Origin of the sequence: Dehalobacter restrictus DSM 9455 (assembly GCF_000512895.1) — a bacterium.
In the GTDB taxonomy this organism is placed as follows: domain Bacteria; phylum Bacillota; class Desulfitobacteriia; order Desulfitobacteriales; family Syntrophobotulaceae; genus Dehalobacter; species Dehalobacter restrictus.
Genome location: NZ_CP007033.1, coordinates 742,667 through 799,399 on the forward strand (window position 1 = coordinate 742,667; position 56,733 = coordinate 799,399).

Genomic DNA, 56,733 nt, shown 5'->3' on the forward strand with positions numbered 1-56,733 from the left:
ATGATAAACTATCAAGTAGAAATATATGGAATGTAAGGGGCGCCGGCCATGTCCGAATTCAAGAATAAGATTGCCTTAGCCAGATCGCTATGGGCAAACAAACAAATCATCAGGGTCAAACCTTCAATCAATTGGTTCCTGATGAAATACATGGGGAAGTTCCGTTTACTGAATGTCGGCGGGCAGCTGGTCCTTCATTCCCATTTGCCCCCGGTAAACAGTAAAGCCTTTACCCGCTTTATCAACGAGCACCTTCTGGCAAGGACGGAGGGGCCTTCCCACGCTCAAATCAGCCTGACCGATGCCTGTCCTCAGCATTGTGCCTATTGTTACAATAAGAATCGAAGCGGGGAACTTCTCAATACGGCAGAAATCAAACAGCTCATTCAGGATCTTAAGAAAATGGGTGTTTTCTGGCTGGGTTTTACCGGCGGGGAGCCGCTTATGAACAAAGATCTCGTAGAGATCGTCCAAAGCGCCAGAGATGATTGCGCCATTAAGCTGTTTACCACAGGCATGGGTATTACAAAAGAGCTGGCGGCGGAGTTAAAGCGGGCGGGCCTTTGCTATGTCTCGATCAGCCTGGATCATTGGCAGGAGGAAGAACATGACGGGATCAGAGGATGCCGTGGGGCTTTCCAGGCAGCGCTTCAAGCGATCGAGATATTTAAAGGCACAGGCGTTCATGTCAGTGTATCGACGGTCATCTCCAGGAGGATGCTTCGGGAAAATCAGGTTGAGAAATTTCTGGCGTTCCTGATCAGCCTTGGAATCGATGAAGCCTGGTTGAGTGAAACCAAGCCAACGGTGGAAGCTTTTTGGAATGAGGCCGCAGTCCTTACCGAAGAAGAGCGTTTAAGCCTTGTGCACTTGCAGGATAAATACAATCAAGAGAGAAAAATCACGGTGAATTATCTTGGGCATTTTGAAGGTGGAGAGCATTTTGGCTGCAATGCAGGCCATAAAATGGTCTATATTGATGCCTTTGGCGAGGTAAGCCCGTGTGTGTTTACACCGATAACCTTCGGCAATGTCCGGGATAAATCGGCGCAAGCCGTTTTTTTGGAGATGAAAGCGCATTTTCCGTCGGAAAGCTGCTGCTTTATGAACAAAAATTATGCGTTACTGAAAAAACATTATAAAGGGCAGTCACCCCTTAGCAAAGAAGATACATTGGAGATGATGAAGGAAGTCCGGTTCAGTCCGTTGTCCGAATTTTCCCGGCTGTATTATAAGGGGTAAGGCTATCGGAATAAAGCCGTGGAAGTGAAATGATTGGAGTGAAGCAATAGGGATGAAATCATTGGGATGAACAGGTAGGAAAGAAGTAATGGGGATAGGATTATGGGGGTATAGGTTATGAGCTTGTATAAACTGTTCAGCTTGTTTGCAGCAGGGATATTTGCCGTTGTAGGCCTGATTTTTCTGTTCTTTCCTGATGCGGCCCTGGTATTCTTTAACCGTATTTCCGGTTATTTTGGATTACCCGAAGCTTCGTTTGAAGGCGCCGGGTTTTATCTGACACTGGCAGTTGCTTATATGTATCTTGTTACTTTGCTTGCCATCCTGATGTATCGAAATCCGGCGCAGCACATCTATCCGTTTTTATTGACCCATGCCAAACTGGCATCTTCCATCCTTTCTCTGCTTTTATTTTTCATTTACCAGCCCTACCTGATTTTTTTTGCCAACTTCGTTGTTGATGGGTTGATTGGTTTAGCGGCACTGTATTTTTACCTGAAAATAAGGAAAACCGGACTTAGCGGTAATGCTTAGCGCTTTTGGCGAAGACTGAAAAAACAGGGAGTCAATGATGCTTCTGAAAATCATCCAGCGCTGCCTGCCTGAATGGATCAAGAGGAAAAAACTGAAGGAATTATTCCGCTTGACGGCGGATGCTTTCCAAAGTGAGCTGCCGGAGCTAAAGGGGCTTTCTTCGGCTGCGCTTCTCCCGCAATACACCTTATTTACCAAGGAACAAGCGGAAAATCATTTGCAGAGCGGACGCCCCCTTGAACAAGTCAAACAGCGGCTGTACCAAAATGCTTATCGATTCGGACGGAACTTGAGAAAAACCCTGCATATCGGAACCTGGGAAGAGGCTGTTACGGCCCTGAAGGTGATCTATCAGTTGATCGGCATTGATTTTCAATGTGACCGGCAGGGGGAAATCATCATCCGGCAGTGCTATTTCAGCAGTTATTATTCCGGGGAAGTCTGCAAACTGATTTCCGCGCTGGATGAAGGGCTGGCTGCGGGGCTTTCAGGTGGCGGCAGGCTGTGTTTCCAGCACAGGATTACGGAAGGCAATGAATGCTGTAAAGGATATTTTCAAAGGGAACTTCAGGTAAAAAGTAAGGACGGTTCAACATGAAAAGGGTAATCGTCGTCGGCAGCGGTGCGGGAGGGGCTGCCTCGGCCAAGAAACTGCAGGGGAAGTTTCAGGTGACAGTCCTGGAGGCAGGCCGGGAATTCAAGCCGTTTTCTATCAATTTATCTATTCTGGAAAAGTTAAGAAAAACCGGACTGTTCTTCGATGAGAGGGAAATACAACTGCTGTTTCCGTCGATGAGCGTCAGGAAAACCTCGGATAGTATGGTAATGGTCAGCGGCAGGGGCTTAGGCGGGACGACCACGCTTTCGGCAGGAAATGCGCTGCGTATGGACAAGGGGCTTAAGGATCTTGGCATTGATCTGGATGATGAATTTGAGGAGCTTTACAGGGAAATCCCTGTCACCGATGACCATCGGCCTAAATGGCAGAATTCCACCAAAAGGCTGTTTGAAATATGCACGGAAATGGACCTGAATCCTGTGCCTTTGCCTAAGCTGGGTAATTATCAGCGCTGTACCGGCTGTGGGAGGTGTGTCCTGGGCTGCCGGTATCATGTCAAATGGGACAGCCGTCAATTTCTGAACGCTGCACAGGATTTGGGTGCGGAGCTCATCACAGGCTGTCAGGTAGTGAAGCTTGTAACGGAAAAGGGTCTCGTAAAAGGGGTCCAGGCCCAAAAAGGCTTCAACTCCGTATTTTACCCGGCGGATATTGTAATCCTGGCGGCAGGCGGATTTTCAACCCCCGTCATTCTTCAAAACTCGGGGATCGAATGCGAAAGCAGATTATTCGTTGATCCGGTTCTCTGCGTGGCTGCCCGGCAAAAAGGAAGTCTTCAGAACAAAGAGCTTTCGATGCCCTTTGCCGTACAGAGGGAGCATGCTATTTTATCCCCTTACTTTGATTATCTGAGCTTTTTCTTTCATCCTAGCTGGCGGTATCCTGCCCAGGATATTGTATCCCTGATGATCAAGCTGGCGGATTCAAGCGCCGGAACGGTTGATAACAAAAACATCAGGAAAACGCTGAGCGATATAGATCAGGAAAGATTGCGGGAGGAAGTCGAACTCTGCATGGAGATCCTTTCCACGTATGGGATAAAAAAAGATACTATTTTCCTGGGAACGATCAATGCCGGACACCCCGGTGGCATGCTGCCGCTTACCGCAGACGAAGCCGTGACCTTTCATAACCCCAGGCTGCCCGAGAACCTGTATGTAGCTGATGCAACGCTTTTCCCTGAGTCTTTGGGGAATCCGCCGATTTTAACGATCATGGCGATGGCGAAGAGGGTCAGTAAAATCATCATTGACAAAAATAGCCTGTAAAACAGGCTATTTTTGATATCCATTCCATTCAATTTCCATCTCCTTCGCGGAGCCGATTTTATCCCCAGGAAGATTGAGGACGTACTTACTTGACAGATAAAGGAAAATAAACTATAGTGCATTATAGTAGTAATGTACTATAGTTTTATTTAGGATGAGGCAGGCATGAAATTGAAAATTGAAGGAATGAAACCGATTTATCTGCAAATTGCGGAATGGCTGGAAACCGAAATATTAAATGGGGCCATCGGTGTCAATGAAAAGATATATTCGCAGTATCAGCTTGCTGAAATGTATAATATCAACCCTGCTACCGCGGCAAAAGGGCTGACGATTTTGGCGGAGGCAAATATCCTGTACAAAAAAAGAGGGTTGGGTATGTTTGTTTCGGCCGATGCCGCCAAGCTAATCCTCAACCGGCGCAAAAACGATACGCTTAAGAACATGGTAATCGAGGTTATCGGAGAAGCCCATCGACTGGGGATAAATACAGAAGAACTTATAACGCTGATTAAAGAATTGACGGAGAAGGGGAGTGGGCTGAGTGACGTCTGTGATTGAATGTATAGAGCTGACCAAAGCTTATGGCCATGTAAAGGCGGTTGATCAACTGTCCATGCACGTTGAGGAAAATACGATAACGGGACTCATCGGACGCAATGGGGCTGGAAAAACAACACTCTTAAAGCTGATAGCCGGGTATTACCATCCAACATCCGGTGAAATACGTGTGTTTGGTGAAAATCCATTTAACAGCCTCAAGGTATCATCCAATCTGATTTTTATCGATGATCAAATGAGCTGGCCGGTGAGCTTATCCTTGGAAGATATTTTAAAGGCTGAAAGCAAGTTTTATCCGGATTGGGACAGGGGATTAGCTGAACGTTTACTTGAGTACTTTTTCCCAAACCCCAAACAAAACTATCATAAACTCTCCAAGGGAATGCGGAGTACGTTCAATATGATCATCGGCTTGTCAAGCCGGGCGGCGCTGACCATCCTGGATGAACCGACGACCGGGATGGATTCGGCTGTCCGTAAGGATTTTTACCGGGCCCTTCTTAAAGACTATCTGCAATTTCCGCGCACAATGATCCTCTCCAGCCACTTACTGAATGAAACGGAAGACATCTTGGAAAATATTGTGCTGATCAAAAACGGGGAACTGGTACTGCAGCAGCCTGTGGACGATCTAAAGGAAATGGCGGTCGGACTTCAGGGCAAGGCAGAAATCGTCACGGATTTTGGTCAGGGCAGGACACTTTATCACCGGGAAACATTCGGTAATGATACCGTCTATGCTGTTGTTAAGAACGATTTATCCGAAGACGATCGGCACAGAGCCATAAAGCTGGGTATTGCTGTTTCAGCAGTATCGACCGATGATCTGTGTATTTACTTAACCGATCAGAAGAAGGGAGGAATCGATGATGTCCTTAGCGGAAACTAGATTCTTAAGCCTCGTTAAGAAACAGTTTATTTATAAATGGAAAACGAATACCGGTTTTTTTATCAGCATGATCATCGTGCAAATACTTGCCCTTTGCCTGTCATTTAATGGCGTTATGAATTCCTACACTGGAAACCAGTGGCTGAGTTTTAGTTATAGTACATTGACAGGGGATATGATCATTATTTTCACCATGATCTGGTGCCTTATCATTGCCGGGACCTTAGCCACGGCCAATCGTCGCAACAGCGATTTTTACCATGTATCCAACCGTCTGACCAGCAATCTGGCGAATACATTATTTCTACTGACGACCAGCATCGTCAGCGGCATTTCCGCTGTTTTGGGAAGTGTCCTGTTGCGCGTCCTGTTCTATGCTATCCATGGCACACAGTTTCTAAGCGAAGGTGAAGCTTTTCGCTTGCCCCCGCGTTATCTTTTGCTGGGAATCATCGTCACGGTTACTTACTTATGGCTGCTGAGTGCCATTGGATATCTTTTTGGGGCGATCATTCAATTTTATCGGATTTTTGCCATCATTATTCCGGCCGTTATCATCGGGAGTTTGTTTTATTTCAACACCGTTGGCATTACTGTTGCCGGTGACGAGCATGTTAGCTTTATCAGGCAGCTCTGGAATTTCTACACGAGTGAAAGTACCCTGTGGCTTTTTATGCTTAAATCACTTCTGACAACAGGTTTGCTGTTCGCCGTCACAGCCCTGATGACCAACCGTATGGAGGTGAGAAAATGACAGTTCTGTTGATTCTTATTGTTGTTTTGGCAGCGATTATTGTTGCGATTGCCAGGTACAGCGGCCATAAAGTATCTGTACACTTATTTAAGTGGGTAGCCGGCGTGTACGGGTTCATTTTGATCGCCGGCCTTTTTGCCCTATATTTACTGCCTGCGGATCAACTCCTTCAAGGCAGTGTAACTCAGCCACAAATCATTAGTGGATCAAATTTCTATGAATTAGGCGGACAAGGCAAATTCGACCAGACAGAAGGAATTCATAGACTGGATCTGCAGACTTTTGATTATAGCGGTGAGAAATTGGTGGTTGATTCTGATGGGGGAATCTTTGTGTTTGCTCAACGAAAAAATACGGATGACGGGATAATTGCAGTTAAATTTTATACAAGTATTTCTACATTTAACGGATTGGATGTTTCGGACAAGGTTAAACCCCCTTATGTCACGCTACAAAGTGGGATTTTGAAGGTTCGTTTGCAAGAGCTTGCGGATTTTAAATACTACAGTTTCCGCTATGAACTGCCTATCCGGCAATTCTTAGGCGTAGCTGAAAAGAAGTATGATAACCCTCATGAAATGAATTTTGCTCTGTATCTGGAGATCCCCAAAAATGTGCAGGTCGAAGGACTCGATTATGGGGTGATAATCGTGGACGAAGAGGGAAAGTAACTGCCGCTTGCTATCTGTCGTGTGGCTAAAAGTATCATGCATTATTTTGTGGTCACCCCGCCTCTTCCCGATGATGTCAGTCATATTCCGTTTCGGTTAACGGTCAAACCTTTTCAGGATTTTCCCGAAACCAAACACATCCCAACAGAAGAAGTGACGGTGACTTTTGCGCCCAATAAAAGGGTATAATCAATGCGCTGTAAACTTCTTGAGGTGAAAAACATAAAAATAAAGGCTATAAAGCCTTCACCTTGTTATCAATGATTTTAATTTGGGCACTGTTTTCCGTCAAATCATCCCGTATCTCTTGTATTGCCTGCCAGGACATATCTTGCTTTTCGCTGACTTTATCAACTTTGTTCTCGAGTTTTTCAACTTTGTTCTCAAGTCTATCTATTTTGTCACTAAGCGTTTTATTTTCTGCTCGCAAAGATTTTTCCATTGAATTTAATTTATCCAGGATTATATCCGATTTATCCATAGGCTCGCCCTCCTGACCTTTAGCAATATCATATCACTTTCCAGTTGTTTGGACAAGAATAGTTATTTCCATAAATATTCATTTTCTGCAATCAGATCGTAATGGCTATTGTCTTCGCTTATCGAGGCAATAGCCTAATTAAGGTTTCACTCATTTCGTGTCTTTCAGGCAGGCTTGTCACGTAGTCTTTAACAGAATAACTGAAATTTACCATTCTGAGCGTATATAATAGCGTGATTTTACCAAAATTAAAAAACCGGCATCACAGCCGTGTTGACAAGGTTGGATTGTTATAAAATTATACCATTTCGTCCATATACGCTATTATTTCGTTTATATATAATGAGCACATATAACGAAGTAATAGGTTAAATTCTTAAATAATCTGTGAGACTGGGGGGGACTTGCAATCAAAATAATTATTCTAGGCGGGTTTTTGGGTTCAGGGAAAACCAGTGTCCTCTTGCAGTTGGCGCATTCTATTGTTAACAGTTCTGAAAGAATAAAAGAAACAACTGTTGCAATTATAGAAAATGAAATTGGTCAGGTTGGGATTGACGATAAAGTATTACGAAGAAATGGTTATGAAGTAAGAGATATTTTCTCAGGTTGCATCTGTTGTAGTTTAAACAACGATCTCATCACAGGCATTCAAGACATCGCGCGTAAAAATGACCCCGAATGGCTGATCATTGAGGCAACAGGCGTTGCATATCCAAGCAGCATCTCAGATTCAATTTACAATAATCTTAGGATGACAGCCCGAATCGTGACAATAGTTGATGCTAGCCGCTGGCAACGGATCCGCATTCCTTTAGAGAGACTGATTGAAGGACAACTGAGTAATGCACAGATCATTCTTATCAATAAAACAGATCTTGTAGATGAAGAAACACTGAATAAAATCGAAAATGACGTTCGAAACCTAAATGACAAAGCCGCATTATACCGCATCAGTGGGATGAGTGAAATTGATGAGACGATATTGCAGGTGATAAGAAGTGGTTGAATTCAGCAGCGATACAGAATTGTCAAAACGGGGAAAATATCGAATTAAAACGACAATACAGGAAGGCGCATTTGCAGTCTCAGGTGAAAATACGATTCAGCATGAGGATTGTAATAAGATAAAAAACATCATAGAAAATGAAATCAAGGCGCTGAATTCCTGGGTCTTGGACCGAGGCGGTATTATCGGACATGTCAAAGGATTTCTTTCTGCCAACAATCATTCGGTTATGATTTCTTCAACAGGGGATGAAGTATACTGCCACACCCATGAATCAGCAGGTTCGATAAATGAAGATGTACAAGTCAGTTTAGTATTGATCGTATTTAATGTTTCACAATTAGGACTGGAAGAACAACTGATCGCAATATTTGACAGACTTGAAGATGATCAAGAAAGCCCTAGACGGATCGGAGGTGACACAGAAAGGAGAAGCGACTGGAAATTTGAACTACACAGGTGAAGAAGGCGTTCAATAGTATAAGAAGTATTATAAGAAGTATTATAACAAGTAGATAGGAGATTCTTAAGCATGATTATTATTGGTGAAAAAATTAATGGTGCAATTCCTTCTGTAGCAAGAGCAATCGCTGAAAAGGATGCAGGCTTTATTGACAATCTAGCTAAAACTCAGGCTGATGCAGGAGCAAACTTCATTGATGTATGTGCATCAGTGGAAGATAGCCTTGAACTCGAAACAATGAAATGGCTTATCGACTTGGTTCAGGAAGTTACCGATACGCCGATAGCGATAGACAGTCCCCATGCCCATATCTGCGTTGAAGCCATGAAGTTCTGCAAAAAGCCAGGGATTATCAATTCAGTCTCCGGCGAAGGGAACAAGATCGAACTCGTGTTTCCTGTCATCGCGGATACGAAATGGGAATGCGTGGCCCTCTTGTGCGATGACACCGGAATTCCTAAGACAGCCGAAAAAAGGATGGAAGTGTTTAGGAAGATCATGGAAAAAGCCAAAGCACACAATATTGCTCCATCACGCTTGCACATCGATCCGTTGGTAGAAATGCTCTGTACGTCTGAAGATGGTATTAATATGGTGGTTGACGTTATTAAAGACATTAAAGCTCAGTATCCAGCTATCCATGTAACCGGGGGTTTAAGCAATATTTCCTTTAATCTTCCGGCTAGAAGACTGGTGAATCAGGCATTTATCGTACTGGCGATGAACGCGGGAATGGATAGTGGGATTATCGCTCCAACTAACCAAGATTTAATGGGGATGATCTATGCAACAGAAGCACTCTTAGGGAAAGACGACTACTGCATGGAATACATTGGTGCATATCGAGAAGAATTATTTGGTCAAAAAAAATAATTTTAAATAACTCTCTCGAAATTAAATCAACTAAAGAGGAGGACGTAGAAATGCCTAAGATGGAAGAATTAAAAGCAAAGGTTGAGGCAGGAAAAGCGAAACTTGTTCCAGGGTTAGTACAAGAAGCGTTAGACGCGGGAAATGATGCTCAAAGTATACTCAAGGCGATGATAGAATCCATGGGAGTTGTGGGAGACAAATTTTCTTCAGGAGAAGTATTTATTCCTGAAATGTTGATGGCTGCTAAAGGGATGGCGAAGGGTGTCGAGGTGCTAAAACCGCTTCTAGCTGGAGGAAGCTCCACTTCCTTAGGTACCTGCATTATTGGTACGGTTGAAGGGGATCTTCATGACATCGGCAAAAATCTGGTAGCTATGATGATTGAAAGCGCTGGATTTGAAGTAGTCGACCTTGGTGTAGACGTACCGATCGCTAAATTTATTGAGGCTATCAAAGAAACTAAAAACGTTACCTTAGTGGCCTTGTCAGGACTTCTAACAACCACCATGCCCGCATTGAAAGCTACTGTTGAAGCAATCAAAGCTAGCGGAATGACTGGTTTCAAGATCATTGTCGGTGGAGCACCTGTTACACCAGAATTCGCGGCTTCAATCGGTTCCGATGCTTATGCTCCTGATGCAGGCGGTGCTGCTGTAAAGGCGAAGGAGTTAGTTTCCTAAGATAAATGATCAGGATAACCTTGTATCCACAAAGATTTAGAGATTATAAGGATTTTATAAACTCTAAACTTATTAATGAAAGGATGGGTTCAAATGAATCAGAGAGAAAATTTTCAAGTAATGTTGGATGGAGGAAAGCCTGAGTTTATTCCATTGTACATGGAGTTATATAAAGTGTGTTTATTAGGAGCAAATCAAATTGATCAACCTTGGAACGGAGGACTTGATCCCTTTGGCGTCAATTGGATAGCAACCAAAGAAGGTGTGATTCCAGAACCGAATAAATTTTTGTTTGATGATATTGCTGATTGGAAAAAATATGTTCATTTCCCCAATATAGACACATTAGGCATTGAAGGGGTCGCTCAATTTGAATTGGCTGGCTGCAATCGTGACGAGCAGATTGTCAATGTTTTTAGTACTACTGGTTTGTTTGAAAGACTGGCAGCTTTCATGGGATTTGAAAATGCCCTCTGTTCGTTAATTGAAGATCCGGAGTCATGTCAGGAATTTTTTGAAGCCATGGCTGATTACAAGATTGCATGTCACAACCGCTTTATTGAAGTATATCAGCCGGGTATCATCACCTATTTTGATGATCTGGCCACAGCCAATGGGCTGTTTATGTCGCCAGCTGTGTATCGATCATTAATCAAACCTTCACATAAGCGAATCATCGAAGCGGTGACATCCCGAGGTGTCATCTTTGCACAACATACCTGCGGACGATGTGAAGAAATTATTGAAGATTATGTGGAAATGGGTGTAAAAATATGGAATGCTGCACAGATCAGCAATGATCTCGAAGGAATTATGGATAAATATAAAGGCCGCCTTATTGTAGAAGGGGGTTGGGATTCATCCGGACCGGTGAGCTATCTTGGTGCTTCTACTGAGGACGTCATTGCCGAAGCTTTAAGATGTGCTAAGCAATATGGGCCGAAAGGTAATTACATTCTAGTACCGGTACTTATGAATGAAAAAGGCAATTCTGTAATGGTAGGTGATGATCGCCTGGGGCCAATGATTGAAGCATGGCATAAGGTAAATAAACTATAGGCGTTGACTGATATATATTTGAACAAAACAAAACATGGTAAAAACGGTAACCTCCTGGATGATGGAAAAAACATTATGCAGGAGGTTTTTAGAATATATAAGACATTGTCCACTAGGAGTTCTATAATTGTTTATCCTTCATATTTAATTCTGAAAATTGATGATATAATAATACCTGAAGGTAAGATATTTGTTTTTATAGGCGGTCAGAATGAAAGATCAAACAAGTCAAAACAGAATCATTGACTTTGTGGATATCGGAACCTTGAAAGAAATATTGGACTCATTTACAACGACCACCAGTTTGATGGCCGATATTGTTGATGTTGAGGGCATATCTATTTTCCCAAGAAGCGGTATTAAAAAATGCTGTAGATTCTGCCGTATTATATATGGACTGAAAGATGGAAACAATAGGTGCCAGAGTGCCTATAAAAGGGCAGGGAAACAGGCAGCCATGTTTGGTGAACCATACATTTTCCGCTGTCCGTCAGGTCTGATTGAATGGGCGGCACCGATCATACTGAACGGAGAGCATGTGGGAACGATTATCTGTGGTCAAGTGCTGATGTGGAAGCCGGAAGAGTTCTTTTGGATTGAACTCAGAGAAATGAACAAGTCGCTTACCACAGACTTTCAGGATCTATTTGAAGCGGTGCGCGAACTTCCAATTATATCTGGTCATCAGGTTCAGGCGGCAGCTTATCTGCTCTATGTGGTTGCCAATTATATCACGAAAGCTGGGTGGGAGAATTATGAACAGATTAAGGAATTCGCCAGCCAGCAGTCAATGTATTATGCTGAAATTGAAAACAGAAAAATCCTGGAAAAACAGCTCGGCAGCAGTTCAGGCGGTTCGCTGGTTGACGAAAACGAAATAATGATAGAGTTGTACAAAAACGAAAAATCAGCAAAAGCCTATCTTCAGACTGTCATATTTGGGCTGAGGTATGAATCACACAACAATTTATCTGTGGTACGTGCCAAAATGACCGAATTGTTGGTAATTCTGTTACGGGTTACAAACCAGATGGGCTTGGAAATGTCACAGTTTCTGGATATCAATAACAACTATATCGGTAAGATTTATGAAACAAATTCTGTTGAAAACCTCTGTGTTCTTGCTTCAATAGCTGTGGACGCGTACTTAGAACGCATCAAGGAAACACAAAATAAACCCTTAAACGCAAATATAAAAATGATGATCGAATATATTGAAAATGAATATATGAAAAATCTTTCATTGAAAGCTATCTCAGATTCGGTTTGCCTGAGCCCTGGTTACGCCAGTAGAATGTTTAAAGACCATATGGGCATGTCAATTAATGATTATGTGTTAAAGGTACGCATCCAAAAAGCGAAAAAACTTCTTTTGAATCCCCACTATCAAATTCAGACTATTGCTGAAAATGTCGGTTTTTCGGACTCTGGTTATTTTACCAAGGTGTTCAAAACATCTGAAGGGATTACGCCAACTCAATTCCGAAAATACCATAAAAGATAGGGATGAAAAATGGAAAAAGTACTTGTTGAACTTCAGGAAGCCATTGAAAAAGGCCAGACCCAGATGGCGATGGATAAGACAAAAGAAGCTCTCAATAACGGGCTTCGAACAGATAAGATTATTGACACTGCCATCAACCCGGCGTTTAAAGATCTTGGATTAAGAATGTTTAATGGGGAAATTTATGTGACAGATGTGCTGATGTCCTCCAGAGCGGCACATGCGTCGATGTATGTAATGGAACCGATAATATCACGACACAGTGGTTCGAAAAAGGGGATTGTGGCAATTGGCACAGTTGCAGGAGATTTACATGATATCGGAAAGTCCTTAATCGTTATGGTGCTTCAGGGCAGCGGGTACACGGTTATTGACTTGGGCATTGATGTCACGGTGAAATCATTTATCGAGGCTGTCCGAAGGTATAAACCGGACGTTCTGGCGTTGTCTTCGCTTTTGACTACAACGCTGCCGGAATTAGGCTATATCATTAACGCATTAACCGAACAGGGGCTGCGTTCACAGGTTAAAGTCATCGTCGGTGGTGCACCGGTAACGGTTAAATATGCAGCTAGTATAAAAGCGGATGCCTATGCAGCTAATTTATTTGAAGCGAGCGAAGCGGTCGATGATTTAGTCAACAACCGAATCGGAAGATTCCTTGTATAGCAATTTTAATAGCCGCTTTAAGGGCGGTCGGCATTGAGAGTAAGGAAATAAACCGCTACTCCCTTGACTGATATGCTCCCTTCGTAGTAGACAGTTAAAATAATAAAACTGTTTCTATGAAGGGAGCATATCACCTTGACAGGGGCGGTTTATTTCCTTTTAAAGGATGGGAGGCGTCTGCTCAGCACTGCCGGTATCCTTTCTGACAATCACTTTTTCATAATAGCCTCCGTATCTGTGGTATAATTTTATTATAATACAAATAAATGGAAGAGTCAGAGGAAAAGCCATGTCGATGCGCGATAAGTTCTACGATCAATTCAAACCGGTCCACCGCGTCATTGGGATAGTATTGATCCCCATCATCCTGGATCTGGCGAACTATCTGCTCTATGAGAAAATTTTCCGGACAGAATACCTGCCTGCTCATAAGCTGCTAAACCTGAAGATCGGGCTTGTATCGGCGCCGCCGAGTGTGCGGTCTATCCTTGAGGACTTTCCGTCGCCTCTCTTTCAGGCTAACAATGGCAGCGTGTCCGGAATCGTAAACCAGTTGACCCTGTTTAATATCTTGCTGCTTCTCAGTGCGACGCTGATCCTTAGTTTCCTTCACAGCGGCTATTTGGGTGTATTGGCCGAGTCCGGACGCAGGCCCATGGGCTGGAAGGACTTCTTTGTGCTTGGCAATCAGTTCTGGTTGCGGTTTTTAGTCTTACAAGTCCTGGGCCTTTGGCCGCTGATCCTGATGCTGATTAACCCCGAACTGGTTTTTCTGGGGTTGATTAACGTCGTGTTTGTTTACGTCCAGTATGCGATTGTCGTCGATGAAGGGTCGATCAAAGAAAATTTTCAACGAGGAATTGGTTTTCTTCTGCAAAATTTGAAGCTGACCCTGATCATGGCCATCTACTTCGGCCTGATCTTCTCTTTTCTGGGAATTTTCATTCATGTCCTTGCGGGTCTGGGAAGGACAGGAATCATCATCGCCATTGTTTTGATCGCTTACCTGGGAGCGGTGGCCAATAAAACCGTGCTGGAAATCTACCGGGAGAAAAGCCAGGGGGAGCAAATGAATCCGGAAATTGAGAATATGGGCGGTCTTGATAGCGATGATCTTTGAGCAACGTTCTAGACTTCAAAAATTTTACAATTAATATGTATTTTATATCGGATTTGTTATATACTATAAGAAAAGAGGAACCATGCTCTATACATGATTCCTCACAACAGCCGCTTTGAGGGCGGTCGGCATTAGTAAACGGAATAGACCGTTATCATTTGCAGGTTGGCGGTCTATTTCCTTTTATGAAATGATAGTATCAAAACGACCAAAGTCGCAAATGAAACCATCAACATCAAAGCTTGAAATACTTCCATGGGCATCACCTCCTTTCCGGAGGGAATGCCGACCGCCCTGCACGCCATCTGTTGCAGGGCTATCATAACATATATTTACAAAATATTCCATATATTTAGAGCGTATAAAAAACAAGTGAATGATTTTTTAATCAAAGCGATGCAGGAGAGAATGTAGTTTTTTTCGATAACCTTCTATTTTGGGACAACCAATAGGATGTCTACATAAGATAGTATTGGGAGACGAAAACAGAATGTAGGAGATGATTATATGTATCTTTCCGGTCTAGCGTTTCTCCCTTTTCTGGCCAAATATATTATACGAAAACCTGTAGTCGCGCCGATTAATAATACGGTGGGGATAGTATCGCCCATATTAGCAGGAACGCGTCATTGGCCGCCAAGCCATAGGCCGCCTGCTTATCATCATCCGCCATGTCATCCACCTGTAAGACGGAGGCGTGGTTGCTGCTGCTAGATTTTTTAAAGAAACCCGAGGGAGAATTCCCTCGGGTGTTTTAATACATCGATATGCTTGTTGACATATCCAGTGGTGGGAAGTGATCAAGCATGATGATGATTAAACCGGATCTGCAATTTCCCCTCATCAAGCTTGGCGGAAGTAATCTGTTTATTTAATAAATGCGGTGGCAGCATCATGCACCGCTTTTCATTTTTTATGGTGATTTGAATCTCGCCGCCGGCCTGAGAAAGCGCCATTTCCGATTTGTCGGCAAAGGGCAGGTGGAAAATCAGGACATCCTGATCGTTATCCCGGAAGGTCTCCATTAGCCGTGTCCGGCATAAAACGGCCTCCGGATTCATTTTACCGTAGAGATCCCCGATCTGGGCCAGTACGGGAACCGATTTGAGTTCGTGTTTCAGCAGATTCAGGTAAAAGACGGGAAGATCAGCAAAGCTTTCCCTGATTTCGTTCAAGCCTTCATTTTGAAGTTCGACCCAGCGGTTGAAATAGCCGGATAGCGCTTCCTGCGGAAATACTTTATTGACGATGATGCCGTCTACCTGGTAATCAAACAGGCTCAGCCAAGTGAAGCTGCGTTTTGTTTCCTTGATGACGATTTTTTCAGGCGTCGTCACGAGGCGCACGGTGAGGACTTCTTTGTTGAGCATCAGGGCCTGAAGACGTTCGAGCTTAGCCATCAGCTTCGTCAGGTCTTCAAAGACATTATCTTTGGGCATCGGCACCTTAAGGACTTTTTCGACGACCGGTCCGGCAATCTTGACGGCCTGACGCTTCATGGGAAGAATTTTGCTGACGATTTCCCCGAGCATTTCCGGGTATTTCAGCAGGTTCAGCGTTTCACCCGTTGGGGCACAATCGACGATGATCACGTCATACTTTTTCTTTTCGTAATAATCCAACACCGTAAATAAGGAGAACAGCTCTTCAAGGCCGGGAAAAATGAGGAGTTCTTCCGCTTCAATCCCGCCCTCGGCCCGTGACAGGATCATTTGCTTGATATAGGATTTTAAGCTTCCCCAAGCTTTTTCGCTTTCCTTGACGACGTCGATTTCCAGGGCATCCAGGTTGGGGATGACTGCGGTTGGTTCACTGCCAAGCTTCATGGCGAGTGAATCAGACAAGCTGTGGGCTTGATCGGTGCTCATTAGGAGTACGCGGTGGCCTTCATTGGCCAGCCTAATGGCGGTTGCAGCGGCGACACAGGTCTTGCCGACACCGCCTTTTCCGGTATATAAAATGATACGCATGCTGTTTTCCTCCTAATTGATGGTTACCGAGTGAACGTTGCTGTGAGTTTCAGGTTGGTCTGTGTTTTTTGAGGTTTCGGAGCCGTCCATCAGGTATTCCAGCAGCAAATCTTTAACTTCTTTTTCAATGACGGACAGATGGTGTCTGACGTTCTCAGGCATCAAGGTTTCCAAGGCTTCCTTTTGCAGCCGTTTCGCTTCGAGCATTTTTTGGATGAATTCCGGATTAATGGCGGTATTCATGATATGACCTCCTTTATTTTGGTTCGAACCGTACAGTGAGCTTGCCATCGGTTAACTTGGCGGAGTTGACCAGGTAGTGGCGAAGGGTTGCGGGTTTTGGAATGCTGCGTTTGAAGTTCCCGATTTTCAAAATCAGATCGGTTGCGGACTCGTTGAAACGGATGTCGCCTTTTTCCACAAATGGCAGATCCAGGACTAAGGCATAGCCTGTTTCTGTCTTTTCATAATGCTCACCCGCTGATGGCGGCTGCAGCTCAAACAGAGGACTGCTCTCAGCAAGGATTTCCGCCAGGCGTCCGATGCCGCCGACACCGTTTAAATCGCTGTCAAACCAGGGGATGCGGCGGATAGTCCTGCCGGTAAATAAACTTTCAAGTTCCTCGGTGTATCGCGTCTGGATGGCGATCCATTCATCAAAAAACGGATTATTCAGATCCTGCGGTAAGATCCGGTTGATGAAAAGACAGTCCACATTGAAGCCGTAAAGATTCAAATACATGAAGTTGCGCTTCGTTTCTTCCACAACCATCTTTTCAGGTATGGTGACTAGGCGGATGGCCGTTGTTGCGGGATCTTTCAGAAGGGTCTGAAATTCAAGGAGTGTTACGTAGAGTCTCTCGATATCCGTCATGGCCTGCCGGTCAGGCAGCTGTACTTTGAAGACTGTTTTGGATATCGGGGAAAGGATCCTTAGCGCTGCCTTGCCGATCGGGAACATTTTCTCCATGTACCAGGACAGCAGTTCGGGAAACTTAAGCAGCGCCAGTGTTTCGCCTGTGGGCGCGCAGTCGACGATGATGCGGTCATAATGGCCGCTTTGATGAAGCGATAAGATTTTAAGCAAGGAAAACAGTTCATCCATACCCGGAAAAACAGCAATCTGTTCCAATTGTTCACTGGCCATGCCGCTGGAAGCAACCAGGCGGAGGAAGGCTTGTTTCATATCCTTGAAGTCGTTTTCCATAACGTCATGCGGATTGATCTCCAGCAAATGAAGGCCGTTATCCAGGGCCGTGATCTCACTGCCGAGTGTCAATTCAAATAAGTCGCCCAGATTATGGGCCATGTCGGTGCTGACAAGAAGCGTTTTCCGGCCATCACCCACGGAAAGCATGGCATGGGCTGCAGCGACACTTGTTTTACCGACGCCGCCTTTGCCTGTAAAGATCAAAATCGTACCCATCTCAAAAACTCCTTTCTTAGATTCGACAGACGAATAGTTCCATGATGGAAGTATTCGTTCTAAAGCAGACTGCCCGTCCGGCAGCCTGAGTCACAATCGTTAATCGTAATCAATCACTCATTGATCATTCAGTTGATGTTCACTTGAAGACTCACTCGATGATGATTTTTCGTATCGTCTGCGCGGGACTGTTCATCGCTTGGAACTGCTCCTTTTGCATAACAGAGATGACTTTCTCGATGATCGTGAAGATCAGGGCTGTTTCCTCGGAGGTCAGCTCGGAAAGAACCTTTTGTCCGTATTGCCTGAAGGTCGTAAGAATCTGTCGGATCTGATTCCTGCCGGACGCACTGAGACGAATGGTTACGACACGCTTGTCATCTTCATTCCGCTCGCGGCTGAGCAATGTTTGCTTCTCCATGCGGGAGATAATGCCGGTTGCCGTGTTTAGTGGAACACGCAGATACTGGGCGACCTGCGACATGGTGACATCCTCTTGGCGATATAAAAGCAGGAGGACGAGTAATTCATTTTTGGTGACGTTCAGCAGAATATTCGCCCATAACTCATTGGAGATCAGCGGTCTGATCCGGTCGATGAACTGAAATAGGGTATCTTCCATTAAGAGTTTTTCAGCATCCAAACTTAGTTCCTCCTTCGAAGTAATTTAATTCTACTCCGGAACTAAATGGACGTCAAGAGGAAAATTGTCGTTCAAAAATCTTACAATTAGTATGTGATTTAACTTAGGTATGGTATATACTATAAGCAAAGAGGAACCATGCTGATACCTGATTCCTCGTAACAGCCGCTTTTGGGCGGTCTATTTCTTTTTAGTGAAGGATATTGTTGATTAGGAGAATCCTATGGAAACAAATGATGCACTTACTCGGTTAATAAATCCCAGAATAACATTCTGTTGATGAAAGGGATAACGATATGAGCAGCAAAGAAGAGATACTGCGCCGGCTATTCGAGCTGCAGGATCTGAAATACAAAGAGTTTGCGTGCAAACTTATGCCGACGGTGAACCCGGAAAACGTGATCGGCGTCCGCACGCCGGATCTGCGGAAGCTCGCCAGGGAGTTTTCCAAAACGCCGGAGGCTTCGGAGTTCCTCAAAATCCTGCCGCATGCGTATTATGAAGAAAATAACCTGCACGGTTTCCTGATTGAAACGATCAGGGATTATGATACTGCTGTTGCCGCCGTTGACGAGTTTCTGCCGTACATAGACAACTGGGCAACCTGTGACCTCATTTCACCGAAGATATTCAAAAAGCACCTGCCCGAACTCTACGAAAAAATCAAAGTATGGCTGGTATCCGGCCGGACTTATACGGTGCGGTTTGGGATCGGAATGCTGATGCGCTTCTATCTCGATGACGATTTCCAGCCGGAGATGCTTGAGCTTGTGGCGGTTATCCGGTCAGACGAATACTATGTCAACATGATGATCGCCTGGTATTTCGCAACGGCATTGGCCAAGCAGTACGAAGCGGTCTTGCCGTACATACAGGAACAGCGTTTGGAGAAGTGGACGCACAACAAAGCTATCCAGAAAGCGATTGAGAGTTACCGGATCGGCGACGAAGCAAAGGCGTACCTGCGGACGCTTAAAACGTAAGTCTCTATGTATCCATGTGCCGGGCGGCCGAGTCACTGCTCTTTATAGTACGCCATTTTGGAGGAAAGCCTTAGCCCTATGGTGTACAATCAATTTTCGGATGAAATACAGGATGATGATAAACCCCGTAATCTCCGGCACATAAGATGCCGGATCGGTCATTAGGCTGGTCAAATCTGCTTGAAGCCATGACCCTTCTGTTGACGCATAAAATTTCATGCCGTAAAGCGGCCAATAAAATGTCTCCGGAATCATCCACATGGCGTCAAATATGTCATGGAAAAGACAGCTTCCGGTCAACACCAACCAACCACTTTTTTGATATCTATGCCAACGATAGTATCCAATCCCCAATAAGAGAAAGATAAACAATAACGTGTGTGCAAATACTCTACCGGTATGGAAGGTTTCGGCAAACAAAAAACGGCCGATAGGTTTATCAATCAAGTCGGGCAAAATGGACCCGACGAAGACTACTCTGTAATCAATTTTGATGTCTCCTAAGGATTTTTCGGCTGCTTTTGCAGCTAATCCTGTCAATCCTAAATGTCCGAAGAAAATCATATCTTGCTCCCTGATTGCAAATCACAGTTTATCGCTGGTATGGTCAGCGGTAAGGCTTCTTATTGTCAGTTACATCCTAATCGCCGGATATATTGTACCACGAAATAAAGGATCATTGCCAAAATCCATGCCGATGAAATCATTTGACAAAAAAAATAAGTGCTCAAAGGGATCAGTATTGAGGTGAATAGTAAAGGAAAGGGCAAGAATAATCATGTTGTCAGCAGGGTGTCTATCCGCTACTGAAGAGCTTTTTCCTTGTTGCTATGGTGTTCTTCTATCCTCTGCTTTAGCTCTTCAACCGTTATGCCTTTTTTTTCAGCTATTTCCTTAAGTTTCGCTTCATCCATTTTTCCGTGGCCTTTGCAGCATTTACCTTCCGCCATCCGCTTTTTCAGTTCTTCGACCGTAATACCTTTTTTCTGGGCGATCTCCTTGAGCTTTGCCTCTAATCGAACTTTAGCTTCTTCCTTAGAAATTCCCTTTTCTTGCGATATTCTGTCGATCATTTTGTCATAGCAGGACGGGGATTGTACGTTCGGGCTATTCTGCTCCGTAGCAGCAATTGCCACGAAAGACAATGACAAAGTAAAAATTAAAGCAACGGTTAGGGATAATGCAATTAACTTTGTTTTGTTAATTATAAGCCCTCCTTTATTTTAACTTGCCCTTTCCAGTCTTTATTTTAAGCAGCTTAGAAGGAATCATACTTCTACTTCAAAAAACGCTTGATTAGTTTGAACTTTCCATCTGTATAAGGGTGATATCTCATGGACAGATCAAGCCAAGTGGACTTTTTGACAATGCTGCGATAATGGGTGAAAGTATCAAAGCTGAGTTTGCCATGATATTGACCCATGCCGGAATATCCCACACCGCCGAAGCCCATGTGCGGTGTGGCTAGATGGATGATCGTATCGTTGATACAGCCGCCGCCAAAGGAACAGGTCTCCAGGATTTTATCCTCCATCGCTTTGCTTGAAGTGAACAAATAGAGCGCCAGAGGCTTGGGATGACTCCGGATATATTCAATAACCGTTTCGATATCTGTATAGGTCATCACGGGTAAAATGGGACCGAAGATTTCTTCCTGCATGATGGGAGATTCGGGCTTAACGTCGATCAATACGGTTGGCTCAATAAAACGCCTTGGCTCGGCATATCCGCCGCCTATAGCCTTGCTTTCGCCGTCCATCAGCCCGACAAGGCGCTTAAAATGCTTTTCATTTACAATCACCGGCATGTCGGACATATCTGACGAAGGGAAAAAATCCTTCAGGGCATTGGCGTATTCGGTTAGAAAGCGATCCCTGACGGATTCATGGATCATCAGATAATCTGGTTCGACACAGGTTTGCCCGGCATTAAGCACTTTGCCGAAGGCGATACGCTTTGCTGCCAGACGCAAATTAGCTGTCTCGGTCACAATAACAGGGCTTTTTCCTCCCAGCTCCAACGTCACAGGTGTGAGGTTTTTGGATGCGGCCTCCATGACGGTTTTTCCTACGGCCACGCTTCCGGTGAAAAAGATGGAATCGAATTTTTCATCCAGCAGCACCTGATTTTCATTTCTGCCGCCCTCGACGACTGTGATATACGCAGGGTCAAAAATATCCGAAATTATTTTAGCTAAAACGCGGCTGGTACTCGGAGTATAAGCGGAAGGCTTGAGGACTGCACAGTTCCCGCCGGATATTGCACCGATTAACGGTTCAAGGCAAAGATGTATCGGGTAATTCCACGGTGCTATAATCAGCACTACGCCATAAGGCTCTGGTGATAGGAAGCTCTTGGCGTGGAACTGGGAGAGGGGCGTTCTGACCTTGCGTTCTCTTGACCATCTGGGCAGATGGCGAATATGGAATCTGATTTCATCCAGTACAATACCGATTTCCGTCATATAGGTTTCGAAGGGTGGCTTATTGAAGTCCTGCATCATTGCAGTACATAGACCATCCTCATTTTCGCGCAAGGCACGTTGTAATTTTCGGAGTGCCGAGATTCTGAATTCTACAGGGCGGGTCTTGCCGCTGAAAAAATAGCGGTGTTGGTTTTCGGTGATTTCATGTATTCCCATTGAACGACTCCTTTCTCGGAAGAAAGCGAGATCATTCTCGCTTTATAAAAATGTGAGAAAAGAACATTAGCTAATAATAAATTGACGTAGTAGCTAATATTTTTTATAATAATACCTAAGTTAGTAAATCCAGGATGAAGGTGATCTTATGCGTATCAATACCACAGATATGCAAAATGCTTTTGGAAAATATCTTTCTCTGGTAGAGAAGGAAGATATTATTATTACCAAGAACGGCAAGAGTGTTGCCAAACTCATCCGTTATAACGAACCGAACTATTTCCTTGTCCACGAAGAAGCAAATACATATCGATCGACAAAAACGGTGAGCTATGAAGAATATATGGAGCTGGTTGATTCCTCTGATCAAAGGTACGAACTGATCGACGGTGAGATTTATCTGTTAGCTTCATCTTCCTTTACCCACCAGGTGGTTGTTAACGAAATATCCGGTCATTTTTATAACTATTTTAGGGGAAAACCTTGTCGATCCTTAACCGCTCCGTTGGATATACGGCTTTTCGGTTATGCGACCAAGTTTGAAGAAGATCCGAATGTTGTCCAGCCGGATGTCATCGTGATCTGTGATGAAGACAAGGTTAATGAAAAGAACAAGTATGAAGGCATACCGACTCTGGTGGTCGAAGTCTTGTCTCCTTCGACCAAAGGCAAAGATCTGGTTGCCAAATTAAATCTCTATATGAAAAGCGGTGTTTTAGAATACTGGGTTGTAAGTCTGGAAAACAAAAGCATTCTTCAATACGCTTTTTCTAAAGAAAGAGATATAGACAATCTAAGGAGTTTCCAGCAGGGAGATACGATTCAATCGACTGTCTTTCCGGATTTGGAAATACTTTTATCTGATATTTTCTCTGAGATTTAGCTGCCAGAAAATTAGCAATAAGTAGGTGTTCATATTGATGGATGGAAATAATCGTGCAAATATTAAGCCCGGCACACACGTTTTTATCGTACAAAAACAAGATCAGCGAACAGAAAAATTGACCGAAGGAATCGTTAAAGATATTCTAACGAATTCATCGAATCATCCTCATGGAATTAAAGTCCGGCTAAGTAATGGCATTGTAGGTCGAGTAAAGCAAATCATTCCTTAGGATTACTTATTTTGTTTTTTATGAAAAAAACTCAAGAACTCTTTAGGAATCGGACTTTCAAAATGCATAATTTCATTGGTTACCGGATGCTTGAAAGCCAGGATGTGAGCATGAAGTCCTAACCGGTTGATGCTGCTCTTTATTCCTCCATATTTTATATCCCCGATAACACTGTGCCCGATATCTTGCATATGAATACGTATTTGATTTTTGCGGCCGGTCTCCAGTTTTACCTCCAATAAAGAATAGGAATTGTTTTTTTCCAATACCTTGTAATGGGTCACGGCTTTTTGCCCCCCATTGGGAGTCTTGCTAGAGTACATTCGAAGCGCTTTATTTTCCGTTAACCAAGAGGTGATGGTCCCTTGATCGTCGGTTAGGGGACCATGAACAACCACGGCATAACTTCTTTCCAGAACAACTTCCTTCCAGGCGTTTTGGAGTTTTTCCTTTATCTCTTCGCTTTTGGCAAACATCATGACCCCGGAGGTTTCTCTATCCAGTCGATGTACAACAAAAACCCGACTCTGATTATCTCTTTTTTTGATATGTGTACTTAAAACATTATAAGCTGTTAATTCCTTTTCTCTGTCGGTCGCGATTGAAAGCATTCCGGCAGGTTTTTCTATGATGATAAGATATTCATCTTCAAAGAAAATCTTTAGCCCCAGGGGCTTGAGCTCTCTTCTTTCTTGATAGACTTTGCTCCGATTAATGTTAACCTTTTGACCAGCAACCAACGGATAGTTAAACAAAGTTGTTACTTCGCCGTCTACAGAAATCTGGCGATGGGCGAGAAGTGACTTAATAGAGTTTCTCCCTTGTTGTGGCAACTGAGCGATAAGGAACTTTAACAATTCATTTTCTTTATCAACGATAAGGGAAGCTTGTTTCTCTGGACGATGTTTGGTATTTGCTTTTTTCATCTGTTAACCCCTTCATGATCATATTATTTTGAGTAAGCGAGAATCTTTCCATAAGATAATTGCCATTATGATAAAAAAACTCTGACATTTTAGTATTAGCTATTATTGAATAAATAGCAATAGGCGAGATTTTCTATCAGCCATTTGGCCTCCTATATATTTAATTATTGCATTTAATCTGTTGATGGTATAAAATAACAATAGAACATATGTTCTAAGAGGTGAAACGATGAAGATCAACCGGCTTTTGGAAATGATTATTCTTTTATTGAATAAAGGGACCATCACTGCCGGTGAGCTCTCCGACCGGTTTCAGGTATCTGTGCGGACGATTTACCGGGATATTGATATTCTATCCACGTCCGGGGTTCCGGTGGTGATGACCAGAGGCAACGGCGGGGGAATATCGCTGCTGGAGGAGTATTCTCTGAGCAAGGTCATGATCAGTGAGCAGGAGAGGGACGGTTTGCTGCTTGCTTTGCAGACCCTGCAAGCTACCGGATATCCGCAAAGCGAGGATATCCTGACAAAACTTGGAGCGGTGTTTAAGGAGCCCTCCCGCAAAGATCGGATCGAGATTGATTTCTCTTATTGGAGCACACGCCCAATGAAAAGAATAAATTCAACGATATTAAAGAAGCGATTTGGCAGCGCAGGGTAATTTCCTTTGATTACGTAAATTCCAATGGCCTAAAAAGCAGCCGTTCGGCTGAACCGGAGAGGCTGCTGTACAAAGGCCATACCTGGTATTTAATTGCTTACTGCCGCAAGCGGGAAGGGCACCGCATTTTTCGTCTGACCAGAGTTAAAAATGTTATGGTCTTGGAAGAAACATTTACCCCGAGGCTTTGTCCGGAATGGGAAGAAGAGGCAAGCGGCCTACCGGATTCTGTCCATCTTAAACTAAAGTTTCAGCCCAGGATCTTAAACCGGATTTACGATGATTTTGCCGAAGAACTCATTACAAAAAATGAGGACGGCACTTTGGTCGTCGAGGTGGACTTTCCGGAAGATGAGTGGGTCTATGGCTATATCCTTTCTTTCGGCAGCTATGTTGAAGTATTGGAGCCCGTACATATCCGGCGAATCGTTACCGAACGGTTAAAACAGGCTTTAGAAAAATACGAAGCTCCTCAAATATGACATCCTATTGTCAATGCATTCCAGTAAGATAGAGGTAGTGAAAACTTAGAGATAGTGAAAACTCAATGGAACAAAAATATTTGAAAGGGAGAAAAGTGTCATGTTTCAAATTGAACTTTCGGAGCGTAAAGCTCAGCCTGCCCTGGTGGTCACAGCGAAAACGACCGTGGCCGAACTGCCGAAAGTGATCGGCGAAAGCTATGGGAAAATCATGGGGTATCTGAATGAACTCGGTGTCCAGCCGGTCGATGCTCCGTATACTGCCTACTACAACCTGGATATGGAAAACCTGGATGTAGAAATGGGGTTTCCCGTTGCTAAGCTTTTCCCGGATAAGGAGGAGATTCATGCTCGGGAGATTCCAGCCGGCAAATCTGCCAGCTGCATTTACAAGGGACCCTATAGCGGGATGGAGCAGCCTTATAACGAAATGTTCCGCTGGATCGAAGAAAATGGCTGCAAACCGGCTGGCGTGTATTACGAATACTACTGTAATGCGCCCAGCGATGTTCCGGAGAGTGAGCTTCTGACCAGAATTGTAATGCCCATTATTGAAAAATAAAATCCTGGGTTCATAAAACCTCCTTACAATTTCTGTTTGGAGGTTTTACATCTATTTCTAGAAGAGGAAAACATATCAACTGGTGGTGAAAGGAATAAATATAGTACAATTCTCTTATGGAAACATCATGATTTGACAAGAAATAAAACAAAAGAGGAAAGCAGATTGTACATAAAATTATTAAGACACCTTCGATCCAGTGGATTACTTATATTTTGTTTTCTTTTTTTCACCGGATGGATGACAAGCTCAGCGAATGCAGATACGACTCAAATCGATCGAATCTATGGTTCAGACCGTTATGCGACAGCGGCAGCCATTTCCCAGAAAGGATGGGAATCGTCGGAGTATGCTGTCTTGGCCCGCGGCGATGACTTTGCAGACGCTCTCTGCGCCGGGCCACTGGCGGCGAAGTATCATGCTCCAATCCTGCTGACGGAGTCTGAATCCCTGAATGCTGATGCACAGAGTGAGATTCAACGGCTTGGTGTCAAGCGCGTATTTATTACAGGCGGGACTTCGAGCATCTCTGCGGAGATTGAGATAACACTGCGTGAAGCCGGTGTGATCGAGATCATTCGTCTCGCCGGTAATGACCGCTATGAAACATCGGTAAAAATCGCCAGAGAGTTAAACAGCAACAAGATGATTCTGGCGACAGGGAAGAATTATCCGGATGCACTCTCCATTGCGGTGGTGGCAGCTCAAGCGGAAATACCGATCTTACTCGCCGGTAAAGACAGGCTGCCGCAAAGCGTCAAGGAATATGTGCAAAAACAGACCATTGAGCAAGCCTATATTGTTGGAGGTACAGGCGTAATCAGCGAGGGGGTAGCCCAACAAGTGCCGGAAGCTTTCCGGTTAGCTGGTTCTGACCGTTATGCCACCAATGTAGCGGTTTTAGCGTACTTTTCCGGCCAATTGGATTTTTCCCGCTTGTTTGTTGCTGTGGGTGAGGGGCCCAAAGGAACAGAGTTCGCCGATGCTTTAACTGGTGCTGTACTGGCTGCTAAATCATCATCCCCGCTTATTCTCGTGCGTGACACCCTGCCGGAGGTTACGCAAAAATATCTTAAAGGGAAGATCACACCTTTTACGGTGGTGACGGGACTTGGCGGAGAGAATGCAGTTAAATTTCCGGTCCTGCAGCGGATCATTAATTTAGCCAATACCAACGATGGCGAACTTTCAGTATCTCCGGCGAGTACAATCGCGGGAGCCACCAAGAATATTTACCTGGTCTATCTTCCTGGGGAAAACATGAACAACGGAACCGTGGAGTTCTTCCTTCCGGATAAGTACTTGGCGATAGCCGGGCAGGATAAAATCACGATAAACGGAGCCATGAATGCATTAACCCCTGAACAGATTTTCGATGCTGGACAAAGGGTCAAGATATCGGGCCTGAACGTTACGACCGGTCAAAAAATAATCCTGACACTCAATGACAAAAGCGTTCAGGACATTGGCAACTATAATTTTAAGGTTATTGCGGATGCAGATGGTTCAGGAATTCTCAGACCAAGCACAGGAAGTCTCACGGAGTCAAGGACGCTTCCGGTCCGTTTCCCGAGTCTTAAAGTGGGGATACAGCTGCTCTCTTACAACCGGCCGACTACGCCTTTATCCCCCCAAGGATTTGTCATTCATTCCACAGCGGATCCTGGGGCCACCGCACAGAAAATAGTTCAATATTTTAATTACCCCAACCGTTATTCCTCTACCCATTATGTTGCGGATTGGACTGAAACCGTGCAAATGATTCCGGAAGACGAAATGGCCTGGCATGCTGCCCGAACAGCCAACCAAAGGTACCTTTCCGTAGAAATGTGTGAACCGGAAGGAAATCAGCCCGAGCAATTTAAAAAAGTTTGGGATCAGACCGTTCTTTTGGTTGCAGACGCTTGTATCCGATATGGTTGGGACCCCCAAAAAGATATCTTCAGTCATATGGATATCTCTTATGCCTATCGGGAAACAGATCATATTGATCCAATCCCGTTCCTTAAAAAATATAACAAGACCTGGCAGGATTTATTGAATGCAATTCAAGCTAAGATGGTTGAACTGCAAACGAATTAATCCTATTCCGAGAGAGCTGCGGCATCCTTTAACGTGTCAATAATATGGATTTGCTGAGGACAGACGTCTTCACAGTTGCCGCAGGCAATACACGCGGAAGGCTTTGTGCTGCCCAGCATCAAGGCAATTTGATAAGTCCTTTTGGCACCTTGTAAATCACCGAAGATCATATTCCGGTTCAAGGCATCTAAAAAAACCGGTATGTGAATTTGCTGTGGGCATCCTTTAACGCAATACGCACACGAGGTACAAGGAATAGAGGGAATCGCACGGAGAGCCTCCCGTGCCCGTACGATCACGGCCTTTTCTTCCAGACTCAAAGGCCGGAAATCCTCCATATAGGAAAGATTATCTTTCATCTGCTGGGAAGTAGACATCCCGCTGAGCACAGTGATGACATTGTCCAAAGAAGCGGCAAAGCGAATGGCCCAAGATGCCAAAGAGGCCTTAGGATCAGCTTCTTCAAATATCTTCCGGACACTGTCGGCAGGGTTTGACAGTACGCCGCCCTTGACGGGTTCCATGATAATGATCGGTTTATTATGATTAAGTGCCACTTCATAGCATTGGCGTGACTGAACGGATTCGCTTTCCCAATCAGCATAGTTGATCTGAAGTTGGACAAATTCTGTCTCCGGGTGTTCAGTCAGGATACGGTCGAGTAAATCAGCCTTGTCATGGTAAGAAAAACCGATATGACGGGCAAGTCCCTTCTCTTTCAGCTCCAGCATATAATCCCAGATACCGAAGTCGTCAAAGACTTTCTTGCGGCTTTCACTCACATTATGCATCAGATAGTAATCAAAATATCCGGCTCCTGTGCGCCGAAGCGAGGTATGGAGCATTTCTTTCGCATCTTTGGCAGTGGCAGCCGCCCAGGCCGGAAGCTTGGTCGCAAGTTGAAAGCTCTCGCGGGGATAGCGGTCAACAAGGGCTGTCTTGATGGCCTCTTCCGATTTCCCATTGATGTAGCCGTACGCCGTATCAAAGTAAGTGGAACCCTTGGCCATGAACAGATCAACCATTTCTTTGGTCTGCGCAAGGTCAATTTCTTTTTCGATTATCGGAAGCCGCATCAGTCCAAAACCGAGCTTCCGTATATTTTTGCCTAAATAGTCCATGATTTATCTCCTGGCACCGTTCACGTGCAATAAAAATTTTCAATAAATAGAGAATAAAGTAGATTTGCCATTCCGTCAAGCATACGGCAGGGGAGGTATGTATAGCTCTAAGTCAGGCTCTCTGTGTCGGGGAGTATTGGATAATTGATTCCAAAATTGTTCCATGTTGAATCTTATTTTGCTTCTGCTAGAAATATCTTATAATGGTATTGACCTGATTAAGGAAATACTGACGGAATAAAAATAAGTAATTGGGTAAGGAGGCCTATATGAAAAAGAAATATATTATCTTCATGATTATGGCAATCTTAATTTCATTCACATTGACAGGATGTATACCTGGAGATGGTACGTATACATCTGAAAGACCGGCGGGTTTTTTATGGGGCGTTTGGCATGGGTGGGTTGCGCCAATTTCACTGATTGTCGGGTTATTTAAGGACAATATCAGAATCTATGAGACCGTAAATACAGGCTGGTGGTATGATTTTGGCTTCTATATTGCTGTGATCAGCGGCTTCGGTGGGGCGTCCTTATCCCGAAAGAAAAAGAAAGAGAAAAAGGAGTAATGGCCTTGACTTTCCCCCGTAGTGGAGGGTCTATACTGCTTGCAGGGAGGTGAGGTATTAAGGACATCCTAATAGGCTATAATTTTTTAGGCACCGAAATCTCGGTGCTTTTTCTTCATGATGATGTAACGGACTGTTCATTTTTTGGATATATGTTCGGAGGAGGTGAATGGATGCAGGAGTTCGAGCAACTATATAAGGAGTATGCACGCCAGGTTTATAAATACTTATTGAGTCTTTGCCACGAAGAACAAATCGCAGAAGAGCTGATGCAGGAGACTTTTTACCGTGCCCTTAAATCGCTGAAAAGTTATGATGGGACCTGTAAAATCTATGTCTGGCTTTGTCAGATTGCCAAACATATTTGGTATCAGACGCTGGCCGGGAATAAAAGAACACAAACGACAGAGCTCTCCCCGGAAATTCCTTCGGCAGATCATTCTGTGGAAGATCATATCGTACTGCGTGACGGGAAAATGAGCTTATTTAAAGAATTGCATCTGTTGGCTGAACCAATGCGGGAAGTGATGTACCTGAGACTCACAGGAGAATTCAGTTTTCGCGAGATTGGGGAGATTCTGAGCAGAGATGAGACCTGGGCCAGGGTAACTTTCTATAGGGGGAAACAAAAAATGATGAAGGGGAGAGTTCAATGAAGTGTGATATAATCAAGGACCTATTACCATCTCATATTGAAGGTCTTACCAGTGAAGCCAGTAATAAAGAAATACAAGAACATCTGGCTGGTTGTGAAGACTGCCGGACTTTCTATCAGGAGATGACGGATGAAATCAAGGAAGAGGTGCCGGTAACGGAGGTCAGGGAACTTGACTATCTGAAGAAGGTACGGAAGGGTTATATCCGAAAGGCAGCCATTACAGTAGGGGCCGTAGCCGTCATCCTCCTTATTTTTGTAAGTCTTTTTGCTGTTGGATTTCCCGTATCCTCTGAAGATATGGAGTTGACGCATGAGATCAAAGACAATTATTTGAAAATCAACTTTCAGCTGAAAAACGGACACGACTTAATCCGGCATTCGACCGAACCTGAGTTTATCTTTGGTGATAACCGTCAGGTCATCGGGATTGAACAGCATTACAAATTTGCCTGGGTATTCCATAATCCATTCGATGATGTAGGCTCCAGTTTTTCTTTAGGAACCGTAGTGCCGGACCCGGACACAATAGACAACTCTACGAATACGATCGTGATCGAATTTGCGGATAAAACCGTTAAGTTTGTGAACGGTAAATTGGTGGAATAGCAGTTAGATTGATCCTTTTTAACATTCCTTCCACTTACTCATAATAAATAAATTAGGGCATAAATGCTCTTTGCGAATAATGTAAGTCTTACCTTTTCTATCAATGAATCCTTCATCAACAAGTTCGCTAATTAATTGACAGGCTACCGGCCGGGAAATTCCAATCAAATCTGCAATTTCTTGCTGAGTTAATTTTATATTGATTCTGATTCCGCCTTCAATTTCTACACCATGATCTTGGCCTAAAGATAAAAAAGTGCTTTTTAATTTTTCTTTGGCAGGCATAATCTTATTACCCAATATATTTTGATTTAAATTAGCTAAATAATTGCTCATTTCAGATAATGTAGTTTGCATTAAAGTGGGTTCATCCATCAAAAGTCTTTCAAAATTGGCCCGATCTATACAACATATTCTAGATTCTATTACAGCAACACAAGAAGTATAATTATAAACATTTTGCTGGAAGAAAGTATCGTATCCGACGACTTCGCCTGGAGATACATAATCAAGAATGGTTTCTGTACCGCACTCATTTACTCTAAAAAGTTTCAAGACGCCATACAACAATATACGAATGGTATCAGCCGCCTCATCCTGTTTAAAAATATATTCGTTAACTTTGTATAATCTCTGGCTGGCAAAAGAGCACATCTTGCCACGTATTCTTTGGTCCAGAGAGGAAAAAGTCGGTATACTTTTTAGGCAAAAATGAACGTTACTATTCATCACATACACCCACCCATTTTAATTTTTAACATATACTTACCCAAACAAAATGTTTTTACAAATCTTTATCCTCTATTTATTAATCAAGTATATATTTAAATAATTTTTGGATTTGTATGGTCATTTTTATTTCAGACCTCATACGTGATTAAACCCTCAGAATTAATGACCAAAGCTGCAACAGAATAAGCATTTTGCAATGCCTGAATAGTCACTTCTGCTGCGTCAAAAATTCCTTGCTCCACAAGGTCCACATAACAGTCTGTTAGCGCATCATACCCATATCCTTGAGGTAAAGTCATGATTTCTGAGATAACCTCCAAGGAGTTACGTCCATTATTTTCGGCGAGAATTTTTACTGGTAGTTTTAAGACTTCGGATACAATCTTGTTTCCTGCCATTTCACCCTTATTAGCACTTTGAACAGTTTCCAAAATTTTTGCTGCTTCCAGTAAAGCAACTCCGCCTCCGGGTAAAACACCATGCTCGATCCCTGCTCTTGTAGAGTTCAAAGCATCTTCTACTAAATATTGTTTTCTGATCGCTTCTGCTTCTGTAGCCCCCCCTACTTTAACAGTACAGATCTTTCCATTCAGCCATCCTAATCTCTCCAGAAGCTTACCTTTGGTCCAATCGTCCTCAGCATCCGCAATTCGCGCTTTAACTTGTTGGGCTCTTTCCTCTATCTCGGTCTTAGAACCATACCCGCCAATTATGGAAGTGCTTTCTTTTTGGACAATTACTTTTTTAGCGCCGCCCAGATGTTGGCTGAGTACTTCCTCCAAGGTAATCCCGTTTTCCTCAGAGATTACCATTCCCCCTGTAAGTGTGGCAATATCCTCCAGATAAGCTTTCCGCCTCTCCCCGTAACCAGGGGATGTAACGGCAGCGATCTCCATGGTTTTATTTATTTTGTTGGACACTAACAACTTCAATAGTTCTATTGAGATGTCCTCGGAAATAATAAGCAAGGGCCTTTGACTGGAAACAACACTTTCCAGAACGCTCATGATTTGATAGATATACGTAATCCTCTCATCAACAATCAGAATCAATGGATTCTCCAACTCTACACAGGCCTTTTCCTGCTTATTGATCATGAGAGGAGAAAGATATCCTTTGGCAAATTTAATGCCATCCACAATATCTAAGATTGTTTCTTGTTTTTTACCCAGTTCAAACTGGATAATTCCATTCATTCCTACTTTTTGATAGGCCTGGGCAATGATTCTTCCAATTTCCTCCTCACCGGATGAAACGGTCGCCAGTTGTTGGATTTGTTCTATTGTTTTTACTTCAGTGGCATTTTCTCTAAGCTTGGTTATTACTAAGTCAATTGCCTTACTCATACCCTGTAATATATCCAAAGAATTCTCGCCGGCTGCAACGTTCTTTATTCCCTCCTGTACAAACCCCTGTGCCAGAATAATCGAAGTAGTCGTTCCGTCTCCAGCCATTTTATTCGTCTGTCCAGCGGCTTGCTGGAGAATTCTGCAACCAAGATTTTCAAAGGAATCTCGGAGATCGATACGCTCTACGATGGTGACTCCATCGTTTGTAGTCGTAGGAAAACGGGGCCTTCTTTCTTCAAAAACGACATTATGTCCGTTTGGTCCTAGTGTTGCCTTCACACAATCGGTAACCAGGTTGATCCCACGAACCAAAGCATTCCTGGCCTTTTCACCTTTTAGAATCATAGACTCCATGCAATTAACCCCTTTTTGCTTTTAATTGTGAATAATTATTTAAAAATTGCTTTTTCTGTACTTTAATATTTCCTAACACTTACTCAATAAGTAGTCAGATCTTTAAGCTCAGGTTGAGACTTGGTAAATAACCCTTCACCCACCAAAGCCTCACAGGTTAATAGCATGGAAGCAGAACTGATACTGTTCCTTAATGAGCTAATTATGGTCAAACTGGGATCTACGATGCCACCTCTCAGCATATCCGTCATCTGATTGGTAACAATGTCGAAGCCAACCCAAGATTGTACGGAGTTGAGTGATTTAATAATTTGCACATAGTCTTTGCCGGCATTTTTCAGCATTTGGATCATGGGTTCTTCCATAGCTTTGATCACGATCTCATAACCCTTTGCTAATCCATCATTTAATTCGTTCTTGCCCACCAGCTTTATACTTTCAAGTTCATCTTTTAAGTTCTGGGCCACCCACCAGGCTGCTTTCCCACCTCCCGGCAAGATACCGGATATCACAGCTGTCTGGGCTGCGTGAACCCCATCTTCCACCCGGTATTTCAATTCCTGCATTTCAATGTCGGTTATGCCCCCTACTTGAATAACAGCTATACCATCTGACAAATTGGCAATTCGATTCTTGAAAACAGCTTGCTCTTCTTTACTAGAACTCATCTCTAACAAGGTTCTGAGCTGCCTGATGCGCTTTTCTATATCCTCTGTTTTACCTTGACCATTGCTTATAACGGTCTTCCCGCCTGTCACGACGATCCGGTCCGCCTTCCCGCAAGTTGATACCCTACAACTATCTAAAGAACTTCCCAACAACGTAGAGACAACACTGCCACCCGTATACACCGCAATATCTTCAAGAAAATCTAGTCTCTGCTGTCCGGAACCCATCGCTTCAATGGCCACCCCGTTTACCCTGCCGCTCTTCTTGGCCCAGACTAAAGCACCTAAAGCATCTCTTCGAATATCATTGGCTATTAGCAGCAAGCTTCTTTTGTTAGCGACACACCAATTGAGAATCTTATCCATTTCATTGACTGTTGTTATGGGGCAGTCAGTCATAAACACAAACGCTTCCTCAAGTTCAATCATCATACGGTCACCTTTGGTAATGAAATTGGGAGTGGTATATCCTTTCTCAATTTCCAGACCGGAACTTACTTCGACGAAGCTCTTCTTTTGTTGGCTGGAACCCACTGTAATAATTCCGTTTATTCCTACCCTTTCCATGGCTTCGGCAATAAGCCTTCCTATTTTCATGTCTTTCGAGGAGACCGTTGAAACACTTAGTATTTTTTCAATCGAGTCAGCCGGAATACTCATTTTTTCTAACTTGTCGCAGGCTGATTGCAAAGCCAACTCCATGCCTTTTTTCAGTTGTTGTGAATTATAGCCGGCCTCCAAGAGTTTCATCCCTTGCCTTACCATGGATGCGAACAAGACAATGGAAGTCGTTGTTCCATCGCCAACTAAATCGTTTGTCTTTTGTGCTACTTCTTGACAAAGTTTTACGCCAACGGATGGAGCCGGATCTAAAAGGACAATATGCCGGGCTACGGTTACACCATCTTTTGTTACCAATGGATAACCATATCTTCTTTCGATGATTACATTTTTCCCCATCGGACCCATCGTCGTTTGCACCAAATCTGCCACGGCATATACACCTTTGGCTATTTCATTTCTTGCTGTTCCTGAAAAACCCAAGGATGAACCGATTGTTAATCGCATAAAACATTCTCCTGTCTTGTTAAGAGACTATCACCGAATACAAATCTAACAATTCCGAATTTCAACAACGATCCCGTCTTTAATTATAATTTCCGCTACGGTAGCCTCTTGCAAGGTCTGCCCAATTTGAAGTTCGTAGGGACCTTCTACGGAAGCAAGGACTATTTCTTCACCGATCTTAAATTGACTGACCGCTTCCAGTTTCTGCAGGAGTTCATCCCGCTGTAAATGGTAGCTTGACGAATTGTTTTCAAACTGTTGACGGAACCTATCCAATTGGTTCTGATCAGACCCTCTTAAAGAGGCCTCTGTTAACGCTTTGGTTTTATTGTCTTCAAATTTTTTCAGCTCATCCATAACGTTATTGATCTCTTTATTGATTTGTTTGGTAGTATTGCTCTTAGAACCTTCTGTAATTAATTCTTTTATTAGAATTTGTCTGAAAATTGTAATGCTTGACATCTATTTCTTCCTTCCACATCCTAAATCGCAGTATTAAGCTTGCTTTCCAGCTCTTTTCCCATATTATATCGTTTTTTAGTTTTTTTAATGCTTTTGATATTTTCCATAAAGGCAACAAGCATCTCTGTGCTGCCAAACCGCATGTGCATACCTCCTTGTTAAATCATTTTTAACATTTTATAAGTATTGAGAACAGTATAGTATCTAATTTTTTTTATGAGCTTAGTAGCGACTAAAGAATATTTGACTCGCTCAATATAAGCCAGAATGTATTATGTAAAATTATTTTCCGAATTCTCCAGGTGCTTTTGACTAAATTGAGATTTTTGTTAGAAATATGACAGAAATATTTTTAGAAATAGCTATACTTATTTTTAAGGACTATTATCAAAAAAATGTGAGGTAGGGAGGTGAAATTATGGGGACTTTTCTTGTTTTTTTAGCTGGGGCTCTTTTCGTGGCAGGGATTATTTACATTATGTTACCCAAAGCGAAATCTGGTAAAAAATGGTTAACGGTGGTTAACTGGGTTCTTTATGTTATTTTCTTTTTGGACTTTTGGACAGGCGTATCTTTTATCTATCTTAATGCCGGTTATAGCCATGCCAAGGCAGTAAGTGTATCTATCTTCGTGTTTATGGGTAGCGCAGTCATACTTGGTTTGATTTTGGCTCGCTTCTTAGGTCTCTTAGGAGGTAAATCAAAAGTAAAGGGGGCAAGTCTTAGTGAATAAGGACGTTAAGAACGCAGAAGAAAATCGCACTAATAAAAAAGAGATGAGTCGAAGAAGTTTTCTGTTAGGTAGTACCGCTTTAGCTGCAACTGCTGGTGTTTTGGCTGCAACTGCAATTCCTGGCGTAGCTAAAGCAGCAGAGCTCGGCTACAAGGTGAATTATGAAAAAGGAAAACCCGGGCAATGGTCTATGCTGAAACCGGAAGCGGACTATGGTGGGATTAGTGTAAACTACGTTAATAATAACAAAGAATGGTTAGGTTCTACGCAAATTGTTGGGGAGATACCGAGGTTACGGCAGTATGACGGCGGTTTTAATAGGGCATTACGTAATGAGCTGGGACCGAAAGCAAAATACGGTATACTCAGCTTTGATTTCCGTCGCTATCCGCTGGCTACCGGAACTGCAACTGTTCAAAACAATTTAGTTACACTTTGTGAAGGCAAACCGGCACAAGACAAATTGCCTATTCCTGACCCGGAAAAAATGTCTATGAACATTAAAGACGTTGCCTATTTTTTAAATGCCGACGAAGTTGGCATAGGATTGACACCGGAGTTCGCCCCTTGGGAAACCATGGTTACAGATAAGCCTGGTATGATAGCAGGAAAGCCTTACGAAGAAGTTTGTAAGCCTAATGTTGTAAGTGCTGCCACTCATCCATATACCATTTGTGTATCGGTTGATAAACATCTGGAAACATTTTTGGGATCTACCGGCTACGACGGTATCGCCAATTCTCAATCCAACAGAGCAACAATGATACTATCAGGAATTGTCACTTCCATAGCCGCATATATCAGAGCTCTCGGTTACGAAGCTGTTGCTTCTCACCAGGGAAAAGAATATGTTATTATCCCTCCGGTTGCTATTGCCAGCGGTCTTGGTGAACAACCCAGGGTACCTCAGGGGGTAGCTCATCCCAGACTAGGGTTTAGACACATGATTGCCTGTGTTTCGACAAATCTTCCGCTAGCTCCTGATAAACCTATTGAATTTGGCGCAAAGGACTTCTGCCGTGTATGTAAAAAATGTGCCCAAACCTGTCCTGCTCAGGCCATCAGCTATGATGATGATGAAATAGTTCATAATGGCTATAAGCGATGGGATTTTAATCTGGACGCTTGTATACATTTCAGAGCTGAAAATGAAGAAGGTGTCTGCTGTGCCCAATGTATGAAGGTCTGCCCCTGGAACTCCAAGGAAGACTCCTGGTTCCATAAAGCGGGTATTACAATCGGCGCAAGCGGTCGTACATCTGCAAATCTACTGGTTAAAATTGACGATATGTTTGGGTATGGCACAGAGGTCATTCCAAGGTTTAAGTGGTGGCTTGAGTGGCCGGAATTATACAAAATTAAAATCCCGACTAATAACTAATGAATTTATATTCTATACAGTAGAAAAATAAGGCGTGATTATGGATTATTTAGAGAGAAACTATTTGCCGGAAAATTTCTATGGTATACCTGCATTAATTGATTATTCTAATTTGGGCGAAATGTGTACCTTTAAAAAGGGAGATCCCATAATCCTTCCAGGCCAGTATTTGAAAAAACTATTATTAATTATTGATGGTAAAGTTAAAGTTTCCAGGCTTTCTTCAAGTGGCAGGGAACATTTTCAATACTTTGCCGAAAAGAATGCTATCATTAATGAGCTTTTTCCTTCGGAAGACAGTCCGTTACAAATTATTGCAACTCGCAATACCCAAACATGTATGTTTACAAGTGGACAGCTTCTGCAGATCATCTCCAATGACAATACGATTGCGCTAGAAATCCTTAAGGGTTTAAGCCAAAAATCAAACTACTTTGAAGAAAAGTTAGTAGAAAGAACCTATGATACAGCTACAACAAGAATATGTCATCTGATTAGAAATCTTGTTTTACAGGTAGGCGTATATGAGGATGGAAAGTGTCTTATTGACATCCCCTTGCCGCAGAACTATATTTCACAAATTACCGGGTTGCATTTTATAACGGTGTGCAATGTCATTAAAAAACTAAAAAACGAAAAGATCTTAGGAAAGGACGGGAAGAAACTTATCGTCTATGATGTGGAAAAGCTAAATAAATACCTTATGCTTTATGAAGAAGAATAGAATAACCTATTTAATTTTATTGCTTAAAAATATTTTTGCCTTCAACTGAAGGCTGTGATTAAGCACAACCACGAAGGGGACGTAACGAAACTTTATTTCGCGACGTCCCCTTAACCTATCTAGCCCAATTTTTTCAGCTCATCTTTTTATCAGTTAGTACTGATTTAGTACTGCCATCTTCCTCATATTATGAGCAACACAGTGCAAATGCTTACCCTAATATTAGAACCTGATTATCCAAAAAGTATATCATGGTTAAGTTTTATTTTTGAGTCATGGGATAGAATTTAAATAGTTATAATGTTTACAGGAGGAATACAATGCATAAATTTATTCTTGGTCAATACAAAAATTTAAGTCTGGCTGAACCGAAAGGGTTTGATCAAAAAGATTTAGAAAAAGCAGTACTTGAATCAATCCTAAATACCGTGGATATTTGGTGCAAGCAGAATACAACCGTCGAAGAGGAAGATGTCATCATTATTAAAGTCGAGGCCAAGGAAAGAGGAGTTTTAGTCCCAGAATTTTGCCAAAACAAACTGCAGTATAAAGTAGGTGATAAGAGTTACTTGAAAGAGTTTATGAACGCTATCGGCAAAAAATTGGGGGAAAGCTTTAGCATGGAAATCAATTTTGATGAGACCTGTGTCATTGAAAGGATCAGGAATAAAAAAGTTAGTTTATACGCAACGATTACGGATGTCCTTTATAAAAAAATCCCGGAAATCACAGATGACTTAGTACAAAAAATGGAAACGGATTGCCGTACCTTGGACGAAATGAAAGAAAAGTATGCGGCTATATTGAAATCCAGAGGTTTAGCCAATATTTATCAACAAAAAAGGGACTTAGTTCTGAAAACAATTATCGAAAACTCCAGTTACGAATTTGATGAAGATGAGTTTGATCAAGCTTTAAATAAGATAATTGAACAAACTAAAATGTCAATTATGAATTCAAGTTCTCCTGACATTGACCGAATAATGCAAATTAATGAAAACGACGCATATTTTAGAATGGAATGCGAAAGAGTAACCAGACGAATGATTATGGAAAACCTGGTGATCAATGAGATTTGCAACATGGAACAGATTGAAGTTACCACTGAAGAATTTGCTCTAGAAAAAGCGAAATACACAGAGGATGAGGCGGCGTCAGAGGAATTCACAAAATACTTTCCTACCGACCAGTCCTTTGAATTATATCTTTTAAGAGAAAAGGTTTTGCATTGGTTATGTCTGAACAATTTTAATGTCCATTAAAATCAAGTAACCTATTAGCTAAAGATACCTGCTGCCTTTATAGGCGCCTAAAAGTGCTAGCTGAAAAAATGAATAAACTATATGTCTTATTGGTACAATACAGTATTGAAGCCATGCATCACAGTACGGATGGAAGTGTATTTTGGGATGTGGATTCGGAGAATTTACGCTTCAAAGATTAAAGATAACAACCGACCAATTTTAACGACTGATTTAAATACAAATATACGTCTCATAAGAAACATTTTTAAAGATGATGAAACACTGATCACCCGTTATATTGAAAATCAAACGGATACTACGATTAAATGCTGCATTTTTTATATTGACGGCATGGTTAATAACAAATTATTAAATGAAGATATTATAAAACCGCTTTTGGAACATAAGTTCGATCCAAAAGTATCCGATCTTATTAATATTGTTGCTAAGCAGGTCACCTTATCCGGCAGTGTTGATAAAACATCTGATTTTTATCAAATCATTCAGGCTATTGTGTATGGGGATTCGGTGCTGCTGGTTAATGGATACAGTGATGCTCTTATTTTAAATACAAAAGGCTGGGCAACCAGAGCCATTGCAGAACCTGAGGCAGAAAGGGTTTTAAGAGGTCCGCGTGAAGGCTTTAATGAATCCATCATGGCCAATTTAACGATGCTTCGGAGGAAACTCAGAACACAGGATTTAAAAATCAAATTCAAGGTATTCGGAGCCAGAACGCAAACAAAAGGGTGTATTTGTTATATTGAGGGTGTGGCTAATAAAGATATTCTGGCCGAGCTTGAAAGAAGGCTCGATAAATTTTCAATTGACGGCACGTTGGATGTCAATTATATCAGTGAACTTATCGACGAAGAACCCTACTCCCCCATCAAGACAATCGGAAGTACGGAAAGACCTGATACTGTTGCAGGGAAGCTTTTAGAAGGCAGGATAGCGCTGTTTTTGGACGGCACACCGGTTGTGTTAACGTTGCCCCATCTTTTCATTGAGCACTTTCAGAGCAGTGACGACTATTATCTCAATTATTTTTTTGCGTCGATAGGCAGGTTATTAAGAATCTTCGGGTTTTTGTTGACAATAAGTGCACCGGCTGTTTATGTGGCCATAACATGCTTTCACCATGAAATACTGCCAACACCATTGATGATGAGTATTATAATGGCCCGTCAGAGTGTTCCTATGCCTACGGTAGTTGAAATGTTTTTGATGCTTATTATGTTTGAAATATTGCGGGAAACAGGAAACAGAATGCCCAGCAATATCGGTCAATCTCTGAGTATTGTCGGCGCTCTTGTTGTCGGACAGGCTGCCGTAGATGCTAAGCTAGTCAGCGCACCTGTGATTGTCATCGTGGCAACAGCAGGTATTACCGGTCTATTGATACCCAGAATTAAGGGCGGAATTATTATCATACGCTTTATATTGCTGTGTCTTTCTTCGATACTCGGCTTATACGGATATATTTTCGGCATGATGGGTCTAATGATATATTTGTTCAATATCCGGTCTTTTGGAATCCCTATTATGAACGGCTTACAGAGTAAACAAGATATGTATATAAGGTCACCATGGTGGAATATGATGAAAAGGCCCCAATTTATGGCTGTTGATAAAACCAGAAGCAATTCAGACGGTGATCCGGAATGAAAAGGCAAAGAAAAGTTTTAATCTTCTTGTCAATCTTTATTCCAATACTGATGACGGGATGCGCTAATTACAGAGAACTGGAAACACTTGCAGTTGTTACCGGAACGGCCTTTGATAAAGGTAGCGACGGTACCGGATATCATCTGACTTTCGAGATATTGGGTCAATCAGGAGGTGACGGTACGCAGGGACCAACTGTAAAATCCCAATTAATTGAATCGGATGGAAATACAATATTTGACGCGGTCAGAAATGCCCTAAAGAGATCCGATAAAAAACTGTATTACGGAGACTGTAAAACAGTGATCATCAGCAATGAGTTGGCACACGAAGGCATAGCCCCGGTTTTGGACTGGCTTAACAGAGATTCTGAACCCAGAATCACGATTAATCTTTTTATCTCCAAAGAGAAGACAGCAAAAGAGGTGATCGAACAAAAAAGCCTTAACGATCCCATAACTTCTTATGCTCTTAGTAATATAGATAAGAACAATCCCAAGTTTTTGTCGAAAACAGCATCTGTGCAATTATACCAGGCCAATAATATGTTGGGTGATGAAGGAATCTCATTAATACTACCTGCGCTGGATATTGCAAATAATCAAAACGATAAAATCACGGAACTTGGTGGCACGGCAGTTTTTAAAAAAGACAAGCTGCTGGGCTATCTTGGGAGCGATGAATCAAAATACCTGGTTTTTATAAAAAACCAGGTGACTAGCGGGCTGCTTATAATCAATATGGAATCTGCCTCTCCTGATATAAGCCTTGAGATTATAGACAGCAAAACAAAAGTGACACCGATTTTAACCGGTAAATTGCCTGAAATGAAAATTGAGATCAAAACGCAGGTTGCGTTGAGTGAAATGCAAACATCAGCCGACCTTGATACCGAAAGCGGGATTAAAAAAATAGAAGAAAAAGCATCAGCAACCATTGAAGCAAATATTAAACAATTGATTACAAAGGTTCAACGGGAATATGACAGTGATATCTTCGGTTTCGGAAGCGCCATATATAAGAACGATTCTGATTATTGGAAAAAAATAAAACCGCAATGGGATAGTTTGTTTCAATCACTCAATATCGAGGTTTCAGCAGAAATGGAAATAATAAACACCGGGCTGTTGAAATCGAAGACTAAAGTTGGTGGATGAAATTGCGTTATATTTTGATTTGTAGCTTTTTATACCTTGCTATACTGATTTTTGACATAATACCCCTCATGAAAAAGAAAAGGGATAATAAAAAGTCCTTACTTATTTATATGCCAGTTTTTTTATTTACATTGGTTATAAATATCCTGTATGGATTGGGTGTCAAGATTCCCAGCCCGGCAGAGCCAGTTAAAGACATTATCATCTGGATTTTGGGAATAAAGTAGGGACAAAGTGATGCAAAAAAATTTAATTTCAACAAAACAAGCAATTTACATTCTGATTATGTTCATCTTAGGCAACTCGGTTATGTATACCGGCAGTAAAGCAAAACAGGATACCTGGCTGGCGGTTATTATCGCCCTGGTCCTGTTTGCTCCAATGATGATGGTGTATGCAAGAATTGTAAGCTTGTATCCGGGCAAAAACCTTTACGCCATTGTCATTGACGTCTTCGGAAATTTTTTTGGAAAGGCCATAATTTCTTTATACGTATTATACGCAATATCTCTGGGCTCATTGCTTATGCGGAATTTTTCAGAATTTATTCACGTCGTCGCCATGTCGGAAACACCAAAGATAGTCCCTTTGGTTTTCCTTTTTACACTGAGTGTCTGGATGATAAAAAGCGGTGTGGAGACATTGGGAAGGTGGGTTAGAGTTGCCCTGCCGGTCGTATTCGTGTCATTGTTGGTGACCCTTTTTTTATCTGTAAAATCCATGGATTTCAGCAACCTTAAGCCTGTTGCGGGCACCGAATTTAATATTTTAATGGGAAGCGCCTTTACAATATTTTCATTTCCTTTCGCTGAAACAGTACTCTTTACCACTTTATTCGGTTCGGTAAAAGCAGACAGCAACCCCTACAAAATTTATATTTATGGCATTGTTATCTGCACACTTTTTTTTCTAGCTGCAGGTTTAAGGAATGCCGTTATAGGATTATCACTTGGCATGTTTTATTTTGCTTCTTATGCTGCAGTCAGCGTAATATCATTGGGGGAGTTTTTTACAAGAATAGAAGTTTTAATCGGTCTGGCGTTCTTACTTGATCTTTTTGTAAAATTATGTGTATGTATGTTTGCGGCTTCAATGGGAATATCAAAGATTGTAAATATTAAAAATTATAAAGAGCTGGCAATCCCCGTGGGATTGTTAATGATGACGCTGGCGATTATTCTTTTTGCCAATATACTTGAAATGTATGATTGGCTGGATATTTATAAATATTTTGCATTACCCTTTCAGGTCATTTTGCCTTTGATAATTCTGGCCGGAGCGGAGATTAAAACAAGATTGAAGTAAATAATGGTTGGCGGGATGGCCCCTTTTAAATTATGCGCAAGACCTATCAATTTTGTTGCAGCCTATTTCGTTTTTGTTGGTTAGGCTGTTAGTTATTTGTTTTGCAGGAGACATTATTATCAAAGTTAATAGAGTATAATTTGGGTATAATATATGAAATTTTATAGTCCTGATTCAAAATATTATAAATAGGGGGGATTGGCAAATGCTTTTTTTTCCTACTGAAAAATTTTTAGATGATTTTGATTATTTCACTCAAATATTTAGTAAGAACGGATATAGAAAAATTCTTAAACCAGAAACTGTAAATACAGTTCAAGATGCTATGAGCAACCGGCTCTACTTCATTTATAAGGGAATTATAAAAATTGTTATACGTAATGAGTATTGCGACGAAAAAATAATGGTTTTTTTTAGGGAGGGCTGTGTTTATGAGGATATGGGCCTCTTTTCTGAATTGCCAAACCCATCTTCTTCTATTAGTGTTACCGATTGTGAAGTTTATTATCTCAATAAGGATAAAGCAATTGAATTGTTCTTAACAGACTCCGAATTTGCGCTTAAGTTAATGAGACAGGCTTGTGCAAAGCATTATTATACTTTTAAAAGAGTGGCTTCAATTAGTTTCTTAAATGTTGAAGAAAGACTAACACTCTTGTTAAAATCAGTAAGTAATTATAATACTACCAGCCAGGACGAATGGCTTGAACCTAAAATAAAGCTAACCCATGAGTGTATGAGCGAAATTCTAAACGTAAACCGTACTACAATTTCTAGATTACTATGTGAATACTACAAACGAGGAATTATTAAAAAACAAGGAAAAAAAATATTGTTTTCCCGTAAGATTTATGAGCAACCTAGCTTTGAAGAAACATTTTAGAGTTTTTATTGGGGAACTTACCTTCGGCACATTAGTGCCGTTTTTTTGTTGTTAATGCTACATTAAAATGGCGATTATAAAGACTATTATTACGTTTTTTATGCAAAAGACGCGATAGTTCCTTTTTTATATAATGTAGAAAAAAAGGAGGGTTTGGTTATGGCTAAAGAAGAAAAATCTATTCCTGATGAGCCAGCAACAAAAGTCAATCGCAGACAATTTCTTAAATTAGGAGCCTCTACAGGTATTGCAATGGCTGCTGCGACTGCTGCCTTGGAAGGGGGGGCACTTGTCGATCCAAAACAAGCATATGCAGGAGTAATCAAGACACACGATGAAATTCCCTATGAAATCCCTGCAGACCACAAACGCTACAACCAACGTAATCATATGTTTGGCCGGGCAAGAAGTGGAGATCCCGAGGTAGGTAAAATGGCAGAGCATTTTCTCTCACACAGATTCAATGGTTATGAGGGAGTTGAATCACCTGGTTATACTGTACTTGATGGTGCGGCTGCTCGTGCAAGCTTTGCTCTTGACTGGTACGTTAATGGCGAAAATGGTAGCGGTAATTCCAATACGGGGTTGTATGCCTGGCGTCCCAAACTGATCGATTTTCTGTTTAGGTGGGGTGATCCGGATAGAAATATTCATTCCCCCGGGGTAAAAAGTCCCAAAGAAGGAACGATGGCAGTAAAAAGGATGGCTAAATATTTTGGTGCTCATTCAGTCGGGATAGCTCCTTATGATGAACGTTGGATTTATACTGAAACGTTTAACGGTGAAGCTCAGAAATTTACCCCTCCGGATTTTGGTTTTGAACCCAAACATGCAATCGTAATGACTATTCCCATGGAGTATAAAGGAATGAGTTGTGCTCCGACCTTTTTAGGATCGGCTGAAGTAGGAAGAGCTTATAACATGTGCGGGGTAGTTGCGTTTAGTTTATCCATATTTATTAAAGATCTGGGATATCATGCGGTTGCAATCGGAAGTGACACTTCAATATCCATACCGCAGGCTATTCAGGCGGGTCTAGGGGAATTAGGCAGGATGGGGCTGCTTGTTACTCCTGACCTTGGTCCAAGTGTTAGAATCTGCAAAGTATTTACTGACATGCCTTTAAATCATGATAAACCTATTTCCTTCGGAGTGACTGAATTTTGCAATAGCTGCAAAAAATGCGCCGAACTATGCCCCTCTCAAGCTATTAGCTATGATGCACAAACAACTGTAGGACCTAGTAAGATAAGTTCAGCTTCGGGAGTAAAGAAATGGTATATTAACCCGGAAAAGTGCTGGAGTTGTTGGGGGGATGATAACGTCAGGTCATGCTGTGGAGCTTGTATAGCTGCTTGTCCATATACTAAGCCAGAGGGCTGGCATCATACCTTAGTTAGGAGCATAACAGGGACGCCTGGTCTTTCGCCAATCATGAAAAATATGGATGATCTTTTTGGATATGGAAAACTGTATAATGAACAAGCAGCAACAGATTGGTGGAAAGAATAAAAGGAGGTAATGAAAAATGGCCCTGATGACTTTTATCCTGGGATTATTGGTTGCCGGTTTCGGTTGGGGAGTCAACATCTTACGGAAGAATACAAAATATTCGATTACCTGGCTTGGCTGGGCAGGAATTGTCTTAAGTTTTATGGTTTTATTGTTTGCGATTAGTTGGTCATGGAGTTGCCTTTTAGAGGGTAGTACTCGATCTGCAGGCGTAGGTATTCTTATGTTTGGGGGTATTGCAGTTATTATCGGAGCGATAACCAGGGTAATAATTATAAAAGGAATTCCTGCATCTAAAAAAAATCATACTGATAACGTAAGTCAGAGTGCATAAGCCTATATAAAATAAATTAGTATTTATAATATAGCTATCATAAAGGGTTTTAAGATTAATAGTTTTATTACAACGAAGGGGGGAGGAAGCGCCTCCCCTTTGCATGAATTTATAGACTCCACAGATATGCTGGCTGGAACTTTCAGACGAACATTTATTTGGTACAAAAGATGGGGTAAGTCACAATGATTAACAAAAAGTAGAGAATAAAACAAAAATGTGATTAAGATCATTGCTATATTGACATTAGTAATTTCATTATTTGTTAGTTGGGTGATACCCGAAAAAGATTTGCTGCCATTTGCCAAAGAAGTCCTTCCTCAAGCCCAATCCTTCCAAAAGGTCACGTCTTCTCCCCTAACATATGAGGGAATAGTTCAAGGGAGAGATGGAAAGATGCAAAGAGTTGGCTATGTAGTCATTGATCAGGCAGTGGGTTATGGCGGCCCGATTAAGATGGCTACAGGAATTGATTTGAAAGGGAAAATTCAAAAAGCAATTATTGTAAACTATAAAGATACACCTTCTTTTGTTCAGATGGTTTTGAAACATGGCTATCTAAAGCAGTTTATTGGCAAGGACATTACTAAACCATTGAACATTGAAAAAGATATTGATCGTGTCTCTGGGGCAACTTATACCTCCCGCGGAATAGCTAAGGCAATCTCCCAAGGAAGTCACGCTGTAGCAAGAACCCAGTTTAAATTGAATGTTTCGGATGAGGAAGTTGCTTTTAAGTTTGGTGCAAAAGAGATATCTGTACTGTTGCTCGTTATTTTGATGCTAATTGGGGTTGTATTAAAAAACAAAAAATTAAGATGGGTAACCTTAATTGGTAGCCTAATATTTATAGGCTTCAAATTTAACACTCCTTTTTCTCTGGCTAACGTGGCGGCACTATTAATGGGTAATTTCCCTTCCATTCGGGAAAACTTGGTCTGGTATATTCTGATAATCGGTATCCCAATTATTACCTTTGTGGCCGGTAGGAACCTCTATTGCTTCTGGCTTTGTCCTTTTGGTGCTTTGCAGGAAATTTTAAGTAAGATAGGTGGGGGCAGTTTTACGTGCTGTAACAAAAAAATAGAAACAAAAGCCTCTAAGATCAAATATGCCTTGGTATATTTTGCATTATTGGCTGCCATCTTGCTTCAATCTCCCGGCTTTGCTGGTTATGAGCCTTATTCAACTTTATTTGGGTTACAAGGTTTTGGCGTTGCGTGGCTTATTCTACCCCTGGTAATCTTTCCATCACTTCTAATAAAGAGATTTTGGTGTCGATTTTTTTGTCCGGGGTTAATACTCAATGAGATCATTTTGCGTCCCAGGAAATATATTATGGGGATTTTAGAAAAAGGGTTCCCAGAAAAAGGGAAGTTTAAAAGGGTTTCGGAAATCAAAGGGACCAAAGGAATCGAGCAATTGAAGGAATCCAAGTAAGATTTATAAATGATTAAATAACATCGAGGTTAAAGTATGAAAAGCAAATTAAGCATGGGGGATTTACTATTTATTGTATTGGTATCCGCTGTTGCCATCATGATTGTGATAAGTGAATGGCAGGCTTATCAAGCTATCCCTTAGTCAAGTATCCAGCCAGCAATGCCGCTTTAATACTATGAGCTTTTTTAGAGCTGATCCTGCCCACTATATCATACTGAAAACCGCCGAATAGCTTTTCTGACTACTAACAAAAACAACTGACAAAAGTTTTGTCAGTTGTTTTTGTGTCGCGGCCTAGCTAAGCACAAATTATTTAACTAGTGAAAGTCCAGTCGATCCATTGCCGTATAATGGTTATCTCAGTTGGTATATTAATATGTGCCGTCAATTGAAAATTTATCGAGCCTTCTTTCAAGCTCGGCCAGGATGTCTTTATTAGCCACACCCTCAATATAACAAATACACCCTTAGGAGCATGTTGTCATGGCTTATTGGTGCGTACGGCATCGCAAAGCAAAATAAGTATAAATTGAAGAATTTTTCATAAATTAAGCTTATACTAAATTTATGATTATTGACACAAAAGCTTTGAAATAATTGATAAAAAGGAAATTGTAAGAAAGGAGCGGGAATTATGCAAGAGAATTTCGAAAAATGGAGGGTGGGTATTCCAGATACATTTTATCCGATAAGCGAATTGCAGAAGTATGTTGAATACGGCACAGTCAAATCTTACTTAAAAGATAGTTTAGTTGTTTTACCGGGTGAAGTAATCCATAAATTTATCTATGTGCTTACCGGTAAATTGCAAGTAAACTTTCTGTTCAGCGATGGACGAGAACGAATGGTTTATTTTGGCGGGGAACATTGTATGTTCAACTATTTATTTCAACATAACTCCGACAATCGTATGGCGGCTTATATTGTAGCCTTAGAAGACAGCCAACTATGTTTTTTTTCTTGGGAACAGCTTGAAAAGATTTTTCATATGGACGGAAATCTTCTCTTTGAAATAATGAAAAATGAGAATGCCAAAGGCAATTTCTTTATGAAACAGGCGGCAGAGATGGACTTTTTAAACCCGACAATACGGATTGTGAAATTGATTTATCAATTATGCGTTTCTCAGGGGAAGCCTGTTAATAATCATATCGAGGTCAACATTAATTTACCCTTGAGAGATATTTCTGAAATAACCGGAGCTCATTATGCAACCGTCTCCAAAGTATTCTGCACGCTGAATAAGCTTCATATTTTAGATAAGAAGAGAGACAGGATCGTTATTTTTGATATCAGAAAGCTGGAAGAATTAACACAAGAAACACAATTATTCAAACATGATGGCACTAATTAATTAGCATTTGTAAAATATTATCATTTATAGAATGATTATTTTCAATTTAAACTGAATCATTTAATTATCTTATTTTGTACAATGTACCTAGTCATCCGATTGACCAAACCGCTAAAAGAGGAGGCGAATTAGTTGTTTTACCGGGTGAAGTAATCCATAAATTTATCTATGTGCTTACCGGTAAATTGCAAGTAAACTTTCTATTCAGCGATGGACGAGAACGAATGGTTTGTTTTGGCGGCAAACATTGTATGTTCAACTATTTATTTCAATACAACTCCGACAATACGGATTGTGAAATTGATTTATTAATTATGCGTTTCTCAGGGAAAGCCTGTTAATCAAATCGAGGTCAACATTAATTTACCCCCTTGAGAGATATTTCTGAAATAACCGGAGCTCATTATGTAACCGTCTCCAAAGTATCCTGCACGCTGAATAAGCTTCATATTTTAGATAAGAAGAGAGACAAAAGGAACACAATTATTCAAAACCAGAAAAACAAAGTATTACTGGAGGTAGATTATTCATGATCATCATTGGAGAAAAAATCAACGGCGCCATCCCTTCCGTAGCGAGAGCAATCGCTGAAAAGGATGCAGGGTTCATTCGAAACCTTGCCAAAATCCAATCCGATGCCGGCGCGGATTTTATTGATGTCTGTGCATCCACGGACGTCGGAATTGAACTCGAAACCTTAAAATGGCTGATCGACCTGGTACAGGAAGTGAGCGACACCCCAATTTGTATCGACAGCCCGCATGCTCAGACCTGCGTGGATGCGATTCAATTCTGCAAACGTCCGGGACTCATTAACTCTGTATCCGGCGAAGGTGACAAGATTGATGTCGTATTCCCGGTTATTGCTGATACTAAATGGGAATGCGTTGCGCTTCTTTGTGATGACAGCGGAATTTCCAAGACTGCGGAGAAACGTCTCGAAGTATTTGCAAACATCATGAAAAGAGCTAAAGAATTCAATATTGCCCCGTCCCGTCTGCACATTGATCCGCTGGTCGAAATGCTCTGCACTTCGGAAGAAGGCATCAACATGATTGTTGACGTAATCAGAGAGATTAAAAGACAGTATCCGGCAATTCACATTACCGGCGGATTCAGCAATATTTCGTTTAACTTGCCTGCTAGGAAGCTTGTCAATCAGGCCTTCTGCGTTCTGGCAATGAACGCCGGCATGGACAGCGGGATCCTTGACCCGACGAATCAGGATTTGGTTGGTATGATCTTTGCGACGGAAGCTCTCTTAGGTCAGGATGAATATTGCATGGAATATATTAGCGCCTTCAGGGAAGGACGTTTTGGTCAGAAAAAATAGTTGTAAGCGCTGGCTCATCAAACAGGCATTCAATCAGAGAATTGTTATTCAATCTATTCAGAATAAAATTTTAAGGGGGATTATAAGAAATGGCTAAAATTGAAGAAGTCAAAGCAATGGTAGAGGCAGGAAAAGCAAAACTTGTTCCTGGATTGGTCCAGGAAGCGCTCGATGAAGGAAGCGCAGCAAAAGATATTCTGCAGGCAATGGTAGGTTCGATGGGCGTTGTTGGGGACAAGTTCTCCACAGGCGAAATCTTCGTTCCTGAAATGCTAATGGCCGCCAAAGCGATGGCCAAAGGTGTTGATGTCTTGAAACCGCTGATGGCTGGCGACACCTCAAACTCCTTAGGTACCTGCATTATCGGAACCGTAGCAGGCGACCTGCATGATATTGGTAAAAACCTTGTTTCTATGATGATCGAAAGTGCCGGGTTCACCGTGGTTGACCTCGGTGTAGACGTGCCGCATGAAAAATGGGTTGAAGCTATCAAAGAAAATCAGAATGTTACTTTAGTGGCTTGTTCAGGACTTTTGACGACAACGATGCCAGCATTAAAGGAAGCCGTGCAAACGGTCAAGGCCAGTGGTTTGACAGGCTTTAAAGTTCTCGTCGGTGGTGCTCCTGTTACCCAGCAATTCGCTGATGAAATCAATGCCGATGGTTTTGCTCCTGATGCCGGCAGTGCTGCAGTGAAAGCTGCTGAGTTGGTAAAATCTTTATAAGATGAAAAATCTTGCTAAAGGGAGGTAAATCAATATGACGCTGACTCAGAGAGAAAATTTTGAGATCATGCTTAACGGAGGAAAACCGGAATTCGCCCCTTTGCTGTATGAACTATATAAAGTGTGCATGTTAGCAACGAATAATACAGACCAACCATGGCAAGGCGGGAAGGATCCGTTTGGCGTAAATTGGATAGCCACGGCTGAGGGAGTCATACCGGAGTCAGGAAAAATATTATTCGATGATATCGCTGATTGGAAAAAATATGTAAAATTCCCTGATGTTGATTCTCTTGGAATTGAGCAGATGGCACAAATTGAATTGGCTGACTTTACTGACGGAAAAAGAAAGGAACAGCCGGTTGCAGTATTTAATGCATGTGGTCTCTTTGAACGGATGGCTGCATTTATGGGGTTTGAAAATACCTTATGTGCTTTGATTGAAGATCCGGATTCCTGTCATGAATTCTTTGCGGCAATGGCAGATTACAAAATCGCTTGTATAAACCGATATATCGACGCATATAAGCCGGATGTTATCATCTATTTTGATGACTTGGCAACTGCTCGTGGGATGTTTATGTCACCAAAAACCTATCGCGAAGTCATTAAGCCGTACCACAAAAGAATCGTTGAGGCTGTGACTTCCCGTGGCGTTATCTTTAATCAACATACATGTGGGAAATGTGAAGATATTATCGAAGACTATGTTGAAATGGGTATTAAAATATGGGATGCTGCTCAGGTTTGTAATGATTTGGAGGGAATCTTGACGAAGTATCATGGCCGCTTAATTGTAGAAGGCGGTTGGGATACATCCGGACCTGCCAGTTATATTGGCGCTCCCGTAGAGGTGATCATTGAAGAAACGAAAAGATGTGCAGAACAATATGGAAAAAAAGGTAATTTCATACTGTTCCCAGTACTCATGAACGAAAAAGGGCATGCCTTTATGACCGGTGACGAAAGAATTCCTGCGTTAATAATGACTTGGAATCAAGTCAATAAGTTATAATACACTTAATAGAATAAATATTTAAACCATCATTTAAGTGAAAGATTGCAAAATCCTCTGGATAATTTTATTCAAGGGGATTTTGCTTATATTCGAATAGCAAACAGATTTCTCTATATAAGTACTGGAGAGGGCTCAGAAGCACGATTATACTGAAAAGGAGAGGGTTGCCATCAAATTAATCATATTAAGCGGATTCTTGGGGTCAGGTAAAACCAGTGTGTTAATGCAGCTTGCAAGACATCTCGTTGAAACTTCTAATGGTAATGAGAACGACAAAAAGGTTGTAATCATAGAAAATGAAATCGGTACAGCCGGAATTGATAACCTTCTACTAGAGAATGAAGATTTTACCGTCAAGAACCTTTTTGCCGGCTGCGCCTGCTGCACATCTTCGGCTAAACTTACGGATACAGTTGATTATCTTAGTAAGGAGTACAGCCCGGAATGGATCATCATTGAGGCAACTGGGCTTGCTTTTCCGAGCAAAATAAAAAGCACGGTGGAGACCGAACTCGGGATGCAGGCCATGACGATTATTGTGGTAGATGCCAAACGGTGGTTCCGATTGGTTGGTGCGATGGAAAACTTCGTCTCAGAGCAGCTGGAGGATACAAAGTCAGTGTTAGTTAACAAGATTGATTTGGTGGATGAAACGACAGTGGAAAAAGTACAGGAGAGTATCCAGAAATATAACCGGGATGCGTACTGTTATCCTATATCCGCTACTAACGAGCTTTCAGCCGGATTTTGGAACGATTTATTTAAAAAGGCGGGGATATAAAATGGCACACGAACACCACGAACACCATGAACACGAAGGCCAAGCCTGTCAGTGCGGACACCACCATGACGAGCAGCATGAACAGCATGAACAGCATGAGAAAACGGTGCTCTGCAATCAGGAAGAAATCACAGTTACCCACCATGAAGGAGCCGTCATTTTATCTACTGAACGTGTCATTGCCAAAGAATATTCGTGGGTAAGAGATAGGCTCAACAAAGAGCTACAGTCCTTAGCCGGTTGGGTTGAAGATCAGGGAGGGCTTGTGGGGCATATCAAGGCTTTTCTTACTGAAACCGGCTATACCTGCATGCTATCCACGACAGGCGAAGATGTACAGATCAAGGAAACCTTGAAACCAAAAGTCACGGCCAAGATTACCCTGATAGTTTTTATTAACAATGAAAATGAATTATATTCTAAATTAGCAGAAACGTTAAAGAAATTAGTCAATTAACTTTCCAGAAATTATGACGAGCGTAAAGATGATTTTCCTCCGGTAAACATTATAACTGTTTAAATTCTATCCCATGACTCAAAAAACTTAATCATGATATACTTTTTGGATAATCAGGTTCTAATATTAGGGTAAGCATTTGCACTGTGTTGCTCATAATATGAGGAAGATGGCAGTACTAACTGATAAAAGATGAGCTGAAAAAATTGGGCTAGATAGGTTAAGGGGACGTCGCGAAATAAAGTTTCGTTACGTCCCCTTCGTGGCCGTGTTTAACCACACCCTCAATATAACAAATACACCCTTTTGTATAATAGCCGGGACACTTAGGGTGTATTGGTGCGTACGGCATCGCAAAGCAAAATAAGTATGAATTGAAGAATTTTTCATTAATTAAGCCTATACTAAATTTATGATTATTGACAAAAGGAAATTGCAAGAAAGGAGTGGGAATTGGAATTATGCAGGAGAATTTTGAAAAATGGAGGGTGGGTATTCCAGATACATTTTATCCAATAAACGAATTGCAGAAGTATGTTGAATACGGCACAGTCAAATCTTACTTAAAAGATAGTTTAGTTGTTTCACCGGGTGAAGTAATCCATAAATTTATCTATGTGCTTACCGGTAAATTGCAAGTAAACTTTCTGTTCAGCGATGGACGAGAACGAATGGTTTATTTTGGCGGCAAACATTGTATGTTCAACTATTTATTTCAATATAACTCCGACAATCATATGGCGGCTTATATTGTAGCCTTAGAAGACAGCCAACTATGTTTTTTTTCTTGGGAACAGCTTGAAAAGATTTTTCATATGGACGAAAATCTTTTCTTTGAAATAATGAGAAATGAGAGCGCCAAATGCAATTTCTTTATGAAACAGGCAGCCGAGATGGACTTTTTAAATCCGACAATAAGGATTGTGAAATTGATTTATCAATTATGCGTTTCTCAGGGGAAGCCTGTTAATAATCATATCGAGATCAACATTAATTTACCCTTGAGAGATATTTCTGAAATAACCGGAGCTCATTATGTAACCGTCTCCAAAGTATTCTGCACGCTGAACACGCTTCATATTTTAGATAAGAAGAGAGACAAGATCGTTATTTTTGATATCAGAAAGCTGGAAGAATTGACACAAGAAACACAATTATTCAAACATGAGGGCACTAATTAGCATTTGTAAAATATTATCATTTATAAAATGATTATTTTCAATTTAGACTGAATCATTTAATTATCTTATTTTGTACAATGTACCTAGTCATCCGCTTGACCAAATCGCTAAAAGAGGAGGTGAAAATGATGGGTACATTGTTGATTTTTGTTGCTGGCGTGTTATTTTTAGCCGTCGATTCTTTTTATTAAACCTCGCGCCAAAATGGAGCAAATGTGGAGAACAGTAATTAACTGGGTCTTATTCGTGATTTGGTATGCTGTTACCTGGACGGGAATTTCCTTTATCTACATCAACGCATCCGTAGGGCATGTTAAAGCAACGAGTACTGCAATATTCTTATTTGGAGGATTAGCTATCATCCTTGCAGTTGTACTGGCACGTTTGTTAGGCTTCATCACGATTGGAAAAACGAAAAAGACAAATACTGAACAAGCTTGAAAAGAGGTCAAAAAGAATGAGTAGTGAGCAAAAAAAACAACCTCAAATCAACCGAAGGAATTTTCTGAAAGCCGGCGCTGCGGCCACATTTCTTGGTGTTGCCGGAGTATTAAAAACACCTGGTAAGTTTGCAAGTGCAGCAAGCAGTGTGCAATATGCTGCTGCGCCAAAAGGACAATGGTCCAAAATTCATCCTGTGCACGATATGGGCAGTGCTGCAGTACGCTATGTGGAACATAATGATCAATGGTTGGGAACCACTAAGATCGTTGGAAAGATCAAGAATATCAGCGAAGCTGACGGTGGTGGTGGACTGCTATTAAGAGGTAAACTTGGCGATAAGGCATTTCGAGGATTCATGACCCAAACTCTGAGATCCCCTATAAACACAGCAATTGCTCAAGCCGCTGGTCCTATTGCTTCGCCGGCAGTTATGGAAGGAAAGCCTGCCCCTCAAAAAATGCCGATACCTGATCCCGAGCAAATGTCAATGCATATTAAAGATCTGGCTTACTTTCTGCGTGCAGATGATGTAGCAATTGGTAAAATGCCGGAATATGCCTACTTTTCCTATCATACATTAAACGCGTTTGATTTGGCGAAAAAACCTGTAGAGGAATGCGTCGTACCTGTAACTGAACGGATGCCATATGTCATCACCGTTTTGAGAGACCAACATTTAGAAACGATGCTGGGATCCACTGGCTATGACGGGATCAGTGATGCGCAGTCCTTTAATGCTTATCACCTTACAGCTAATATATCTGTCATCATAGCAAATTACATTCGCAAACTTGGTTATAATGCAAGGGCCTCTCATGCTTTCAATAACATTTTGGCAGTTACCCCTTGTCTTATCGCAGCCGGGTTGGGAGAGCTATCCCGCACAGGTAACACCAGTGCCCATCCCCGGCTCGGATTCCGCACTAAAGCTGCTGTCGTTACTACGGATCTGCCGCTTGCTCCGGATAAGCCAATCGATTTTGGCTTGCAGGATTTCTGCAGAGTGTGTAAGAAATGTGCAACGGAATGTCCGGCTCAAGCCATTTCCTATGATGCCGATCCTGTGGAATATAACGGATACTTGCGCTGGAACGTCAATTCTAATACGTGCCAAATATTCCGGGTAACAAACGAAGAAGGTATTTCCTGCGGACGGTGCATGAAAGTCTGCCCATGGAATTCCAAAGAGGATTCATGGTTCCATCAGGCGGGAACCTGGATCGGAAGCCAGAATTCGGCAGGAGCCAGTCTCCTTAAATCGATTGATGATATGTTCGGATATGGCACCGAGCAGATCTTGGATTATAAGTGGTGGCTTGAATGGCCGGAAAACCACAAAATTCCGGAAACATTAACTACAACAAGGACTTCATTGACAGGTGTAAAATAAGCATATCCAACGCTTAATATGGAGCGGTTTCCTTCATCTGAGTACTCCACGTGTGTCTGGACAAAGAAGAGATGAAGCGCGGAAAGGTTAGCCACCAAGCAAAGGGGACTAACCTTTCTTCTACATACTCACTGTTATTATTTTATTATCTATATCAATCCAGCAATTGTCCCATATGCAGTTTACCTAAAA

Annotated in this window: 63 protein-coding genes and 1 pseudogene; 48 read left to right on the top strand and 16 right to left on the bottom strand. The window is 41.9% G+C overall.

The genetic code is table 11. The annotated features are described in order from the left end of the window. Positions 1–48 precede the first annotated feature (48 nt). The 9 genes from DEHRE_RS03560 to DEHRE_RS14760 all read left to right on the top strand — a co-directional run bounded on the left by DEHRE_RS03560 (position 49) and on the right by DEHRE_RS14760 (position 6,727). Positions 49–1,242 carry a radical SAM/SPASM domain-containing protein gene (locus DEHRE_RS03560; protein WP_019226224.1) on the top strand — a complete coding sequence of 398 codons (1,194 nt, stop codon included), beginning with the start codon at positions 49–51 and terminating at the stop codon, positions 1,240–1,242. A 117-nt stretch (positions 1,243–1,359) separates the two neighbouring features. Next, positions 1,360–1,776: a hypothetical protein gene (locus tag DEHRE_RS03565; protein WP_019226223.1), complete on the top strand. Its 417-nt coding sequence runs from the start codon at positions 1,360–1,362 to the stop codon at positions 1,774–1,776. Positions 1,777–1,810: 34 nt separating this feature from the next. Then, on the top strand, positions 1,811–2,374 hold the full coding sequence (locus tag DEHRE_RS03570) for a hypothetical protein (protein WP_242837029.1): 564 nt from the start codon (positions 1,811–1,813) through the stop codon (positions 2,372–2,374). Beyond that, positions 2,371–3,663 (top strand): FAD-dependent oxidoreductase, encoded by a 1,293-nt coding sequence (locus tag DEHRE_RS03575; RefSeq protein WP_019226221.1) that lies wholly within the window; start codon positions 2,371–2,373, stop codon positions 3,661–3,663. Before DEHRE_RS03570 ends, DEHRE_RS03575 begins: the two co-directional genes overlap by 4 nt. Before the next feature lie 165 nt (positions 3,664–3,828). Next, positions 3,829–4,224 (top strand): GntR family transcriptional regulator, encoded by a 396-nt coding sequence (locus DEHRE_RS03580; RefSeq protein WP_019226220.1) that lies wholly within the window; start codon positions 3,829–3,831, stop codon positions 4,222–4,224. Next, entirely contained in the window at positions 4,208–5,113 is a 906-nt protein-coding gene (locus tag DEHRE_RS03585) for an ABC transporter ATP-binding protein (protein WP_019226219.1), read from the top strand. Before DEHRE_RS03580 ends, DEHRE_RS03585 begins: the two co-directional genes overlap by 17 nt. Then, positions 5,091–5,867 carry a hypothetical protein gene (locus tag DEHRE_RS03590; RefSeq protein ID WP_141690649.1) on the top strand — a complete coding sequence of 259 codons (777 nt, stop codon included), beginning with the start codon at positions 5,091–5,093 and terminating at the stop codon, positions 5,865–5,867. The genes DEHRE_RS03585 and DEHRE_RS03590 overlap by 23 nt, the downstream gene beginning before the upstream one ends. Further along, positions 5,864–6,538, top strand: a complete 675-nt coding sequence (locus DEHRE_RS03595) for a hypothetical protein (RefSeq protein ID WP_019226217.1) — start codon at positions 5,864–5,866, stop codon at positions 6,536–6,538. Before DEHRE_RS03590 ends, DEHRE_RS03595 begins: the two co-directional genes overlap by 4 nt. Positions 6,539–6,559: 21 nt before the next feature. Continuing rightward, on the top strand, positions 6,560–6,727 hold the full coding sequence (locus tag DEHRE_RS14760) for a hypothetical protein (protein WP_019226216.1): 168 nt from the start codon (positions 6,560–6,562) through the stop codon (positions 6,725–6,727). Between the two features lie 46 nt (positions 6,728–6,773). On the opposite strand, the gene DEHRE_RS03600 is transcribed toward DEHRE_RS14760, so the two are convergent. Next, on the bottom strand, positions 6,774–7,019 hold the full coding sequence (locus DEHRE_RS03600; protein ID WP_019226215.1) for a hypothetical protein: 246 nt from the start codon (positions 7,017–7,019) through the stop codon (positions 6,774–6,776). 436 nt (positions 7,020–7,455) lie between these two features. Here DEHRE_RS03600 and DEHRE_RS03605 point away from each other — a divergent pair, with 436 nt between their 5' ends. The 8 genes from DEHRE_RS03605 (at position 7,456) to DEHRE_RS03640 (ending at position 14,396) form a co-directional block, all read left to right on the top strand. Next, positions 7,456–8,028, top strand: a complete 573-nt coding sequence (locus DEHRE_RS03605) for a CobW family GTP-binding protein (protein WP_019226214.1) — start codon at positions 7,456–7,458, stop codon at positions 8,026–8,028. Continuing rightward, positions 8,021–8,491 (top strand): hypothetical protein, encoded by a 471-nt coding sequence (locus DEHRE_RS03610; RefSeq protein WP_019226213.1) that lies wholly within the window; start codon positions 8,021–8,023, stop codon positions 8,489–8,491. The genes DEHRE_RS03605 and DEHRE_RS03610 overlap by 8 nt, the downstream gene beginning before the upstream one ends. A 69-nt stretch (positions 8,492–8,560) precedes the next feature. Further along, complete coding sequence (locus DEHRE_RS03615; protein WP_019226212.1) at positions 8,561–9,364, top strand: methyltetrahydrofolate cobalamin methyltransferase; 804 nt, start codon at positions 8,561–8,563, stop codon at positions 9,362–9,364. 50 nt (positions 9,365–9,414) lie between these two features. Continuing rightward, entirely contained in the window at positions 9,415–10,044 is a 630-nt protein-coding gene (locus DEHRE_RS03620) for a corrinoid protein (protein WP_019226211.1), read from the top strand. Between the two features lie 93 nt (positions 10,045–10,137). Continuing rightward, positions 10,138–11,103 (top strand): uroporphyrinogen decarboxylase family protein, encoded by a 966-nt coding sequence (locus DEHRE_RS03625; protein WP_019226210.1) that lies wholly within the window; start codon positions 10,138–10,140, stop codon positions 11,101–11,103. Between the two features lie 211 nt (positions 11,104–11,314). Further along, positions 11,315–12,607, top strand: coding sequence for a PocR ligand-binding domain-containing protein (locus DEHRE_RS03630; RefSeq protein ID WP_019226209.1), 1,293 nt, complete (start codon positions 11,315–11,317; stop codon positions 12,605–12,607). A 9-nt stretch (positions 12,608–12,616) separates the two neighbouring features. Then, positions 12,617–13,276 (top strand): cobalamin B12-binding domain-containing protein, encoded by a 660-nt coding sequence (locus DEHRE_RS03635; protein ID WP_019226208.1) that lies wholly within the window; start codon positions 12,617–12,619, stop codon positions 13,274–13,276. 289 nt (positions 13,277–13,565) lie between these two features. Beyond that, a complete protein-coding gene (locus DEHRE_RS03640) occupies positions 13,566–14,396 on the top strand; it encodes a protein-tyrosine phosphatase family protein (protein WP_019226207.1) in 831 nt (276 codons plus the stop codon). 173 nt (positions 14,397–14,569) lie between these two features. On the opposite strand, the gene DEHRE_RS15625 is transcribed toward DEHRE_RS03640, so the two are convergent. From DEHRE_RS15625 to DEHRE_RS03660, 5 genes are all read right to left on the bottom strand, one after another. Beyond that, entirely contained in the window at positions 14,570–14,719 is a 150-nt protein-coding gene (locus DEHRE_RS15625) for a putative holin-like toxin (RefSeq protein WP_353853131.1), read from the bottom strand. Between the two features lie 477 nt (positions 14,720–15,196). After that, complete coding sequence (locus DEHRE_RS03645; RefSeq protein WP_019226204.1) at positions 15,197–16,366, bottom strand: ArsA family ATPase; 1,170 nt, start codon at positions 16,364–16,366, stop codon at positions 15,197–15,199. Between the two features lie 12 nt (positions 16,367–16,378). Further along, on the bottom strand, positions 16,379–16,609 hold the full coding sequence (locus DEHRE_RS03650; protein ID WP_019226203.1) for a hypothetical protein: 231 nt from the start codon (positions 16,607–16,609) through the stop codon (positions 16,379–16,381). A 13-nt stretch (positions 16,610–16,622) separates the two neighbouring features. Further along, a complete protein-coding gene (locus DEHRE_RS03655; protein WP_019226202.1) occupies positions 16,623–17,792 on the bottom strand; it encodes an ArsA family ATPase in 1,170 nt (389 codons plus the stop codon). 151 nt (positions 17,793–17,943) lie between these two features. Beyond that, the gene (locus tag DEHRE_RS03660; RefSeq protein WP_141690648.1) at positions 17,944–18,414 is read right to left on the bottom strand and encodes a MarR family winged helix-turn-helix transcriptional regulator; all 471 of its coding nucleotides are present in this window, start codon (positions 18,412–18,414) and stop codon (positions 17,944–17,946) included. A 317-nt stretch (positions 18,415–18,731) separates the two neighbouring features. Here DEHRE_RS03660 and DEHRE_RS03665 point away from each other — a divergent pair, with 317 nt between their 5' ends. After that, positions 18,732–19,418, top strand: a complete 687-nt coding sequence (locus DEHRE_RS03665; protein ID WP_026071878.1) for a DNA alkylation repair protein — start codon at positions 18,732–18,734, stop codon at positions 19,416–19,418. A 42-nt stretch (positions 19,419–19,460) separates the two neighbouring features. Here DEHRE_RS03665 and DEHRE_RS03670 read toward each other — a convergent pair whose 3' ends face one another. The 3 genes from DEHRE_RS03670 to DEHRE_RS03680 all read right to left on the bottom strand — a co-directional run bounded on the left by DEHRE_RS03670 (position 19,461) and on the right by DEHRE_RS03680 (position 22,059). Next, positions 19,461–19,982 (bottom strand): metal-dependent hydrolase, encoded by a 522-nt coding sequence (locus DEHRE_RS03670; RefSeq protein ID WP_025205255.1) that lies wholly within the window; start codon positions 19,980–19,982, stop codon positions 19,461–19,463. Positions 19,983–20,221: 239 nt separating this feature from the next. Continuing rightward, positions 20,222–20,554: a hypothetical protein gene (locus DEHRE_RS03675; RefSeq protein ID WP_025205256.1), complete on the bottom strand. Its 333-nt coding sequence runs from the start codon at positions 20,552–20,554 to the stop codon at positions 20,222–20,224. 140 nt (positions 20,555–20,694) lie between these two features. Further along, on the bottom strand, positions 20,695–22,059 hold the full coding sequence (locus DEHRE_RS03680; RefSeq protein WP_025205257.1) for an aldehyde dehydrogenase: 1,365 nt from the start codon (positions 22,057–22,059) through the stop codon (positions 20,695–20,697). 148 nt (positions 22,060–22,207) lie between these two features. On the opposite strand from DEHRE_RS03680, the gene DEHRE_RS03685 reads away from it, so the two are divergent. Continuing rightward, on the top strand, positions 22,208–22,942 hold the full coding sequence (locus tag DEHRE_RS03685; protein WP_025205258.1) for a type II toxin-antitoxin system prevent-host-death family antitoxin: 735 nt from the start codon (positions 22,208–22,210) through the stop codon (positions 22,940–22,942). A 37-nt stretch (positions 22,943–22,979) separates the two neighbouring features. Next, positions 22,980–23,174, top strand: coding sequence for a YwbE family protein (locus DEHRE_RS03690; RefSeq protein ID WP_025205259.1), 195 nt, complete (start codon positions 22,980–22,982; stop codon positions 23,172–23,174). A gap of 2 nt (positions 23,175–23,176) precedes the next feature. On the opposite strand, the gene DEHRE_RS03695 is transcribed toward DEHRE_RS03690, so the two are convergent. Beyond that, the gene (locus DEHRE_RS03695) at positions 23,177–24,100 is read right to left on the bottom strand and encodes an RluA family pseudouridine synthase (protein WP_025205260.1); all 924 of its coding nucleotides are present in this window, start codon (positions 24,098–24,100) and stop codon (positions 23,177–23,179) included. A gap of 229 nt (positions 24,101–24,329) precedes the next feature. Between DEHRE_RS03695 and DEHRE_RS15180 the strand changes: the two genes are divergently transcribed. The 4 genes from DEHRE_RS15180 (at position 24,330) to DEHRE_RS03710 (ending at position 27,887) form a co-directional block, all read left to right on the top strand. Then, on the top strand, positions 24,330–24,761 hold the full coding sequence (locus DEHRE_RS15180; RefSeq protein ID WP_242837030.1) for a helix-turn-helix transcriptional regulator: 432 nt from the start codon (positions 24,330–24,332) through the stop codon (positions 24,759–24,761). After that, positions 24,692–25,243, top strand: a complete 552-nt coding sequence (locus DEHRE_RS15185; protein ID WP_242837031.1) for a helix-turn-helix transcriptional regulator — start codon at positions 24,692–24,694, stop codon at positions 25,241–25,243. Before DEHRE_RS15180 ends, DEHRE_RS15185 begins: the two co-directional genes overlap by 70 nt. A 100-nt stretch (positions 25,244–25,343) precedes the next feature. Next, positions 25,344–25,805 carry a GyrI-like domain-containing protein gene (locus DEHRE_RS03705; protein WP_025205261.1) on the top strand — a complete coding sequence of 154 codons (462 nt, stop codon included), beginning with the start codon at positions 25,344–25,346 and terminating at the stop codon, positions 25,803–25,805. A gap of 240 nt (positions 25,806–26,045) precedes the next feature. Further along, a complete protein-coding gene (locus tag DEHRE_RS03710) occupies positions 26,046–27,887 on the top strand; it encodes a cell wall-binding repeat-containing protein (protein ID WP_242837032.1) in 1,842 nt (613 codons plus the stop codon). A gap of 2 nt (positions 27,888–27,889) precedes the next feature. Here DEHRE_RS03710 and DEHRE_RS03715 read toward each other — a convergent pair whose 3' ends face one another. Beyond that, positions 27,890–29,008, bottom strand: a complete 1,119-nt coding sequence (locus DEHRE_RS03715) for an aldo/keto reductase (RefSeq protein ID WP_025205263.1) — start codon at positions 29,006–29,008, stop codon at positions 27,890–27,892. A gap of 269 nt (positions 29,009–29,277) precedes the next feature. On the opposite strand from DEHRE_RS03715, the gene DEHRE_RS03720 reads away from it, so the two are divergent. The 3 genes from DEHRE_RS03720 to DEHRE_RS03730 all read left to right on the top strand — a co-directional run bounded on the left by DEHRE_RS03720 (position 29,278) and on the right by DEHRE_RS03730 (position 30,841). Beyond that, on the top strand, positions 29,278–29,577 hold the full coding sequence (locus DEHRE_RS03720; RefSeq protein WP_025205264.1) for a hypothetical protein: 300 nt from the start codon (positions 29,278–29,280) through the stop codon (positions 29,575–29,577). 173 nt (positions 29,578–29,750) lie between these two features. Next, on the top strand, positions 29,751–30,233 hold the full coding sequence (locus DEHRE_RS03725) for an RNA polymerase sigma factor (RefSeq protein ID WP_025205265.1): 483 nt from the start codon (positions 29,751–29,753) through the stop codon (positions 30,231–30,233). Then, positions 30,230–30,841 carry a zf-HC2 domain-containing protein gene (locus tag DEHRE_RS03730; protein ID WP_025205266.1) on the top strand — a complete coding sequence of 204 codons (612 nt, stop codon included), beginning with the start codon at positions 30,230–30,232 and terminating at the stop codon, positions 30,839–30,841. The genes DEHRE_RS03725 and DEHRE_RS03730 overlap by 4 nt, the downstream gene beginning before the upstream one ends. An 18-nt stretch (positions 30,842–30,859) precedes the next feature. Here DEHRE_RS03730 and DEHRE_RS03735 read toward each other — a convergent pair whose 3' ends face one another. The 5 genes from DEHRE_RS03735 to DEHRE_RS15465 form a co-directional block, all read right to left on the bottom strand. Beyond that, complete coding sequence (locus DEHRE_RS03735; protein ID WP_025205267.1) at positions 30,860–31,570, bottom strand: Crp/Fnr family transcriptional regulator; 711 nt, start codon at positions 31,568–31,570, stop codon at positions 30,860–30,862. Positions 31,571–31,701: 131 nt separating this feature from the next. Beyond that, entirely contained in the window at positions 31,702–33,276 is a 1,575-nt protein-coding gene (locus tag DEHRE_RS03740) for an Hsp60 family chaperonin (RefSeq protein WP_025205268.1), read from the bottom strand. Between the two features lie 83 nt (positions 33,277–33,359). Beyond that, positions 33,360–35,012: a chaperonin GroEL gene (groEL, locus tag DEHRE_RS03745; RefSeq protein WP_025205269.1), complete on the bottom strand. Its 1,653-nt coding sequence runs from the start codon at positions 35,010–35,012 to the stop codon at positions 33,360–33,362. A gap of 45 nt (positions 35,013–35,057) precedes the next feature. Continuing rightward, positions 35,058–35,474, bottom strand: coding sequence for a YlqD family protein (locus DEHRE_RS03750; RefSeq protein WP_025205270.1), 417 nt, complete (start codon positions 35,472–35,474; stop codon positions 35,058–35,060). 20 nt (positions 35,475–35,494) lie between these two features. After that, positions 35,495–35,617, bottom strand: coding sequence for a hypothetical protein (locus DEHRE_RS15465; RefSeq protein WP_282432040.1), 123 nt, complete (start codon positions 35,615–35,617; stop codon positions 35,495–35,497). A gap of 275 nt (positions 35,618–35,892) precedes the next feature. Here DEHRE_RS15465 and DEHRE_RS03755 point away from each other — a divergent pair, with 275 nt between their 5' ends. From DEHRE_RS03755 to DEHRE_RS03855, 21 genes and pseudogenes are all read left to right on the top strand, one after another. Then, positions 35,893–36,207 (top strand): hypothetical protein, encoded by a 315-nt coding sequence (locus DEHRE_RS03755; protein ID WP_025205271.1) that lies wholly within the window; start codon positions 35,893–35,895, stop codon positions 36,205–36,207. Beyond that, a complete protein-coding gene (locus tag DEHRE_RS03760) occupies positions 36,200–37,588 on the top strand; it encodes a reductive dehalogenase (protein ID WP_025205272.1) in 1,389 nt (462 codons plus the stop codon). The genes DEHRE_RS03755 and DEHRE_RS03760 overlap by 8 nt, the downstream gene beginning before the upstream one ends. A 40-nt stretch (positions 37,589–37,628) precedes the next feature. Further along, on the top strand, positions 37,629–38,312 hold the full coding sequence (locus DEHRE_RS03765) for a Crp/Fnr family transcriptional regulator (RefSeq protein WP_025205273.1): 684 nt from the start codon (positions 37,629–37,631) through the stop codon (positions 38,310–38,312). Positions 38,313–38,632: 320 nt separating this feature from the next. Further along, the gene (locus DEHRE_RS03770) at positions 38,633–39,574 is read left to right on the top strand and encodes a trigger factor (RefSeq protein WP_025205274.1); all 942 of its coding nucleotides are present in this window, start codon (positions 38,633–38,635) and stop codon (positions 39,572–39,574) included. Positions 39,575–39,627: 53 nt separating this feature from the next. After that, on the top strand, positions 39,628–39,756 hold the full coding sequence (locus DEHRE_RS15470; RefSeq protein WP_282432048.1) for a hypothetical protein: 129 nt from the start codon (positions 39,628–39,630) through the stop codon (positions 39,754–39,756). Further along, complete coding sequence (locus DEHRE_RS03775; RefSeq protein ID WP_025205275.1) at positions 39,722–41,224, top strand: spore germination protein; 1,503 nt, start codon at positions 39,722–39,724, stop codon at positions 41,222–41,224. The genes DEHRE_RS15470 and DEHRE_RS03775 overlap by 35 nt, the downstream gene beginning before the upstream one ends. A 50-nt stretch (positions 41,225–41,274) precedes the next feature. Further along, positions 41,275–42,381, top strand: a complete 1,107-nt coding sequence (locus DEHRE_RS03780) for a Ger(x)C family spore germination protein (RefSeq protein WP_242837076.1) — start codon at positions 41,275–41,277, stop codon at positions 42,379–42,381. A gap of 237 nt (positions 42,382–42,618) precedes the next feature. After that, the gene (locus DEHRE_RS03790) at positions 42,619–43,686 is read left to right on the top strand and encodes a GerAB/ArcD/ProY family transporter (protein WP_025205278.1); all 1,068 of its coding nucleotides are present in this window, start codon (positions 42,619–42,621) and stop codon (positions 43,684–43,686) included. Between the two features lie 205 nt (positions 43,687–43,891). Continuing rightward, on the top strand, positions 43,892–44,569 hold the full coding sequence (locus DEHRE_RS03795) for a Crp/Fnr family transcriptional regulator (protein WP_025205279.1): 678 nt from the start codon (positions 43,892–43,894) through the stop codon (positions 44,567–44,569). Between the two features lie 159 nt (positions 44,570–44,728). Beyond that, positions 44,729–46,081 (top strand): reductive dehalogenase, encoded by a 1,353-nt coding sequence (locus DEHRE_RS03800; RefSeq protein WP_025205280.1) that lies wholly within the window; start codon positions 44,729–44,731, stop codon positions 46,079–46,081. Positions 46,082–46,097: 16 nt separating this feature from the next. Next, entirely contained in the window at positions 46,098–46,415 is a 318-nt protein-coding gene (locus DEHRE_RS03805; RefSeq protein ID WP_025205281.1) for a hypothetical protein, read from the top strand. A gap of 219 nt (positions 46,416–46,634) precedes the next feature. After that, positions 46,635–47,855, top strand: coding sequence for an FMN-binding protein (locus tag DEHRE_RS03810; protein WP_025205282.1), 1,221 nt, complete (start codon positions 46,635–46,637; stop codon positions 47,853–47,855). A gap of 664 nt (positions 47,856–48,519) precedes the next feature. Continuing rightward, complete coding sequence (locus tag DEHRE_RS03815) at positions 48,520–49,212, top strand: Crp/Fnr family transcriptional regulator (protein ID WP_242837033.1); 693 nt, start codon at positions 48,520–48,522, stop codon at positions 49,210–49,212. A gap of 529 nt (positions 49,213–49,741) precedes the next feature. Beyond that, on the top strand, positions 49,742–50,545 hold the full coding sequence (locus tag DEHRE_RS03820) for a methyltetrahydrofolate cobalamin methyltransferase (protein ID WP_025205284.1): 804 nt from the start codon (positions 49,742–49,744) through the stop codon (positions 50,543–50,545). 89 nt (positions 50,546–50,634) lie between these two features. Further along, entirely contained in the window at positions 50,635–51,270 is a 636-nt protein-coding gene (locus DEHRE_RS03825) for a corrinoid protein (protein WP_025205285.1), read from the top strand. Between the two features lie 67 nt (positions 51,271–51,337). Then, positions 51,338–52,285 (top strand): uroporphyrinogen decarboxylase family protein, encoded by a 948-nt coding sequence (locus DEHRE_RS03830; protein WP_242837034.1) that lies wholly within the window; start codon positions 51,338–51,340, stop codon positions 52,283–52,285. Between the two features lie 226 nt (positions 52,286–52,511). Next, positions 52,512–53,069, top strand: a complete 558-nt coding sequence (locus tag DEHRE_RS03835; protein WP_144284038.1) for a GTP-binding protein — start codon at positions 52,512–52,514, stop codon at positions 53,067–53,069. Position 53,070: 1 nt separating this feature from the next. Then, the gene (locus DEHRE_RS03840; protein WP_025205288.1) at positions 53,071–53,526 is read left to right on the top strand and encodes a hypothetical protein; all 456 of its coding nucleotides are present in this window, start codon (positions 53,071–53,073) and stop codon (positions 53,524–53,526) included. 446 nt (positions 53,527–53,972) lie between these two features. Continuing rightward, on the top strand, positions 53,973–54,707 hold the full coding sequence (locus DEHRE_RS03845; RefSeq protein WP_242837035.1) for a Crp/Fnr family transcriptional regulator: 735 nt from the start codon (positions 53,973–53,975) through the stop codon (positions 54,705–54,707). A 128-nt stretch (positions 54,708–54,835) separates the two neighbouring features. Beyond that, positions 54,836–55,148: pseudogene (locus DEHRE_RS03850) on the top strand (dehalogenase). Positions 55,149–55,164: 16 nt separating this feature from the next. Continuing rightward, positions 55,165–56,541, top strand: a complete 1,377-nt coding sequence (locus tag DEHRE_RS03855; RefSeq protein ID WP_025205290.1) for a reductive dehalogenase — start codon at positions 55,165–55,167, stop codon at positions 56,539–56,541. Positions 56,542–56,733 lie beyond the last annotated feature (192 nt).

Excerpts from the sequence above, each read along its gene's own strand:
- DEHRE_RS03560 (WP_019226224.1), top strand. The coding sequence starts at position 49 with ATGTCCGAATTCAAGAATAAGATTGCCTTAGCCAGATCGCTATGGGCA.
- DEHRE_RS03565 (WP_019226223.1), top strand. The coding sequence starts at position 1,360 with ATGAGCTTGTATAAACTGTTCAGCTTGTTTGCAGCAGGGATATTTGCC.
- DEHRE_RS03570 (WP_242837029.1), top strand. The coding sequence starts at position 1,811 with ATGATGCTTCTGAAAATCATCCAGCGCTGCCTGCCTGAATGGATCAAG.
- DEHRE_RS03575 (WP_019226221.1), top strand. The coding sequence starts at position 2,371 with ATGAAAAGGGTAATCGTCGTCGGCAGCGGTGCGGGAGGGGCTGCCTCG.
- DEHRE_RS03580 (WP_019226220.1), top strand. The coding sequence starts at position 3,829 with ATGAAATTGAAAATTGAAGGAATGAAACCGATTTATCTGCAAATTGCG.
- DEHRE_RS03590 (WP_141690649.1), top strand. The coding sequence starts at position 5,091 with ATGATGTCCTTAGCGGAAACTAGATTCTTAAGCCTCGTTAAGAAACAG.
- DEHRE_RS03595 (WP_019226217.1), top strand. The coding sequence starts at position 5,864 with ATGACAGTTCTGTTGATTCTTATTGTTGTTTTGGCAGCGATTATTGTT.
- DEHRE_RS03600 (WP_019226215.1), bottom strand. The coding sequence starts at position 7,019 with ATGGATAAATCGGATATAATCCTGGATAAATTAAATTCAATGGAAAAA.
- DEHRE_RS03615 (WP_019226212.1), top strand. The coding sequence starts at position 8,561 with ATGATTATTATTGGTGAAAAAATTAATGGTGCAATTCCTTCTGTAGCA.
- DEHRE_RS03620 (WP_019226211.1), top strand. The coding sequence starts at position 9,415 with ATGCCTAAGATGGAAGAATTAAAAGCAAAGGTTGAGGCAGGAAAAGCG.
- DEHRE_RS03625 (WP_019226210.1), top strand. The coding sequence starts at position 10,138 with ATGAATCAGAGAGAAAATTTTCAAGTAATGTTGGATGGAGGAAAGCCT.
- DEHRE_RS03630 (WP_019226209.1), top strand. The coding sequence starts at position 11,315 with ATGAAAGATCAAACAAGTCAAAACAGAATCATTGACTTTGTGGATATC.
- DEHRE_RS03635 (WP_019226208.1), top strand. The coding sequence starts at position 12,617 with ATGGAAAAAGTACTTGTTGAACTTCAGGAAGCCATTGAAAAAGGCCAG.
- DEHRE_RS03640 (WP_019226207.1), top strand. The coding sequence starts at position 13,566 with ATGTCGATGCGCGATAAGTTCTACGATCAATTCAAACCGGTCCACCGC.
- DEHRE_RS15625 (WP_353853131.1), bottom strand. The coding sequence starts at position 14,719 with ATGATAGCCCTGCAACAGATGGCGTGCAGGGCGGTCGGCATTCCCTCC.
- DEHRE_RS03645 (WP_019226204.1), bottom strand. The coding sequence starts at position 16,366 with ATGCGTATCATTTTATATACCGGAAAAGGCGGTGTCGGCAAGACCTGT.
- DEHRE_RS03650 (WP_019226203.1), bottom strand. The coding sequence starts at position 16,609 with ATGAATACCGCCATTAATCCGGAATTCATCCAAAAAATGCTCGAAGCG.
- DEHRE_RS03655 (WP_019226202.1), bottom strand. The coding sequence starts at position 17,792 with ATGGGTACGATTTTGATCTTTACAGGCAAAGGCGGCGTCGGTAAAACA.
- DEHRE_RS03660 (WP_141690648.1), bottom strand. The coding sequence starts at position 18,414 with ATGGAAGATACCCTATTTCAGTTCATCGACCGGATCAGACCGCTGATC.
- DEHRE_RS03665 (WP_026071878.1), top strand. The coding sequence starts at position 18,732 with ATGAGCAGCAAAGAAGAGATACTGCGCCGGCTATTCGAGCTGCAGGAT.
- DEHRE_RS03670 (WP_025205255.1), bottom strand. The coding sequence starts at position 19,982 with ATGATTTTCTTCGGACATTTAGGATTGACAGGATTAGCTGCAAAAGCA.
- DEHRE_RS03680 (WP_025205257.1), bottom strand. The coding sequence starts at position 22,059 with ATGGGAATACATGAAATCACCGAAAACCAACACCGCTATTTTTTCAGC.
- DEHRE_RS03685 (WP_025205258.1), top strand. The coding sequence starts at position 22,208 with ATGCGTATCAATACCACAGATATGCAAAATGCTTTTGGAAAATATCTT.
- DEHRE_RS03690 (WP_025205259.1), top strand. The coding sequence starts at position 22,980 with ATGGATGGAAATAATCGTGCAAATATTAAGCCCGGCACACACGTTTTT.
- DEHRE_RS03695 (WP_025205260.1), bottom strand. The coding sequence starts at position 24,100 with ATGAAAAAAGCAAATACCAAACATCGTCCAGAGAAACAAGCTTCCCTT.
- DEHRE_RS15180 (WP_242837030.1), top strand. The coding sequence starts at position 24,330 with ATGAAGATCAACCGGCTTTTGGAAATGATTATTCTTTTATTGAATAAA.
- DEHRE_RS03705 (WP_025205261.1), top strand. The coding sequence starts at position 25,344 with ATGTTTCAAATTGAACTTTCGGAGCGTAAAGCTCAGCCTGCCCTGGTG.
- DEHRE_RS03710 (WP_242837032.1), top strand. The coding sequence starts at position 26,046 with ATGACAAGCTCAGCGAATGCAGATACGACTCAAATCGATCGAATCTAT.
- DEHRE_RS03715 (WP_025205263.1), bottom strand. The coding sequence starts at position 29,008 with ATGGACTATTTAGGCAAAAATATACGGAAGCTCGGTTTTGGACTGATG.
- DEHRE_RS03720 (WP_025205264.1), top strand. The coding sequence starts at position 29,278 with ATGAAAAAGAAATATATTATCTTCATGATTATGGCAATCTTAATTTCA.
- DEHRE_RS03725 (WP_025205265.1), top strand. The coding sequence starts at position 29,751 with ATGCAGGAGTTCGAGCAACTATATAAGGAGTATGCACGCCAGGTTTAT.
- DEHRE_RS03730 (WP_025205266.1), top strand. The coding sequence starts at position 30,230 with ATGAAGTGTGATATAATCAAGGACCTATTACCATCTCATATTGAAGGT.
- DEHRE_RS03735 (WP_025205267.1), bottom strand. The coding sequence starts at position 31,570 with ATGAATAGTAACGTTCATTTTTGCCTAAAAAGTATACCGACTTTTTCC.
- DEHRE_RS03740 (WP_025205268.1), bottom strand. The coding sequence starts at position 33,276 with ATGGAGTCTATGATTCTAAAAGGTGAAAAGGCCAGGAATGCTTTGGTT.
- groEL (WP_025205269.1), bottom strand. The coding sequence starts at position 35,012 with ATGCGATTAACAATCGGTTCATCCTTGGGTTTTTCAGGAACAGCAAGA.
- DEHRE_RS03750 (WP_025205270.1), bottom strand. The coding sequence starts at position 35,474 with ATGTCAAGCATTACAATTTTCAGACAAATTCTAATAAAAGAATTAATT.
- DEHRE_RS15465 (WP_282432040.1), bottom strand. The coding sequence starts at position 35,617 with ATGCGGTTTGGCAGCACAGAGATGCTTGTTGCCTTTATGGAAAATATC.
- DEHRE_RS03755 (WP_025205271.1), top strand. The coding sequence starts at position 35,893 with ATGGGGACTTTTCTTGTTTTTTTAGCTGGGGCTCTTTTCGTGGCAGGG.
- DEHRE_RS03765 (WP_025205273.1), top strand. The coding sequence starts at position 37,629 with ATGGATTATTTAGAGAGAAACTATTTGCCGGAAAATTTCTATGGTATA.
- DEHRE_RS03770 (WP_025205274.1), top strand. The coding sequence starts at position 38,633 with ATGCATAAATTTATTCTTGGTCAATACAAAAATTTAAGTCTGGCTGAA.
- DEHRE_RS03775 (WP_025205275.1), top strand. The coding sequence starts at position 39,722 with ATGTGGATTCGGAGAATTTACGCTTCAAAGATTAAAGATAACAACCGA.
- DEHRE_RS03780 (WP_242837076.1), top strand. The coding sequence starts at position 41,275 with ATGACGGGATGCGCTAATTACAGAGAACTGGAAACACTTGCAGTTGTT.
- DEHRE_RS03790 (WP_025205278.1), top strand. The coding sequence starts at position 42,619 with ATGCAAAAAAATTTAATTTCAACAAAACAAGCAATTTACATTCTGATT.
- DEHRE_RS03795 (WP_025205279.1), top strand. The coding sequence starts at position 43,892 with ATGCTTTTTTTTCCTACTGAAAAATTTTTAGATGATTTTGATTATTTC.
- DEHRE_RS03800 (WP_025205280.1), top strand. The coding sequence starts at position 44,729 with ATGGCTAAAGAAGAAAAATCTATTCCTGATGAGCCAGCAACAAAAGTC.
- DEHRE_RS03805 (WP_025205281.1), top strand. The coding sequence starts at position 46,098 with ATGGCCCTGATGACTTTTATCCTGGGATTATTGGTTGCCGGTTTCGGT.
- DEHRE_RS03820 (WP_025205284.1), top strand. The coding sequence starts at position 49,742 with ATGATCATCATTGGAGAAAAAATCAACGGCGCCATCCCTTCCGTAGCG.
- DEHRE_RS03825 (WP_025205285.1), top strand. The coding sequence starts at position 50,635 with ATGGCTAAAATTGAAGAAGTCAAAGCAATGGTAGAGGCAGGAAAAGCA.
- DEHRE_RS03830 (WP_242837034.1), top strand. The coding sequence starts at position 51,338 with ATGCTTAACGGAGGAAAACCGGAATTCGCCCCTTTGCTGTATGAACTA.
- DEHRE_RS03835 (WP_144284038.1), top strand. The coding sequence starts at position 52,512 with ATGCAGCTTGCAAGACATCTCGTTGAAACTTCTAATGGTAATGAGAAC.
- DEHRE_RS03840 (WP_025205288.1), top strand. The coding sequence starts at position 53,071 with ATGGCACACGAACACCACGAACACCATGAACACGAAGGCCAAGCCTGT.
- DEHRE_RS03855 (WP_025205290.1), top strand. The coding sequence starts at position 55,165 with ATGAGTAGTGAGCAAAAAAAACAACCTCAAATCAACCGAAGGAATTTT.